Genomic DNA, 56,445 nt, shown 5'->3' with positions numbered 1-56,445 from the left:
CGGTCATGGCCCATAGGGTACGAACCCGGCCGCGCGCTACGCCAACCGGATTACCTTTCCTTTCCGTCCATTAACCTGGCCCGGTGAGTGACCCCACACGCGCCCAGCGGGCCTCTTCCTTCGGCAGCCGAGCCGCCGCGTACGCGGAGCACCGGCCCGACTACCCGCGAGAAGCGATCGAATGGGGCCTTTCGGGCGCTCGCGACACACCTCGGCGCGTGCTCGACCTGGGCGCCGGAACGGGCAAGCTCACCCTCGGCCTGGCCGGCCTCGGACTCGACGTCACCGCGGTCGAACCCGACCCGGAAATGCGCGCCGAACTGGGGCGGAAGGTGCCCTCGGCGACGTCTCTGGCGGGCCGGGCGGAACGGATCCCGTTGCCCGACGCCGATGTCGACGCGGTTTTCGTCGGCCAGGCGTTCCATTGGTTCGACGTACCGGCGGCGATGACGGAGATCGCCCGCGTGCTGCGCCCGGGCGGCGTGCTGGTGCCGATGTGGAACTACGAAGACGATTCGGTGCCGTGGGTCGCGGAGTTAACCGCACTGGGTCGCGAAGGGGCGCGGAAGCCGGTCGGGACGGACGATTTGCGCGAGGTGTCGCACCCGGGGTTCGACGCGTTCGAAAACGATCGGTTTCGCCATGTGCAACGGCGGACGGCGGAGAGCCTGCTGGAAACGATCGGGACGTATTCGATGGTGATCGTGTCGGCACCGGACAAGTCGGCGGCCCTGTTGACGCGGCTGCGCGAGTTCCTCGCCACGAATCCGGCGACGGCGGACGGCGAGTTCGACCTGCCGCTGATCACGTGGGCGTTGCGCGCGCGGCGTCGATAAGACATTTTTTGTCATGCCAGCTTCGGGAGCGAGCCCCACGGAGCTACCGGACGAGCGCGTCGTACCCGGTCAGGACAAGACGGCGCAGTGTCTCGAAACACTGCGAAAGGGTTCGTCATGTCCTGGCTCGTTCTCGTCCTGTCCGGAATCCTGGAAACGGTCTGGGCGGCCGCCCTCAAGGGGTTCTTCCGGCCGGCGTCGATCGTGACGTTCGTGATCGCGCTGGCGCTGAGCATGAGCGGACTGGCGTACGCACTGCGCGAGATCCCGCTCGACACCGGTTACGCGATCTGGGTCGGCATCGGCACGATCGGCACAGCGCTCTACGGGATCATCGCGCTCGGCGACACGGTGACGGCGGTGCGCATGACGTGCCTGGGACTGATCGTCGCGGGTGTGGCCGGGCTGAAACTGCCGCATTGACCTCGATCGAAGTCGAGGTTCGATACTGGGACGATGAGCAGCAAATCGTTGGGGCGAGGCCTGATCTCGCTGGTGTCCTTGGTGACGGCGGTCGGTCCGTACAAAGCCGACTGGAACGAAACGCACGTGAAGAACCCGGCGTGGCCCCCGCACGCGAAGTTCCACAACGGCCAGACGATGAGCCTGGGACTCGCACTGGGGGTCACGAGCCTGTGGCAGCTGTGGCGGCGACCTTCGACCCGGGAGAGTCTCGACGCGGGGGCGACGCTGGCGTCGCTGTACTGGCTGACGCAGATCTCGGCGCTGGCCTACCCGGGTTCGAAGGCGGTGGATCCGCCGGGTGAAGCGCGGTTCCCGCAGGCGAAGGTGGCATTCCCGGCGTTGGGGCTCACGGCGCTGGGGTACGTGCTGGAGCGACGCAGGCTGGCCCGCGGCTGACGTCCGTCGGCCTCAGGGGCGGATGTTGCGCTCGAAGACGAGCCGCAACCCGAGCAGCGTCAAATCCGGCACGTGGTCCGTGATCGTCTCCGACTCGCTGATCACCAGGGGCGCCAAACCTCCGGTGGCCAGCACCGCCACCGGTTCCGTCCCGCTCGGGGACAGCTCGCGGACGATCCGGCGGACCAACCCGTCCACCTGCCCGGCGAAGCCGTACAGGATCCCGGACTGCAGACACTCCACAGTGTTCTTGCCGATCACCGACCGAGGCGGTACCAGCTCGACCTTCCGCAACGCCGCCGCGCGCGCCGCCAACGCGTCCACGGAAATCTCGATGCCCGGGGCGAAAGCGCCGCCTAGGAACTCGCCGCGGGCGGAAATGGCGTCCACGTTCGTCGATGTCCCGAAGTCGACCACCACGCACGCCGTGTCGTGGAGGTGGTGCGCGGCCAGCGTGTTCACCAGGCGGTCCGCGCCCACCTCCTTCGGGTTGTCCACCAGCAACGCCACGCCCGTGCGGACACCCGGCTCCACCACGATCTTCGGGACCCGGTCGTAGTAGCGCGAGAGCATCACCCGCAGCTCGCGCAGCACCGCCGGCACCGTCGACAAAGCGGAAATCCCGGACACGGAGTCCGCGTGCGGGCCCAGCAGGCCGCGCACCGTCAACGCCAGCTCGTCGGCCGTGATGCGCGCGTCCGTGCGCATGCGCCAGTCTCCGACGAGCGAGCTGCCGGAGTACAGCCCCAGCACGATGTTCGTGTTGCCGACGTCGACGGTGAGCAGCAAGCGGGTCAGCTTTCCGCGTGCAGCAGCGCGTCGAGGCGGCGGGCGTCCGCCGTCTCCGCGACCGGGAACACCGCCGTCTCCTCCTCCGGCGGCAGCGTCACCGTGCCGGACAGCAGCCCCGACCCCTCGGGCGCGTACCCCGGGTCGGCGTGCCGGTGGACGATCCGGTTGTCCGCGTCGACGAACACCACGCGCGGCTCGTACGTCGCGGCTTCGGCGTCGTCCATCTGGCCGTACGAAATGAGGATGACCAGGTCGCCCGGGTGCACCAGGTGCGCCGCGGCGCCGTTGATGCCGAGGACGCCGCTGCCGCGTTCGCCCTTGATGACGTAGGTCTCCAGCCGCGCGCCGTTGGTGACGTCCACAATGGACACCTGTTCGCCCGGCAGCAGGTCCGCGGCCTCCATCAGGTCCGCGTCGACCGTCACGGAGCCGACGTAGTGCAGGTCGGCCTGGGTCACGGTGACCCGGTGGATCTTCGACTTGAGCATGGTGCGGTACATAGTGGACTCCTATTCCCCTGCGTCCAGCCGCGCCGGGTGCTCGACAGCCGCGCCGAGCAGCACCGGAACGTTGTCGATCAGCCGGGTACTCCCCACCCGGGCCGCGATCAACAGTCGTGCTTCACCATCGACGGGCGCGGGCCCGAGGTCGGTTCCCCTCAACTCCAGGTAATCCACCTCGACCGCGGGACGCGCGGCGAGGGTCTTCCACGCGGCCTCGAGGACCGCGTCCGCACCGTCGCGCCCGACGAACGCCCCCGCGGTGAGGGCGGCCGACAGGACGACGGCGTCTTCACGCTGCTCAGGCGTCAGGTAGACGTTGCGTGACGACAGCGCCAGCCCGTCGCGCTCCCGGACGGTCGGGACACCGATGACGTGCGTGTCGATGTTCAGGTCCCGCACCATCCGCTTGATCAGGACCAGCTGCTGGTAGTCCTTCTCCCCGAAGAGCGCGTAGTCCGGCCGAAGCAGGTTGAACAGCTTCGCCACGACGGTGAGCACGCCGGCGAAGTGGCCGGGCCGGACAGCGCCCTCCAGCTCGTCGCCGAGCTTGCCCGGGTGCACGGTCACCATGGCGCCTTCGCCGTAGAGCGCGTCGGCGCTGGGCGTGAACGCGATTTCGACGCCGTCCTCGGTCAGCACGGCCAGGTCGGCGTCGAGCGGCCGCGGGTACGCCTCGAAGTCCTCGCCCTCGCCGAACTGCAGCGGGTTGACGAAGATCGAGGTCGCCACGACGTTGTTCGGCAGCCGCTTCGCGCGGCGGATCAGCTCGCGGTGCCCGGCGTGCAGCGCGCCCATGGTCGGCACGAGCGCCAGCTTGCGGCCGACGCCGTGCAGGGCCTTGCTGACCTGGCTCATCTGCTCGGGCGACGCGAAGGTGTTCAGCGTGCCGCGGCTGAATTTCGGTGTGGTCACTGGTCTTGGTGCCCTTCGGCGGGATCGTCGAGGAGTTCGGTGAGGTCTTTGGCGGCCGCGGTGTCCAGCAGCCCGGCAGCCGACGAACGCGCCACCGTGCGCCTGGCCAACGCTCGGTAGGCCGGCGCCACGTCCGGCGCCCGGTCCGCAAGCACCTCGAGGTGCTTGCGGACGGTGCCGACGTCGCCACGCGCGACCGGGCCGGTGAGCGCGCGGTCGCCGTGTCGGAGCACATTATCCAACGCCGCCGAAAGCAGTGGCGCCACCAGGCGTTCGGAATGTGCGATTCCCGCTTCGCGCAAGACTTCCGCGCAGTCGGCGACCAGTGTCATCAGGTGGTTCGCGCCGTGGGTCAACGCTGCGTGGTAGAGCGCTCGCGCGGAGTCGGGGATGCGCACCGGCTCGGCCCCCATCTCGACCGCGAGGGCCTCGCCGACGCTCCAGGCGGCGTCGTCGTCGGCCGCCGCGGTGACGCCGATGCTGCACGCCGTCAGCCGCTCGAGGTCCTCCTCGCGGCCGGTGAACGTCATCACCGGGTGCAGCGCGAGCGGCAGCGCCCCGGCCTCGGCCGCGGGCGCCAGCACGTCGATGCCCTGCGCGCCGGAGGTGTGCACGACGATCTGCCCCGGCCGCAGCGACCCGGTCGCGACGAGCCCGCGGACCATGCCGGCCAGCGCGTCGTCGGGGATGGCGAGCAGCACCAGGTCCGCCAAGCGGACGGTCTCGTCGGGCGGCAGCAGCGGCACGTCGGGGAGGAGGCGTTCGGCCCGGGCCAGCGACGCGGCGGACAGCCCCGACGCCGCGACCACGGTGTGTCCCGCCCTGGCCAGCGCGGCACCGAGCACACTGCCCACCCGGCCGGCGGAAACGACACCGACCGCGAGGCGAGCGGGCCTCATCATGGCGTGCGCCTGTGGACGCTCATGGTTCGCAGACTCCCTCTGCTCTCGTTCCAGTCCCGCTCCGGGTACCGGACGAACGGCGCGAGACTAACTCGATTGGGCGCGCGGCGTTGAACCCGGTGACCAGCTTCACCCGGACCGGGTCACCCTCGGACGGCCTCGTCGGCGAGGCGCGTCGCCTCCGCCCGGGCGGCCTTCAGCGTGCGCAGCAGCTCCTGCTGGCGCTGCCGGTCGGAGTCGGTGGTGAGCTCCCGCCGGTCCAGGAACGCGAGCTCCGTCACGCTCGCCTGGTACACGGCGACGGCGCGGGCGGCGCGCTTCCCGGACTGGCGTTTCGCCTGCCGCCGCCAGGCCCGGCGCCCGGGCAGGCTGGCCAGCAGGTCGACCTCCGACGGCGCGATCCAGCGCGCGGTGGCCATGTGCGGCAGGGCGGTGGCGATGATCCGCTGCTCACGCCGTCTCTGGAGGACGACCAGGTAGACCACGCCGAGGAACAGCGGCAGCATGATCAGGAAGTAGACGGTGAGGAACTTCGACCCGCCGAGCAGCGCGGCGCTGTTCCACAGGGCGTGCAGGCAGACGGCGGCCAGGTAGCCGGCGATCGGCGCCAGGACCTTCAACGCCTTCGTCGTCGTCCGCGCGGCGATGCCGATCCCGATGCCGGTGAGCACGGCGAACAGCGGGTGCGTGAACGGCGCGAGGACGCCGCGGAGGAAGAACGCCGTGATGACGCCCTGGCTGTGCCCGTCACCGAAGCCGTAGTCGGCGAACGCGCGGCCGAAGTAGTAGATGTTCTCGGTGAACGCGAACCCGGCGGCGCTGAACCCGGCGTAGACGACACCGTCCACGACGCCGTCGAACTCGCTGGACCGCCGCCAGAGGATGAGGACGACGAAGAGGGCCTTCGCGGCCTCCTCGACGATGGGCGCGGACACCAGCGCGGCGACGGTGTTGCCGCTGCCCTTGCCGAGCAGCTCGTCACCCACGGCTTCCGCGGTGGTGTTGATGAGCAGCGCGGTGATCGTCGCGATGCAGGCGCCCCAGGCGAAGGCGAGCAGCAGGAACTTCGCCGGTTCGGGCTCCCAGCGGTCGACCCAGAGGAACCCGGCGACCACGCCCGCGACCGGCACGAGCGCGGCGAGGACCCCGATGGTGACGGCGAGAGGGCCGACCCGCGCGGTGGCGAGGCCGAACAGGAACAGGCCGCACAGGGCGACCACGATCAGCCCGAGCACCGGCAGCAGCACGGTGATCCGGCGAGGCCGCCGTCCGCGATCGAGTCCCGTCGCGGGCGAGAGGGTTCCGCTCACAGCCGGTCACCCTACGCAGACCGGACAGGAACCGGAACGCCACCTGGCACACACGGCGCGCCGAGCCTCGGTCCACGCGCACAGCCTGCAGCTGAGGCAGCGCGGGCCGGGCTCAGTCCTCCGCGCGACGGCGGCGGCGAGGCGTCGAGCCCGTGCCGCCGTTGGCCGCCAGGAGCTCGCTCACCGAGCGGCCCGCCGTGTGCGAACCGCTGCCCGGTGGCGGCGCCGCCTCGGGCGAACGGTGGCCGTTGCGGGCGTGGCCGTTGCTCGCGCCGTTGTGGCCGTTGCCGTTGTGACCGTTCTCGTTGTGACCGTTCTGCGGCACGTCCGCCGGGTCGACCGGGGCCATGTTGCGGCGCGACATCGACGCCCGCTCGGCGACCATGCCTTCCCACGCCGGGGGCTCGCCGTCCGGACGACGGCGCCGGCCGCCGCCCGTGGGCTCCGGGGCGGGCACCGCCGGCATCTGCTGCGACTCGTCCGGCTTGCGGCGACGGCCACCCGAGCGGCCCTGGTAGTCGCGGACCGACTCCGGGAGCGTCGGGTTCGCCATCGGCCCGGCGGCCTGCGCGGCCTCGGCGGGCGCGCGGTGCGAGCCGCCGTGCCGGGAGGCCGGCTCGTCGAGGATCGGCGACATGTCCGCCCGCGAGAACTGCTCCAGCCGCGACGGACGGCGGCCGTCGGCGGCCGGGACCGGCGTGGTCGGCGGCACCACCGGCGGCAGGTTCGTGCGCGACGGCGGCCCCACGGCCGGCCTGTTGTTCGGCACGGGCGTAGTCGGCGGGATGATCGGCGGAAGGTCGCGACGCGACGCGGAGGCGTCCCTCGGCATCGGCGGGGCCTTCGGCTCGGGCGGCTTCGGCCGGTTCGGCCGCTGCCGCTCGGCGAAGTCGTCGCGGTTCTGGAACGCCGCGCTCAGGTCGGTCACCGGCCGCAGGTCCGACCGGGACATCTCCGACGGCTTCACCGGCGGGGCCGGGCGAGGCGGCGCCGGCCGCGGCGGCTCGGGCGCCTTGCGCGGCTCGGGGCGCGCACCGTTCGGCTGGCCGCCGACGCGGGGCAGGTCCGACCGGGACATCTCGACGCGCGGGATGTCGGGCCGCGACATCTCCACGCGCGGGATGTCCGGACGCGACATCTCGACACGCGGAATGGCCGGCATCGAGCGTTCGACCCGCGGGATGTCGGTCATCGACCGCTCCACCCGCGGGATGTCCGGACGCGACATCTCCACGCGGGGGATGTCCGAACGCGAGACCTCGGCCGGGCGCATGGCCGGCATCGAGCGCTCGACCCGGGGAATGTCCGAACGCGACACCTCGGCGGGCCGCATCGCGGGCCGCGACAGCTCCGCGCGGCGCGCGGGCGGCGGCTCGGGACGGCGGATCTCCGTCTTCGGCTCCGGGGCGCGGCGGATCTCGGTCTTGGGGTCGGGCCGCGGCACCTGGCGCGTCGGCTCGGCCGCGGCCTCGGGACGGCGCTCGGGCTGCTTCGCGACCTCGGCCGGGTCCGGCAGCCGCATCGGCTGCGACTCGGCCTGGCGGCGGGCCGCCTCGGCGCGCAGCTCGGCGGCCTTCAGCTCACGCTGCGCGGCGTTCAGGGCCGGGTCGACGGCCGGCACCGGCGGACGGCGTTCGCTCAGCGGCGCCGGCCGGGCGATCTGCTGGGTGCTCTGCGCGTTGACGTTCGCCGGGCTCTTCGGGGCAGGCTTGCCGCCGAAGCCCTTGCCCTTGCCGAGCCCCTTGCCGTTCGCGGGCTTCCCGTTCGACGCCTTCCGGCGGCGCTCGTCGAGCACGCGGTCGATCAGCTCGGTCGGGCGCTCGCCCTGTTCGGCCGGCTTCTTCCCGGCCATCAGCTGAGCGGGCTTCTTCTTCGGCGCGGCGTCGGGGATCATCCGGTTGTCGTCGGAGACCTTGCGCATCCGGGTCGCCTGCGCGGTCAGCGCGACGCGTTCGAGCAGCACCTCACCGCCGAACAGCGACTGGAGGCTGTCGCGCAGCGCGGAAACCTCGGCGCGCAGCGCCTCCAGCTCCTCGCGGCTGCGGGAGTCGGACTCGTTGCGGTTCTCCGCGTCCACCTCCAGCTCGTATTCGCGCCGGGCCGCGATCTCGCGTTCCAGCTCCAGTTCGTACACAGCCTGCGCCTCGGAGACAGCGTCCTCGCTCTGTGCCGCGTGCTTGCGGTACTTCACGGCGAGGAAAGCGCCGATCAGGGCAGCCCAGAGGGCCGCGACGATCCCGAGCCTGAGATAGCGGAGATCGTCGCTGAGCACCAGTGCGAGGGTGGCTCCGATGGCGAGGACGAATCCGACGACGAGCCACGGCCTGCCCAGTAGGCGGCCGCGCGAGTCGTCACCCACGCCGGTCATGCCTGACACCGTACCTGCTCGTAATCCGAACGAGACCTACTCGGTCCCTTGAGCGGTGGGATTCCAGCGCTAACCGGTCGACCCCCGGGTGCGCTCACGCTCTTGGTCACGAGGGGTCCGGCAGCAGTGCTCGAGCCACAAACCCGCTGCTACCAGGGCCGCGGACGACACCACACCGACCACGCCGGCGCGGGTGTCGAGAACGGCGGCGACGAGTTCGTCACGTCGCGGGAAGAGGTAGGCGAGCGCGGCCAGCCAGGCGCCACCCATGAACGCTCCGGCGAGTGACGAAGCCTTGGCGAGGGCCACCGATCGGGCGATCCCGATAGCGGCAACGACGCGGCCGTTCTTGATCCGGGAGCGAATGGAGAACGCGATCCCGGCCTCGACCACGGCCAGCACGGCGAACGTGACGCCGGCGAACGTCGGCAGCTGGGGCAGCGAGCCGTACGCCGCCAGGAAGAGCAGGTAGCCGAGGACGAGGCCGAGCAGCCCGGCCACCACCAGGTCGCGGGGCCGGGTGAAGTGCATACGTCAACCGTACCGTGGGAGGGTTGACTCTCCCCCGACTGGAGAGTTCACCATGCGTCTTGTGGGCACCACCGCGACCTTCACCATCGGCGAGCTGGCCCGGCGGACCGGTCTGCCGGTCAAGACCATCCGCTTCTATTCGGACGAGGGCCTGCTGCCCCCGACCGACCGGACGGACGCCGGCTACCGGCTCTACGACGCGGCGGCGATGGCCCGGCTCGAGCTGGTCCGCACGCTGCGGGAGCTGGGCCTGGGCCTCACCGACGTCTCCGCGGCCTTGACGGAGCCGGCGACCGTCGGCGAGCTGGCGACCCGGCACGTCGAGGCGCTGGACGAGCAGATCCGGCGGCTGCGGCTGCGCCGGGCGGTGCTGCGCGCGGTGGCCAAGCGTGGATCCGAGCTGGAGGAAGTGAAGCTGATGAACCGTCTCGCGTCGATGTCCGACGAGGAGCGCAAACGGCTGGTCGACGAGTTCTGGGACGAGATGGTCGCCGGGCTGGAGGTCGACGAGCAGTTCTACCAGCGCATGCGCGCGGGCAAGCCGGAGCTGCCCGACGACCCGACGCCCGAGCAGCTCGAAGCCTGGATCGAGTTCGCCGAGCTGGTGCGGGACCCGGACTTCCGGGCGCTGATCCGCGGCATGAGCGAAACGCAGTCCCGGCAGATCCGCGACGGCGAGTTCGAGCAGCCGTCTTCGGCCTGGCGGGAGCACTGGAACGCGTGGATGGCCCGTGCCCAGGAAGCCGTCGACGCGGGGGAAAGCCCGACGTCGAAGGTGGGGCAAGCGTTTGCGACGGAGATCGCGGCGGCTTCGGCCCGGCCGGACCAGGACCCGGCGTCACCGGAGTTCCGCCGCGAACTGGCCGACCGCTTCGCCGCGGGCGGCGACCCGCGGGCCGAGCACTACTGGAGGCTGCTGGGGATCATCAACGGCTGGCCCCCGTTCCCGACCACCCGGCCGGCGGTCGGCTTCATGATCGCGGCCCTGCGAGGCTGACCGCGCCCGGCACTCGCCGAGCCGAGAGGACAACTCGGCGATCCGCCGATCCCGGGACTTGACGCGATCAGCTCAAGATGAAAGCCGTCCGGCGGACCGTGGCGACCTCGTCCGCCGGGCGCGCGGCGAGCAGCCCGGCGATCGGCCCGTGCCCCGGCAGCACCGCGGCCGGCTCGATCTCCGCCCACGGCACCAGCACGCTCGCGCGGTCCGGCGTCCCGGGGTGCGGCAGCAGCAGCTCCGGGTCGTCGGACGTGACGCCGTCCACCGTGACCACGTCGACGTCCAGGGTTCGCGGGCCCCAGCGCAGCTCGCGCACCCGGCCGGCGGCCTGCTCGGCGGCCTGGCCCGCGCGCAGCCACGCCCAGTGGTCGCGCGCCGGGTCGTCGACGACGCAGACGGCGTTCAGGAAGTCCGGCTGGTCCTCGACGCCCCACGCCTTGGTCTCGTACACGCCCGAGACGGCGACCAGTGCGGGCCGCACGGCGTCCAGCGCCAGCTTCAGGAAGCCGAGCCGGTCGCCGAGGTTCGACCCGAGGGAAAGGACGGCGCGGCTCATCGCTCTCGCTTGATGGTGACCGCGACGTCGTCGAAGGTCAGCGGGATCGGCGCGGACGGCTTGTGCACCGTCACCTCGACCGCGCCCAGCCGCTCGTCACGCATGACCTCGTCGGCGATCTTGCCCGCGACGCTCTCGATGAGGTCGTACGGCTCGCCCGCGACGATCCCCGCCACCAGCTCGGCCAGCTCGCCGTAGTGCAGGGTCTTCGTCAGGTCGTCCGACGCGGCAGCCGGCCCGAGGTCCAGCCACACCGTGACGTCGACGACGAACTCCTGACCGTCCCGCTTCTCGTGCTCGAACACGCCGTGGCGGCCGAACACCCGCAGGCCGGTCAGCGTGATCCGGTCAGACATCCGGCGATCCCTTCCACCAAGCGGCGGCCACGGCGACCGCGTCCAGCGACGCCCCGACCTCGTGCACCCGCACGCCCCACGCCCCCGCGGCCGCGGCGAGCGCGGAGATGGCGGCGGTGGCGTCCTCACGGCCGTCCGGCGGACGCGGCGTGCCGTCCTTTGTGGACAGCAGCCGGCCGAGGAACCTCTTGCGCGAAGCGCCGACGAGCACCGGGAAACCCAGGGAGAGCAGCGAATCCAGGCCACGCAGCAACGCCCAGTCGTGCCCGGCGTTCTTCGCGAAGCCCAGCCCGGGGTCCAGCACGATCGCGCTCTCGGCGACTCCCGCCGCCAGCGCTTCGTCCACTCTGGACAGCAGCTCGCCGCGGACGTCGGCGACGACGTCTTCGTACTCGGCGAGGGCCTGCATGTCCCGGCTGTGCCCGCGCCAGTGCATCAGCACCCACGGCGCCCCGGACTCCGCGGCGACGCGCGCCATGTCCGGATCGGCCAGCCCGCCGGAGACGTCGTTGATCACGTTCGCCCCGGCCTCGAGCGCCGCGGCGGCGACGGCGGCACGCGTGGTGTCGACCGACAGCGCGACCCCTTCACCGGCGAGCGTCCGGATCACCGGCAGGATGCGCGCCAGCTCGGTCTCGGCGTCCACCCGGGCCGCCCCCGGCCGGGTCGACTCACCCCCGACGTCGATCAGATCGGCCCCACGCGCCCACATCTCGCGGGCGTGCTCCAGCGCCTGCTCGATCCCGAGGTACCGGCCACCGTCCGAAAAGGAATCGGGCGTCACGTTCAGCACGCCCATCACGACGCACCGGCCGGGCGTGGGAAGCCCCACGCTCACCGGCGCGCCCTGATCAGGTCGAGCGCCTCCGCCCGGGAGGAGGCGGAGTTCTTCAGCTGCCCGCGCACGGCGGAGGTGGTCGTGCGGGCGCCGGGCTTCCGGATACCGCGCATGGCCATGCAGAGGTGTTCGGCCTCGATCACGACGATGACACCCCGCGGTTCGAGCTTCCGCACGATGGCGTCGGCGACCTGGGAGGTCAGACGCTCCTGCACCTGGGGACGCTTGGCGTAGAGGTCGACGAGCCGGGCGAGCTTCGAGAGCCCGGTGACCTTCCCGGCGGCGTTCGGAATATAGCCGACGTGAGCAACACCATGAAATGGCACTAAATGGTGTTCACAATTATGGGTCAAATGTCCCGCAATCAAAAAAGTCGGATGCGGATCGCATTTGAAACTGTAAACGGTATAAGGCTTGCTTCCGGACGCGGTCACCGGCGTGACCGACTCGACCTGCACGTACTCCGACTCGATGAGGTCGGTCGCGTAGTCGTCCTGCGGGAAGCCGTGCTTCCGGAACCAGCTGTCCGCGACGTACAACCGCGAGGCGGTTTCACCCGTGCGAGCGGTGAACCGGGCACCGATCACCGTCGCCAAGTCCTCGAGGAACGGTGTGTTCGCGCTGGCGATGATGCGCCCCGCCGAATGCTTGCTGCGGTCTCCGTCCCCGTCGACGTATCCGTCGAGGAAGCCGTTGAAGGTCGACAAGTCGTTGAGGACGACCATTGGGAACCGCTGACGCTGATGGTGTGCGTCGCCGCCGACGTACTGCCGCATCAAGTCGGCGAGGAACGACGACACCACTCGGACCCGGAAGCCGGGCAGGTCGCGGCCGAGGTAGCCCGAAGGCCGAGACGTCGGTTCGACCTTCGCGTCGATGCCGAACGCGCGGTGCAGGGACTCCGCGAACTTCTTCGCGTAGTCACGGTCGTTCACCACGAGCGACACATATCGCTCGGCGACCGTGCCGTCGGCGCAGACCGTGCCGACGACATAGCCGAAGTCGTACCCGAGGGTCGGCCGCCAGCGGTCACGGCAGAGCTTCTTCGCGTGGGTCCACTCGATGAACGAGCCCTCGACGTCCTTGGCTTCCTTCCAGCCTTCCGGCGTCGCCAAAGGGTGGTCGGGAGTGACCTGGAACTTGCCCACCGAGGTCTTGACCTCGACCAGCTCACGCGTCTGGTGCGAGCTGATCTCGGTGACCTCGGTCTCCTCGACGTTGCCGCCGACGAGCGTCCAGAGCTTGTCGCCCACTCGCACTTCGGCCGCCTGCTTGCGGCCGCCGACGGCGTTCACCGTCTGCTTGCTCGGCACGCACTGGCTGAACATCGGGATGTCCGTGACCAGCACCAGCTCTTCGTGGGACTCGTCGAACGTCTTGTCCAGCACCGAGTCCGGCTCGGTGTACAGCCCGGCGAACATCTCCTGGTAGGCCCGGGCGACCCGGGCGGGAGTGTCCTTCAGACCGTCCCGCTCCGGGTCTTCGCCGCATGCCAGAAGGAGCTCGCGGATCGCCTTCTCCGCCCGGTCGTGGTCGAAGACCGGGCGGTCGGCGTCACTGGGGCTTTTCTGGTCCATCCACGTCACGACGCTCCCCCTCGCTCTGCTGGTTGCCGGCTTGGTCGGCGAACCAGCCGTGCTCGCGAGAGCGTTCTTCACCACCGGGCCGCCACGACTGGCCCGGCTGACCGCCCGGCGAGGTCGCGGGCGTCCAGCCCGGAGGGGCACCGTAGTTCGGGGGACCGCTCTGGCCCGCCGGACCGCCCGGGTAGCCGCCGGTCTGCTGGCTGCCGTGGTTCTGCGGCCAGTGCGCCGTGCCGTTGGGGCCACCGTTCGAGCCGCCGTAGGGACGGCCGCCGTTCGGGTAGGCGCCCGGCTGCGGTGCGGCGTACGGGTTGGCGTTGGGGTCGACCGGCGCCGGGTACGGCGGGCCGCCGGGCAGGTCGCCCGCGCCCTGGGCGGTGCCGACCGGGGTCGGCTCCGGCTTCAGGACCGGCTTCTCCTTCTCCGGCGGCGGCCACGGCTCGCCGCGCTCCATCGCCAGCTCGCCCGGGGTCTTGATCGGCGGCTTGTCCGACGGCGTCCGCTCACCGAACTCGTTGAACACGGTGATGTGCGGGCGCTTCTCGACCGTCGCGAAGATCCGCTCCAGGTCCTTGCGGGTCAGCGTCTCCTTCTCCAGGAGCTCGATGACCAGCTCGTCGAGCACGTCGCGGTAGGTGTTGAGCACGTGCCACGCCTCGGTGTGCGCCGTCTCGATGAGCTTGCGCACCTCCTCGTCGATCTCGTGCGCCACCTCGAGCGAGTAGTCCGCCTGACGGCCGGCCGAGCGGCCCAGGAACGGGTCGCCCTGCTCCTGGCCGTACTTGACCGCGCCGAGCCGCGCGCTCATGCCGTACTCGGTGACCATCGCGCGGGCGATCTTCGTCGCCTGCTCGATGTCCGAGGACGCGCCGGTGGTGGGCTCGTGGAAGACGAGCTCCTCCGCCGTGCGGCCACCCATCGCGAAGACCAGCCGCCCGATCATCTCGGAGCGGGTCATCAGGTCCTTGTCGTCCTCCGGGACGAGCAGCGCGTGCCCGCCCGTGCGGCCGCGCGGCAGGATGGTCAGCTTGTAGACCGGCTCGATGTCCGGCATCGCCCACGCGGCGAGCGCGTGCCCGCCTTCGTGGTAGGCCGTGATCTTCTTCTCCTTCTCGGAGATGATCCGGCTCTTGCGGGCGGGGCCGCCGACGACGCGGTCGACCGATTCCTCGAGCTCGACGTCGCCGATCACGTGCCCGTTCTTGCGGGCGGTGAGCAGCGCGGCCTCGTTCAGCACGTTCGCCAGGTCGGCGCCGGACATGCCGACGGTCCGCTTGGCCAGGCTGGTGAGGTCGGTGCCCTGGGCGATCGGCTTGCCCTTGGAGTGCACCTCGAGGATCGCCTTGCGGCCGCGCAGGTCGGGCGCGGACACCGGGATCTGCCGGTCGAACCGGCCCGGGCGCAGCAGCGCCGGGTCGAGGATGTCCGGCCGGTTGGTGGCCGCGATCAGGATGATGCCGCCGCGGGCGTCGAAGCCGTCCATCTCGACGAGCAGCTGGTTCAGCGTCTGCTCGCGCTCGTCGTGCCCGCCGCCGAGGCCGGCGCCGCGCTGGCGGCCGACCGCGTCGATCTCGTCGACGAAGATGATGCACGGCGCGTTCTGCTTGGCCTGTTCGAACAGGTCACGCACTCGCGACGCACCGACACCGACGAACATCTCGACGAAGTCCGAGCCGGAGATCGTGTAGAACGGCACGCCCGCCTCGCCGGCGACGGCTCGCGCGAGCAGCGTCTTACCGGTACCGGGCGGCCCGTAGAGCAGGACGCCCTTCGGGATCTTCGCGCCGAGCGCCTGGTAGCGCGCCGGGTTCTGCAGGAAGTCCTTGATCTCGTACAGCTCTTCGACGGCCTCGTCGGCACCCGCGACGTCCCCGAAGGTCGTCTTGGGCATGTCCTTGTTCAGCTGCTTGGCCTTGGACTTGCCGAAGTTGAGGACGCGGTTGCCGCCGCCCTGGGCGTTGTTCATCATCCACATCAGCAGGCCCAGCACGAGGGCGAGCGGGATGGCGAAGATGAGGATCTGCGTCAGCACGCCCTGCTGCGTGACCTTGGTGGTGAACTTGATCGGCTGGCCGCCGGTCTTCGCCGCGGTCAGCGAGTCGTAGATCGGGCGGGTGGCATCCGCCGGATACTGCGAAATGATCTGGGTGACCTGCTGGCCGTCCACGTCGATGGGCTTGGCCAGCAGCAGTTTGAGCTGCTGTTCCTTGTCCTCGAGGCTGGCTTCCTTGACGTTGTTCGAGGAGATCTGGGAGTTCGCCACCGAGATGGGTGCCTGGGTGTACCCACGATCACTGTCGAAGATCGTGTTGTACGCGAACAACGCCAGCAACCCCGCGACGATCCACAGCAGTGGGTTCCTGAGCACGCTCTTCCGGTTCATACGACTCGGCCCTGGTGGCCTCGACCCTCCCTGGTTGGGCGGCTCCTGTGATACCCGCCATCACGATCTTGACAAACCCGCGGTGCCTTGGACACCCGTCCCATCAGGGTACCGTCCGCTGCCGCGTTCATCCCCTGTGAGCCTCTCGCAGGTCAACGGGCGATACCGCGCCCGGGTTCCCGCCCGGCGTCCACAGCGGTCACGCTATCGCGTGCCGTCGGACACACTGTTCACCATCTCGCCCAGCCGGGTCCGCAGCGTCGCCGGGTCGGCCGGGGCGACCGTGACCCACTCGCGGCCGTCCGTACCTGCGCGGGAGAGGCTGAGGTAGCGCCCGGTCGCGGTGTCGAACCAGGCCAGCACCCGGGACCGCTGCTTGGCCCCGACCTGCGAACGGCTGTTCGCTGCCAGCTGACCGCCCCGCTGCCGCGGCTGCCCGGAGATGCGGCCGTAGGCCTCCCGCGGGTCGGCCGTGATGCGTTCGCTCAGCGGCGTCCGGCGGGCCTTCCCCCGCTCCTCGGCCGGGTTCGACGGCAGGGAGACAGGCACCCGGATCGGCGCGGTCCGCAGGGCGTCGTCCAGCGGAAGTGTGACCGACGCCTCGCTCCCGCGCGGGCCTGCGGGGAGCACCCCGACGACGGCCGAGACCAGGCCGTCCGGTGGGACGTCCCGCAGCCAGATGCCGTCGGCGTCCTGCACCGCGAGGACGCCCTTGGTGTCGTCGGCCGCCGCGAGGACGCCGATGGTGGGCGCCTCGAACTGCGGGATGTGCAGGGCGTCGATGGTCAGCGGGGCGAAAGCGAGCAGCTGCAGCGCGTCCTCGATCGGCGGCGCGAGCCTGCCGCGCGACTCGCGGATGCCGCGGGCCTTCAGCTCGGCGTCGACGCGGTGGCGCAGCGAGACGCGCTCGTCTTCGGTCGCGCCGTGCGACCTGACCAGCAGCGGGTACGGCAGCTCGCCGACCTGCGCCGACTCCCAGAGGAAGTCGAACGCCAGCGGCGAGAAGAACTCTTGCATCACTACTCTCCCGGATCGGACTCTTGCTCAGCGTAGCCCGCACCACCGACAAAAAGTGATCATCGAGTGGGCACGCTCGGAGAAACCGGAGCCCGATCTTGGCAGAGAGCGCGAACGGCCGGGCCGTCAGACCGTGCTGGTCGTCGTCGCTCCCGCGAGCATCTCGCCGAGCCGGTGGCGCAGCGTCGCCGCGTCGGCCGGGGCGATGCTGATCCAGTCGCGGCCGTCGCGGCCACGGGTCGCCTGGGTGAAGTAGCGGCCCGTCTCCGTGTCGAACCAGCTCAGCACCGGCGTCCGGGTGCGGCCGCCCATGCGCGAACGCGCGTTGGCCGCGATCTGGCCCCCGCGCAGCCGCGGCTGGGCGTGCAGCTTCGCCAGCGCCTTGCGGTCCTCGTCGGCCGACGAGCGCTCGTCACCATTGCCCCGGCGCGAGAGGAAGTCGACGCCGTGGGCGCCGACCAGCTGCTCCAGCGGGACCGTGACCGACTTCTCCGAACCGCGCGGGGCGCCCGGGAGCAGCGAGACGATCGCGCTCGCCAGCCCGTCCACCGGGCACGGCTGCAGGTGGAGACCACGCGTGTCCTGCACCGCCAGCAGCCCCTGCCCGCCCAGCACGCCGGCGATCGCCAGCAGTGGTTCGGCGTCCGGGGCGATCAGCTGGACCGCGTCCAGGCTCAGCTCGGCCTGCGCGAGCACGCCGAAGTAGTCCTCGACGTGCGGTTCCGGCCGGCCGCGGCCGTCGGCCAGCCCGCGCGCGGCCAGCCCTTCCAACGTGCGTTGACGCAGCAACGACCGCTCGTCCACGGTCTCGCCGTGCGAACGGATGCGCAGCGGGTACGGCAGCTCGCCCAGCCCGGCGGACTCCCACAGGAAGTCCACCTCGACCGGGGTGAGCAGCTCAGCGTTCGGCATCGAGCCACCCCCAAGAGAAACCGGGCCGGGCCCGCCTCGGCGTGCCCGGCCCGAAGGATCAGCGGTCTTCGTCGTCCTCGGACCACGCGCCGATGACCGGCGGCGGGGTCGCCTGGTTCGCGCCGAAGGCCGCGTCCGGGTCAGCCTCGATGAGGAACGACGCGTGCGTGTGCTCCTCGTCCTGCTCGCCCTGAGCACCCTGCGGGGCCATGCCGCCCATGCCGCCCGGGTTCATCGGCGGCGGGGTCTGCCCGCCGATGGTGCCCGCCGACGAGACGAGGCCCTGCTGCGGCGCCTGGGCCGACGCAGCGCTCTGCCCCTGGCCGTCGGCCGAGGCCAGCGACGTCTCGTTCTCCGACTTGGCGCCGGACCGGTTGCCCTTGCCCAGCGCACGGGAAGCCAGCGCGCCGAGGCCGCCGGCGGCACCGCCGAGGCCGAGACCCATGCCGATCTTGCTCAGCGGGTTGCTGCCGCTCGGCTGCCCGGCACCCGAGCCGACGTGGCCCGCACCGGTGCTCGTGCCCGCACCCGTGCCCTGGCCCGCGCCCGGGACGGAACCGTCGCCGCCGAACGCCGCCGCGTCCTGGCCGAAGCCGCCGGCCGCGGCGCCGTGGACGCCGTTCGGGCCGACGCCCGCGTGCTGCGCGTCGAACGCGCCACCGTGGCCGCCGAAGCCCGAGCCGCTGGAAGCGAACACCGCGCCGCCCGCGCCCGACAGGCCCTGAACCGGGCCCGTGCTGCCGACGCTGCTGATCCCGCTGAAGGAGATGGAGTTGTGCGTGCCCGTCGGCTTCATGCCGAGCGACTCCGGGCCGAAGCTCGGGGTCGAGCCGTCGACCTCGCTCATCGCCTGGGTGTAGGCGTTGAAGAACGCGACCTGCTGCGCCTTGACGTCGTTGGCCGCGTCCGCCTGCGCCTTCTGGTCGGCGACCAGCGCCGCCGGGCCGCCGGCCAGCGCGGCCGCCATGGCCTGCTTGGGGTCGTAGTCCTTGGGGGCCGGCATCTTCTTGACCTCGGCGGCCGCGGCGGCCTGCCGGGCGAGCCGGTCGGACATCGTGTGGGCGGCCTCGGAAGCCTGCGAGCCCGAGTTGGCGATGGCGACCAGCGCGCCCTGCGCGCCAGCGGCACCCCGGCCGACCCAGGCGTTGCCCAGCTCGGCGATCGAGTTGTACAGGTGGTCCGACGCCTGCTTCAGTTCCGTGCCGTGGTGCGTCCAGGCGTGCCCGGTCGCCTCGGCCGTGCCGGGGTCGTTGTTGTTGACCGCGCCTTCGTACAGCTGCTGGCTGGCCTGCGCGTTCCAGTTCGGCGGGTTCGCGATCGCGCGGTCGCTGCCCATGTCGAAGCCGTCGGAACGGCCGCGGGCGTCCGCGACGATGTTCTGCGACGCCGAGTTGTCGCCGAGCGGGACGATCGAGCCCGGGTCAGTAGAGCCCGACGGCTGGTCGCTGTGGTTCGGAGCCATGATTCGAAATCCCCCTCTGGGCTCAGGCGTTGCGGAACGGGTCGGCCGCGGCCTGGTCGATCTCGTGGTACCGGGACATCGCCGTGACGATGCCCTCTTCGGCGGCGGTGTACTGGTCGAGCAGGTTCTGCAGCGCGGAGGCGTAGGAGTCGTTCCCGCCGTCGGCGCGCTGGACGAACTTGGCGGCCATCGCGTTGCCGACCGGGTTGTCCCCGAGCTTCGGCGGCTGCGCGAGGGTGCCCGCACCGCTGAGCAGGGCCTCGACGGCGTCCTTGCCCGTGCGGATCTTGTTCAGCACGGTCTGCGCGGCGTCGGGGTCGATCCCGACCTGACCCGCCGCGGCCGCGGCCTTGAAGGCGTTCGCGTCGGCAGCGCTGCTGTTCGCCATCTGAGCTCTCTCCCGTTCCCCCGACCCGGTCACCGCGGGCACGAATGGTCTTCGCATAGGTTAACGCACGTGATCAGAGCCTATGACGCAATCCGCGATGCCGGGGTTCCGCAAAAGCGGTAGTTGCGGTGAACGGTCGGTGAACTCGGCCGATGCACTACGACGTGTAGACCTTCGGGTCCAGCGTCCCGATGTAGGGCAGGTCGCGGTAGCGCTCGGCGTAGTCCAGGCCGTAGCCCACGACGAACTCGTTGGGGATGTCGAACCCGATGTACTTCACCGGGACGTCCACCTTGACCGCCTCCGGCTTGCGCAGCAGCGAGACGACCTCCAGCGACGCCGGGTTCCGGCTGGCGAGGTTCTTCAGCAGCCACGACAGCGTGAGGCCGGAGTCGACGATGTCCTCGACGATCAGCACGTCCCGGCCCGCGATGTCGCGGTCGAGGTCCTTGAGGATCCGGACGACGCCGGACGACGACGTCGACGAGCCGTAGGAGGAGACGGCCATGAATTCCAGCTGCGTCGGCAGCGGCAGCGCACGGGCGAAGTCGGTCATGAACATGACCGCGCCCTTCAGGACACCCACCAGCAGGAGTTCACCCTGCCCGTTGGCCGGATAGTCGGCGGCGATCTGCGCCGACAGCTCCGTGATCTTGTCCTTGATCTGCTGCTCGGTGACGAGCACGGAGGCGATTTCGCCCTCGTACACGGGTCATTCCCCTCGGGTGGTGGGTTGGGAGGTGAGGCAGAGCCTGCCATGCGCCCGCCGCGCCTCCAAGTTGCCGGGCAACCAGACACCGCCCTGACCACGCCACCGGGCGACGAGCTCGTCGACCGCGCGGAGGTGCGCGTCGGTGAGCTCGCGCACACCCGATTGCAGCAGCCACCTGCGGATAACCCGCCGCCGGATGGCCGCCGGCTCGGCGCCGAGGATGCCGACATCCAGACCTTCGAAGCCGCCCGCGCGGGTGAAGATCATGTCCGCCATTGTGTCCAGCGCCTCACTGTCCTCGCGCAGCTGCGCGGCCGTGCGGGCGAGTGCGCCGGCGACGCCGCCGTTGAGGACGTCTTCCAGCAATGGCAGGACTTCGGTCCGCAACCGGACCCGCGTGAAGCGCGACTCGGCGTTGTGCGGGTCGTCCCAGGGTTCGACGCCGAGCTCGGCGCAGGCGGCCCGGGTGGTGGCCCGCGCGACGGCGAGCAGCGGCCGGCCCCACGGCGGGTCGTGCGGCCGCATCCCGGAGACGCTGCGGGGCCCGGAGCCGCGGCCGAGCCCGAGCAGGACCGTTTCGGCCTGGTCGTCGAGGGTGTGCCCGAGCAGGACGAGGTCGTGGCCGGCCAGCGCGCGGTAGCGGGCCTTGCGCGCGGCCGCTTCCGGGCCGCCCGGACCGGTGACGTCGGTGCGGCGCACTTCGGCTTCGTCGGCGCCGAGGGACTTCGCGGCCGCGGCGGCGTCGAGCGCGATCTTCGCCGAGCCCTCCTGCAGGCCGTGGTCGACGACCAGCGCGCGGACGCGGTGGCCGCGGTGGTGCCCGACGTACGCCGTGGCCTCGGCCAGCGCGAGGGAGTCGGCGCCGCCGGAGACCGCGACGCAGAGTTCGGACGGCGCCTCGACGGCGTCCAGGAAGGCGCGGACGGCCCGGCGGACGGCCGCGACGGCCGGCCCGGTCATCCGTGCAGGCGCCGGACCCACGCGGCCGGGTCGGCGATCTCGGCGCGCGAGGGCAGGGTGTTCGGCGACCGCCAGACGGCGTTGAACCCTTCCATGCCGACGGCGTCCACGACGTGCTTCGTGAACTTCGCGCCTTCTTCGTACTGACGGATCTTCGCGTCGACGCCGAGCAGCGCGCGCAGCAGCCGGTCGAAGACACCGCCGCCCTTGCGCCGGGCGGTGAACCGCGCGCGGATCGTGTCGACGCTCGGCACGACCCGCGGGCCGACGGCGTCCATGACGAAGTCGGCGTGGCCTTCGAGGAGCGTCGAGAGCGCCAGCAGCCGGTCGAAGACCGCGCGCTCCTTCGGCGACTGGAGCAGCTCGGCGAGGTTCAGCTTCGGACCCTGCTTGATCGCCTCGGGCAGCCGGTCGACCAGGTCGGCGAGGCCGTCGCTGCCGCCGCCGGCGAGCCCGGAGACGAGCCGCTCGACCTCGTCGGCGAAGTAGTCGCGCAGCCACGTGACCGCGGTGAACTGGAGCCGGTGGGTGCACTCGTGCAGGCAGACCCAGAGCCGGAAGTCCCGGGCCGGGACGTCCATCGCGCGTTCGGCGGCGACGACGTTCGGCGCGACCAGCAGCAGCCTGCCCTCCCGGTCGGGGCCGCCGAACGGGTCGTACTGGCCGAGCACGCGGCTGGCCAGGAAGGCGAGCACCAGCCCGGTCTGCACGCCGGCACCACCGGCCAGGATCGGCCCGAAGGGGCCGCCCTGCTGCGGCAGCGCACGCCCGGTGAGCGCGTCGAGCCCGGCGGCGGCCGAGCGCACCCAGCCGGGGCGGTCGACGACTTCGCCGGGCAGCAGCGGCAGGTCGAGGCCGAGGGTCGTCAGCTCCCGGACGTGCCCCTCGGCTTCCATGGTCAGCTCGCGCAGATCGGTGACGGCCGACTCGGCCTCTTCGCGCGGAACCTGCGGGCCGCCGCGCACCAGCAGCGCGCCGGTCTGCGCGGCGAGCGCCCAGTCGACCATGGGCCGGGTCTCGGTTTCCTGACTCACCCTTCCGACGCTACCTGCCCGGAGTGGGTTTCCGGCCACGATCTTCGTACGGTTCGGCGTCCGAGCAGTGCACGGCTACGAGCACCCGCACTTGCGCAGGCTCGTCGCGAGGGCGTCGATCGCGTCCCGGCCCGGCTGCTGGTCGGAGCCGTTGGACATGAACGCGAACACCAGCACCCGGCCGTCCTGGTCGAGGACCAGGCCGGCGAGGGTGTTGACGCCGGTGAGCGTGCCCGTCTTCGCCCGTACCCAGCCGCGCCCGGCCTGCGACGCGGCCGTCTCGAACCGCTTGTCCGCGAGCGTGCCGGACCCGCCCGCCACCGGGAGGCCGGCCAGCATCGCGCGCAGCTTCGCGGTGTTCGGGTTCTTGCCCTCCGGCGCCGCCGCGGCCGCCATGAGCTGGGTCAGCAGCTTCGCCGGGATCTTGTTCTCCCCCGAGATGCCGCTGCCGTCGGACAGCTTGACGCCGCTGGTGTCGAAGCCGTGGTCCTTGAGCACCTTGATCGTCGCCGCGGCGCCGCCGGCGAAGGTCGCCTCCTGGCCGGTCGCCAGCGCGACCTGGCGGGCGAGGGCCTCGGCGAGGACGTCGTCGGACAGCTCCATCGTGTCCGACACCAGCTCGGTCAGCGGCGCCGACTTGACCTCGGCGAGGACCTTCGCGTCCTTCGGCGCCGACGCCTGGCCGCCGCCCGAGGCGCTGAGCTTCGACGCGATCGTCGAGGCCAGCGCGCTGCCCGCGTTGGGCACGCGCATGGAGTTGTTGTTCTTGGGGTCCTGGCGCCCGGCGTCGGCCATCACCGACCCGATCTGGGTCGCGAACGTCGACGGCGCGTCGCCCGCGGCCCAGCCCGGCGCGGTCGTCGCGCCCTTGAAGAGGCTCAGGTCGACCTGCACCTTCTTCACGTTCGGGTTGGCCTTCTTCACCTGCGCGACGAGGTCGTCGACGTGCGCGGCGCCCGGGTACAGCGGCGACTCGGTGCCCAGCGGCAGCGAGGTCAGGGTGACGTCGCCACCGCCGACCAGGATCACCGTGCCCGGGTCGGCGCCCTGGACGACCTTCGTCGACAGCCGCGTGTTCGGGTCCATCGCGAGCAGCGCGGCCGCGGTGGTCAGCACCTTCGTCGTCGACGCGGGGGTCACCGCCGTCCCCGCGCTGTGGTCCCACAGCGTGGTACCGCTGACCGGGTCGACGACGCTGCCGTTGAGCTGGCCGAGCGCGCTGTTCCCGGCCGGGCCGGCCAGCACGGACTTGACGCCGTTCGCGGTCGGCGCCTGCCCGGCGGTGTCCGGGCCCTGCAGCTGGCGCGTGGCGGCGACGGGCTCCGGGCTGTCGCCCTTGGGCGCGTTCGGCGCCCACGGCAGGCCGAGGCGGTTCGACACCTTCGGCATCGCGGCGGCGATCCCGCCACCGGCCAGCACCAGCAGGACGACCACGACGAGCGCGATGATCTTGCCCTTGCGCCGATTCTTCTTCGGCGGCTCCTCGGCGGACGCGGCGGCGGGCTCGGCCGGAGGCGGCGGCGGGGGCTCCGCGGGCGGCTCGGTGCGCGGCTGCGGCTGCTGCCGGAAGGCCCCGGGGAACTGGGTGGGCCGCTCGATCCCGACGGTCGCCTCGGCGTCGAACCGCTGCCCGTCCGGCTCGATCCGCATCGGCCGGGCCAGCGACCCGGCGGACGCCGGCGGGACGACCCCGCGCGGTGGCTCCGGCGGCAACGCGGGACGGCGGTCGTCCGGCACGTCGAGGCGCTGGGCCCAAGGCTGCTGCGGGGGCTCCTCACGACGCTGCGACTCCGAGCGCTTCAGCTGCTCTTCGCGGCGCGACTGCTCCTCGCGCCACAGCTGCAGCTCTTCCCGCCAAGGCTGCGCTTCGGGCTTGTCGGGCTGGGGCTCGTCGTGACGATCCTTCTGCTCACCGGGCCAGACGTTGCGCTCGACCGGCACCACCGGCACCTTCGACGGCTCCATCGGCTGGGTGCTCTGGGTGTCCGGCTTCGCCTCGATGTACTGCGTGCTCTCCCCGGCCGGCGCGTCCGGCTTCAGCTCGGCCTTCTTCACGTCGATGTACTGGGTGCTCTCCGCGACCGGTGCCGGCTCGGGCGCCGGTTCGGGCTCGGGCTCGGCCGGTTTCGGCTTCGGCTCGCGCGAGCCGAGCCGGTCGGCCAGGTCCTGCTTGGCCGGGGGCGGCGACGGCGGCGGCTCCTCGGCGGGCACGTTCAGGCCGGGGACCAGTTCGGGCTCGACGTTCGGCGCGAACCACGATCCCTTCGGCGCCTCACTGCCTGTGACCTTGGGCACGCCGGACGGCTCCGAAGCGCTCGCCGGCGGGTCGGGCAGCGACATCGGGGTGGTCTTCCGCGCGCCCGACGACGAGCGGTCTTCGTCCGACGAAGGCCACATCGGCTGGTCGTTTTCCGGCACCCACCACTCCTTCTCACCTGCCCCAGGAGGGGCCAAGCTCACATGCCCCCGGGCCGACATCGATGCGGCCCCGAGGCAGGGCGTAGTCCACACTAGGAGACGTCAAGACAGTCGCTAAGGTTGCCGCCCGCGACGTGCGGGCACGCCCGGATCTATAAAGAAGCAGCGAGGACGCCGTGGAGTTCGACGTCACGATCGAAATCCCCAAAGGGGAGCGCAACAAGTACGAGGTCGACCACAAGACCGGCCGCATCAAGCTGGACCGGACCCTGTTCACGGCCACGCAGTACCCGGCCGACTACGGCTTCATCGACGACACCCTCGGCCAGGACGGCGACCCGCTCGACGTCATGGTGCTCGTGCAGGAGCCGACCTTCCCCGGGTGCCTGATCCGCTGCCGCGCGATCGGCATGTTCCGGATGACCGACGAGAAGGGCCCGGACGACAAGGTCATCGCCGTTCCGAGCGCCGACCCGCGCCTGGAACACCTGCGCGACATCCACCACATGAACGAGTTCCACCGGCTCGAGATCCAGCACTTCTTCGAGGTCTACAAGGACCTCGAGCCCGGCAAGAGCGTCGAAGGCTCCTCCTGGGTCGGCCGCACCGAGGCCGAGGCGGAGATCGCCCGGTCGTACGAGCGCGAGACCGACCGCCTGGCCAAGGAAGCGGCCAACGGCGGCTCGGCCCACTAGTCCGTACGGGAAAAGGCCCCCTCGGGAATCTCCCGAGGGGGCCTTTTCACGCGGTCAGTGCGCCAGGGCGAGGGCCGGAGCGCCGTCCGCTTCGGCGTCCGCGCGCTGCTCCATCGCCGACTTGTCCGAGAGCGGCTTCTCCTTGAGGAACCACACCAGGGCGAACCCGACGGTCAGGACGATCCCGCCGACCAGGAACACCGTGCTCATCGACTCGGCGAAGCCCTGCAGGATCGGCCGGGCCAGCGTCGGGTCGAGCGTCGACAGGAACGACGTGTCGTTGACGTCCAGGCCGCTCTGCATCTGCTTCGCGAACTCCGGGTGCTGCGCCAGCGCCGACACGTAGGCCGGGGTGGTCATCGCCGTGCGGATGGCGTTCGCGATCCGGTCGCCGACCGTGCCGAACAGGATGGACAGGAACACCGCGGTGCCCGCCGTGCCGCCGATCTGCCGGAAGAAGGTCGCCGCCGAGGTGGCGACGCCGATGTCCTGCGGGCGGACGTCGTTGGTCGCGGCCAGCACCAGCGTCTGCATCGAGGCGCCGAGGCCGAGGCCGATCACGAAGGCGATCACCATGACCAGGGCGAGCGAGCTGTCGACGGTGATGGTCGAGAGCGCGAACAGCGCCGCCGCCATCAGGCCGATCCCGGCCACCGCGAACATCTTGTAGCGCCCGGTCTTCGAGATCAGGCGGCCGCTGGTCAGGCTGGCGACCATGATGCCCAGCGTCAGCGGGAGCATCTGCAGGCCGGCCTGGGTCGGCGTCGCGCCCTTGACGATCTGCAGGTACAGCGGCAGCGACATCATCGCGCCGAACATCCCGGCACCCTGCACGACGGTGACCAGCGTGGCCATCCGGAACACGGGGCGCTTGAACAGGCGCAGCGGCAGCAGGGCGGCGTCGCCCATCCGGCGTTCGATCCAGACGAACGCGGCCACACCCAGCCCGCCGACGACGTACATGGCGATCGAGGCGGCGGAGCCCCAGCCCCACTCACGGCCCTGCTCGGCGACGATCAGCAGCGGCACCAGGCCGGTGGCCAGCGCGACGGCACCCCAGTAGTCGACCTTCTGGTTCACGCGGGTGTGCGGGAGGTTCAGCACCTTGGTGACGACGACCAGCGCGGCGAGCGCGATCGGGACGTTGACCAGGAAGACCCAGCGCCAGCCGGTGATGCCGGCGAAGGAGTCGACCCCGGCGAAGAAGCCGCCGACGACCGGACCCAGAACGCTCGAGACACCGAAGACGGCCATGAAGTAGCCCTGGTACTTGCTGCGCTCACGCGGCGCGGTGATGTCGGTGATGATCGCCAGCGCCAGCGACATGAGGCCACCGGCACCGAGGCCCTGGAAGGCGCGGAACGCGGCGAGCTCGTACATCGACGTCGCCATACCGCTGGCCAGCGAACCGACCAGGAACAGCGAGATGGCTGTCAGGTACATGGGCTTGCGGCCGTAGAGGTCGGACAGCTTGCCGTACAGCGGCGTCGAGAGCGTCGCGGTGATCAGGTACGCCGTGGTGGCCCAGGCCTGCAGTGACAGGCCGTGGAGCTCATCGGCGATAGTGCGCATCGACGACGAGACGATCGTCTGGTCGAGCGCGGCGAGGAACATGCCGAGCATCAGCCCGGACAGGACGGTCAGGATCTGGCGGTGGGACAGTTTGCCGTTCGTAGCGGCTGCTCCTTCCGCCGTGGTGGTGTCGCTCATGGTGGTCTCCCTCGGTCAGCCTTCGCTGTAGTTGCTTGTACCTCTCAACTACTTGCCTCGACCAAGTATTCCTCGGAAGCTTGCATGGTGCAATCAAGTTTTCTGTGAGCCGCGTCTCCCGGCTCCCGGACGCACTGAAGGCCACCTCCGACCTGCGGAAGTGGCCTTCAACGGGCGAGGATCAGGCGGAGTAACCCGGGATGGGGAACGGCGCCAGGAACTCGCGGATCTCCGCAGCGATCGTCTCCAGGGAGGAGTCGTCGGCCGCCGCGGCCGCCGTCACCGTGCGGTCGATCCACTCCGCCACCTGGGCCTGGTGCTCCGGCTTGAGGCCACGCGTGGTGATCGCGGACGTGCCGAGCCGGATGCCCGACGGGTCGAACGGCTTGCGCGGGTCGAACGGCACCGTGTTGTAGTTCAGCTCGATGCCCGCGCGGTCCAGCGCCTGCGCGGCCGGCTTGCCCGCGACCGCCTTGTTCGTCAGGTCGATCAGCAGCAGGTGGTTGTCCGTGCCGCCGGACACGAGGTCGTAGCCGCGCGCCAGCAGCGCGTCGGCCAGCGCTTTCGCGTTGGCGACGATCGTGTGCGCGTAGTCGCTGAAGTCCGGGCGCTGCGCTTCACCCAGCGCGACGGCGATCGCGGCCGTCGTGTGGTTGTGCGGGCCGCCCTGCAGGCCCGGGAACACCGCCTTGTCGACGGCCTTCGCGTGGTCCGCGTCGGAGAGGATCATCGCGCCACGCGGGCCGCGCAGGGTCTTGTGCGTCGTCGTCGTGATGACCTGCGCGTGCCCGACCGGCGACGGGTGCGCGCCACCCGCGACGAGCCCGGCGATGTGCGCGATGTCGGCGACGAGCACCGCGTCCACCTCGCGCGCGATCTCCGCGAACGCCGGGAAGTCGATCGTGCGCGGGATCGCCGTGCCGCCGGCGAAGATCAGCTTCGGGCGGTGCTGACGCGCGAGGTCGCGCACCTGGTCGAGGTCGACGCGGCCGGTCTCCTTCGCGACGCCGTAGCGCACCGGGGTGAACCACTTGCCGGTCGCGGAGACGCTCCAGCCGTGCGTGAGGTGGCCGCCGTCCGGCAGCGCCATGCCGAGCACGGTGTCGCCCGGCTGCGCGAAAGCCAGGTACACAGCAAGGTTCGCCGGAGAACCTGAGTACGGCTGGACGTTCGCGTGGTCGGCGCCGAACACGGCCTTCGCGCGCTCGATGGCGAGCTGCTCGACCTGGTCGATGAACTGCTGGCCTTCGTAGTAGCGCTTGCCCGCGTACCCCTCGGAGTACTTGTTGGTGAGCACGGTGCCGGTCGCCTCGAGCACAGCCTGCGAGACGTAGTTCTCCGACGCGATCAGGCGGATCTTGTCGTGCTGGCGCTTCGCCTCGTCCTCCACGAGCCCGGCGATGGCGGGGTCGGCGGCGGCGAGTGCGTTCAGTTTCGGCTGGTGTGTCATGGCGTACTCCGGCTCTGGAGTGGCCTTCACCCAGGCGCGCGGTGCCGGCCTCGTCGTCGCTTCCCGGTGGTGCTCCACCTCGATGGCGCCAGTCGCTGCTGCGGGAAGCAGCCTAGTCCACGGCGCTCGAGGCTCGACGGTGTTCCGCGCACCACTTGCGGGTGCAGCCCGACGTCCGGTCGCAGAACGGCCGGGCACACGTCGCGCAGCGCTTCACCCGCCGCCAGCCGCCGACCGTGACGAGCTCCGCGAGTCCCACGGCCCCGGCCGCCAGCTCGCTCTCGCTCACCGACGACGTCACGTAGACGATGCGCCACGTCGCGCCCGTGTCGACGAGCCGCGGCCGCGCACCGGCCTCCGCCAGCACGGCGTTGAGACGGCGCGCGGCCGCGTGTTCGTCGGGCAGCTGCGCGACGATCCCGCACAGCGCGACGTTCCCTTGACGCAGCAACCGTTCCGCCACCCCGAGCTCGGGGTCGAGCGCGTGGAACGGCGGCACGATCGCGTGCTTGCGCACGTCAGTCGACGACCACGACGCCCATGGACCGGGCCGTGCCCGCGATCGTGCGCATCGCCATCTCGACGTCGGCGGTGTTGAGGTCCGGCAGCTTCCGCTCGGCGATCTCCCGCAGCTGCTGCGTCGTGATCTTGCCGGCGACCTCGTGCCCCGGCCGCGCGGAACCCTTGTCCCCCAAAGCCTTCTTGATGAGGAACGCCGTCGGCGGCGTCTTGAGCCGCAGCGCGAACGAGCGGTCTTCGAACACCGACACGACCACCGGCACGATGTCGCCGCGCTGGGCCGCCGTCGCCGCGTCGTAGGCCTTCTTGATCTCGACGAGGTTGACCCCGGTCTGCCCCAGCATCTTGCCGAGGTCGACGACCGGGGCGTTGCCCGCGGCGAGTTCGAGGGTGGCCTGGTGGGTGAGTTTCTTCGGAGCCATGCCCCGAAGCTAGAGTCTCCAGTTACTGGAGAGTCAAACTCAATCCAGGGGCTTGGCGCCGGCCTTGTGCCGCCTCGCCAGGTCCTGGTAGACGGGCGCGTTGTGCTCCACCCACAGCCGCGCGGAGTCGGTGAGCGGCACGAACTTCTTGGCCGGGCTGCCCATCGCGACCACCTCGGACGGCACCTCGGTGCCCGGCGTCACGGTGGCGCCGGCCGCGACCAGCGTCCGCTCGCCGATCTTCGCGTCGTCCAGGATCGTGGAGCCGTTCCCGATCAGGGCCTGCTCGCCGACCGTGCAGTCGTGCACCAGGCACTGGTGGCCGACGGTGGCGTTCTTGCCGATCTCGCACACCTTGCCGATGTTGACGTGCACGACCGAGTTGTCCTGGATGTTGGCGCCTTCGCGCACGATGATCTTGCCGAAGTCGGCGCGCAGCACGGCGCCGTACCAGACCGAAGCGTCCTTCTCGACGACGACGTCGCCGATGAGCGTGGCGGTGGGGGCGATGAAGGCGTCCGGGTGGACCTGCGGGCTGAGCCCTTCGAACGAGAACAGAGGCATGCCCGCACCCTAAACCGCCCCCGCGCGCTCAGCCGGTGATCGCCGCGTTGATCAGGATGTCGACGGCTTTGTCGTTGCGCGTGGTCTGCGGGACGATCTGGGTGTCACGCGGGTAGAAGCCCGGGCTGCTGCCCTTCGGGTACATCTCGAAGGTGAAGCTCCAGATCTTGTGCGTCGCCCACATCCAGTCGTTGACGCTGCCGTCGGTGATGTAGAGGTCGCTGGACTGCTGCGGCGTGTAGCCGTTGGTCGCGGCCATCTGCTTGCCGAGCGTCTCGAACTTCGTCGCCTCGGCGGCGGTGAGCCCGGGCGCGGTCCGGTCGTAGGTGTAGCCGAACGGCCACAGCACGAGCTCGGAGTAGGTGTGGAAGTCGATGTGCGTCTTGATCTGCTGGACGCCGCCGACCACGCGCGAGTTCACCCAGTTCGAGACGGCCCTGGCCTCGGGTGCGGAGAACGCCGCCGTGCCGCGGTAGGTCTCACTGGACGTCGAGCCCGACGAGCCGCCGCAGCAGCCCCACTTGTAGCCCCAGTTGCGGTTGGTGTCGGTGCCGGGACCCTGGCGGTTCTTGCGCCAGCTGTGGAACGTGCCGCCGGAGATGTCGTACTCGGAGCCGTCCGGGTTGACGCTCGGGACGACCCAGATCTCGGTGCTGTCGACGAGCCGCTTGATCGCGGGATCCGTCGCGTACCCGCTGGTCAGCCGCTGCACGATGCGCAGGCACATCTCGGTGGTGAGGTGCTCGCGCGCGTGCTGGTTGCAGGTGAACAGCACCTCGGGCTCGTTCTCGTCGGTCGCGGCGTTGTCGGAGATCTTGATCAGCGACAGCGCGCGGCCTTCGTACGACGTCCCGGCGCTGCCCAGCTTCGTCAGCGACGGGTAGTTCGCGACGGCCTTCTGCAGCTCCGTCTGGGTCTCGGCGTAGGTGTGGTAGCCGGTGTAGCCGGCCGGGAAGTCCTCGACGGTCGCGGTGCCCTGCGGCCGGTTGACCGCGCCGAGCGCCTTAACGCCGAAGCCGAGCGCGCGCAGCTGAGCCGCTTCGCCCGGGTTGGCGATGACCGTCGTCGTGCCGTTCGTGCTGTCGAGGATGTCGGCGCCGGTCCGGGCGACTTCGGTCCGCAGCTGGGCCGTGCCGGTGCCGGTCACCTCGTACACCTGCGGCCCGGCGTCGGGCTGGGCGACGGCGACGCCGCCGGTCGTGAGCATCAAGAGGGCGGCCGCGGCCGCCGCCAGGCACGTTCGTGAGCGCATCACGTCTCCTGCTCTCGGGGGTCCATCGAGAGTGGCCGGAGCCGGACGTAGTGCGCAATCCGTACGTCTACGGATCTATAGGGCGTTGTTAGCCGTAGTTGGCGAAGCAGAGCGCCTCGATGTCGGCACGCAGCGTGGCGAACGGCCGCGGGCGCACCCGCTGCTGGACGACCGTGCCGAGCAGGTACGACAGCAGTGCGCGAGCCCGAGCGCGCGGGTCGTCGACGTCCAGCGGGGCGAGCAGCTCGGCCAGCAGCTCGGTGAGCGAGGTGAGCATGACGTCGATGGCCTGCGGGTGTTGCGCGCGCCCGGCCGCGATCCAGTACTCGAACCAGAGGAAGGCCGCGTTCGGGTTGGCGGCGAAGACGCTCAGGTACTCCTCGAGGACGGCGAAGAGGCGCCGACGGGGCTCGTCGTGCTTCGCGGCGACCTCGCGCAGCCCCGCGGCGAAGGCGGTGATGTGCGCGGCCATGGCGCGGTCGATGAGGACGTCGATGTCGGCGAAGTAGTAGTGGATCGCGCTCTTGGTGAGCGGTCCGGCGTCGGCGATGGCCCGCACGGTGCACCCGGCGAGGCCGTCGCGCGCGAGGACGACGCGCGCGGCTTCGACGATCTGTTCCTGCTTGGCCAGCTGGTTGGGAGAGAGCCGCTCGCTGCGACCGGGGACTGCGCTCACGGTGATTCTCGTTACCTTCTTCCTGGACGGCAGCCCCGAATCCTAGGGCAGACGTCCTGCGGATGACCTTCGGGTGAAAAACCGGATTGGCCACCCCGGTCCGCGCAGCGGACAATGCGCGCATGGTGATCTCAGGGGACAAGGGGCTCAGCTCGGCCGCGCGCAGCCAGCTGGAGAAGGAAATCGCGAACTTGCGCGCGCAACGGGCAGCACTCGCGCCGCAACCCGGCGAGCAGGAGCGCACCGGCGACGCGGCGGACCAGGCGGACGTGATCGACCGCGCGGAGTCGGCGGCCCGGCTCGACCGCCAGATAGCGGATCTGGCCGCGAAGATGGAACACGGCGGCTACGGCAACGCCCAGCTCCCCGACGGCACAACGGTGGCCCTCCGCTTCTCGGACGGCGACGAAGAGACGTTCCAGGTGGTGACGGTCCCAGGCGAGGACGCGGACGCGATCACGTCCGACAGCCCCCTGGGCCTGGCCCTGGTAGGCCGCAAGGCGGGCGACGAGATCACCTACCGAACCCCCCGAGGCGACGCCAAGGCCACGGTGCTGAAGGTAACCCCACCGAAGTAAGACCCCAGCCCCCAGCGAAGGCCGCCTCCCCGCGGGAGGCGGCCTTCGCTGTGCGGATTTGACCCATAAGGGTGGTTCCCAAGAACAAAATCCGCGCCCACAACGCGAACGTAACCACGACGGGGGGCCGGGGGCGGAGCCCGCCGGACGGGGTGCGGGGCGGAGCCCCGCAAGATACGCGAGACAAGGAAAAAGGCCCCCGCCCACTGGGGGCAAGGGCCTAGCACCTTGTCGAGCCGCCTAGGGGAATCGAACCCCTGACCTATTCATTACGAGCGGAATTCGTCACTTCTTGACCTTGACCGCAAGGCTCTGACCTGCACGTTCGAAGTCTCTAAGCGTCCGTAGACGTCCGTCGCTTGCCACCCTGATTGACACTCACTTTGACACTCAGCAGACGCCGACGGGGCCGGACCAGCGAAGGCGCACTCCCACGCGGGCCAGCGCACGGCGCGACCTGTGCAACTCGCAGATCCGATCATGACGAGGCAGCAGAGACTGGCTCGCGAGCACGACGGACCGCTTGACCCGCGCCGGCCGGCCGAAATTTGATGCGAGGACCTCTTCGTCATCAGGCCAGGGTCACGTCGCCCGTTCCGTCCGGCAAGGCAGCCGTCAGCCGGGGCGCCTATTCGGAGTTGCCGACGCGCGCGGCAAGCTCGACGTTTGGACCGCAGCGACACGCGGACCGGAGATTGCAGCTCCCGAGGCTGTCTCCTCGTGACCGGATCGCGGCAGCGTGAGCGGCGGCAAGGAGATCCTCGACACGGCCAGCGCTCCCAACTCAGAGAGCGGCGAGTGTGGCGTTGAACAGCAGGTTACCGAACAGGCCGACGCGTGCCGGTCACAGCCGAGTACCCCGGCCCGATCGTGGTGACTCCCTACGCAGCGACGCGCTCAGCGTCCTCCGGTTGACCTCTTCGAACCAGCGGCCGCGCCCAGCAGCGCAGCGAAATTCCGGCTCGACCTCGGGAAACATCCGACTCGGCCGCCGCCTCTATCGCGCGGGCAGCCGATGTACACGTCAAGTCGCCGAAGCCCAGTCGGTCCGCGATGGCCGGCGCCAAGTCGGTCGGCGTCAACAGGACACGTTACGCACCGGGGTGCTCCCCAGCGGGCGTCCGCTAGAACCACGGGCAATGTGCGCAACAGCTCGGTGGGCCTGCGGCGACGTACGCACGCCAGGCCGCGTGTGCGTTCAACGTGAATTCGAGGAGTGGCAGCAGCTCGCTGGTCTCGGACAAGTCCTAAAGGCTGGCGATGGACGCTTCCGCGGTGTTCGCCCGACGAAGTGGAGTCACGTCGACGTCGCGTAGGCGGGATTCCGACATGGCGCCGGGTAGGGGATCGACCGGCACGCCGAGCGCGGCCGCGGGTTTCCGGAGGGCGGCGGCGCGGTCCGGCGCGGCCGCCACAACAACCACTGGTTGTCGCAACGAGGTCTCGATCGCGACGCCAACGCAGGTCATCCGTTCGTCAAACGCATACGCGGGAGCGGACTGCAGGCACGACCCACCGCGAATATGTCACCCGTCCGCGCTACTTACCTACAATTCACGCTGGTTGCGATCGTCACGATGTGGACACACACTAGCGAGGCCGACTGCCTATCACGGTTCGAGCACGGTAAGCTCACATCGTTAGTCAAGCAATCACAGGCAGCTACGGAGGCGTCACTCAACGCGCCCTCTGCTGTCCTCGTGCAGAGTTGTTTTGCCTGGTCAGGGCAGGATAGTCAACCCCGACGAGAACTACATGGGCGTCAAGTTGACAGCAAGCTTGCCGCTCAGAATAGGAGCAACATTTAGGTGAAATGCAAGTCGAATTCGCTGATTTTCTGGCAATAAAAGATGCGCCCACCAGCTGCAACTGATGGGCGCACGGAACAAACCCAACAGGATGGCAATTCCATGAGCAGTTCCATGAAACATCTTAGCAGTCATCGGGGCGAAGAACCCAGTGCAAACCGACTGCGAACGCACTGGTCAGCGACCCTCGCTCGCGCGGCCGCCGCCGCATGGCGGCCACCTTCGCGACGAGGGCGCAACTCGATCGAAATGCAGCAGCCACACGTCACCGACTACATCGGTGAGGTGCACAACCTCTTCGCCGACCAGGCTGCAGCTGATCGCCTACACAAGCTAGTCCGCCTGGCTCTGTGGACCATGCTGGCGATGGTCACCATGGTCGCGATCGTTGCGATTGTGCGCCCCGAGGTGATTATCGCCCTGTTGAACTGATGGACCCACCGACCGGTGGATCCGCTACGTGGAGGGGGTGTGCGCAGCTTTCGCGCACACCCCGTGCACGGCATCAGCAGCAGGCCACGCGAGCCGCACAGGTGTTTCAATGTCGCCAAGTACGATGCGTGAGCAGCAACTGCCTGCACATCAAGAAGCCTTGATCAATCCCATCCGATCGGCCATGCCGCGGACCTCACGGGCTACGCCTTCGCGTCGAGCGCGTGCAAGCATCGTGGAGATGATCTCCCGGACGAACGGGCTAGTCCGGGTTCGGATGTGCCCCAGCTTTTCGGCTCTGACTAGTAGCACCAGAACCTCTTCATCGGGACGACGGATGCCGTAGAGCGCGCGGGCGTGTTCGATCAGGAACGTGGTGCGACGCGAGTCGATGGTGAGTTCGGCCGGATCAACGGTCGCGGCCAGCCGGGCGCTTCTGCGTGGTCGCCGCGTTCGAGGGCTGATGAGATGCGCCAGAGCACGACGTTGGCCGGGCTGAACAGCAGGAAGTTTCGGTTGCCGTACTCGACGTGCTCGGCCAAGCCGGCGGCTTCGTCGAGTGCTGCGGTGGCGTCGCCGCCCAGGACGGATTCGGTGTAGCCGGTCGTGAGGGTGAGCGCGCCGCGCACGTCATAGGCCTCGGCCGGTACGTAGTCCAAGGCGCGCTCGGCGAGCTTGGAGGCCGCTTTTGCGCGCCGAGGCCGGACAGGGCCTGCGTGCGCGCGAACTCGGCGAGGGCGATCCAGCCGGGTTCGCCGAGCCGCTGCGCTGCCTCGTGGCCGCGGTCGGCGGCGATCCAGGCAAGCTCGAACGCGCCGAGCCCCTTCGTGAGCAGGGCCGGGGTGTGGGTGGCGGTGACGAGCGAGCGGAGCGCGTCCTGCTTGTCGACATGGGTGTGCAGGGCCAGCAGTAGCTCGGGGAGCCGGGCGCCTACCTCGGCGTCACGGTTTGCCGTTCCTGGGCTGCGTGATGCAGGTCCGGCTGACCGGAGCCCGCCGACTGCTCGCCAGCATGCGCGCCGACGACTTCGGCTCGCCCATCGCCGCCCGCGTCCTCCAGCTGGTCATCGAACTGACCGGCGCGGGCCACGCACCGACCCCGATGGCCGTGATGGACCACGCCCGCGAGCGAACGGCGACCGAACCGCGGTCCGGCGGCGCGCACCGCCTGCACAGCCTCGGCCTCTGGATCGTCGAGACCTACACCGACGGCCCGATCCTGCCGCCGCCGTACTACGGCGCCTGGCTGAAAGCGGTCGTGCTCAAGAGCGCCTACCGCCGCGCCGTCCGGGAGCACGCGGCCCGCCTGGTGCAGGCCGTCGAAAACGACTCGCCGATGGACATCCTCCGCAACCAGCTCGACGACACCGAGCGCCTTGACGACCTGTGGCAGCGCTACCGCGAGGCCGGCGGCGGCGACGAACCCACCGCGCGCCTGGAGGTAGCTGCCTGATGTCCGAAATAGACGACACCTTGTCCGTGATCGACTTCGTCATCTCCGACGAGCCGGCACCCAGCTGCCAGCAGTGCGGCCGGCCGCGCGGTGACTCCCCGTCCGGCGACTTCTGCTCGGAGAACTGCCAGCGCGTCTGGCGCAGCCGCCACATCGCGGCCACGCCAGCCGAGGACGGCGGCGCCCAGCCGAGCGGCTCCTTTCCGGAGGCCGCGCCGGTCAACCCCCTGACGTGGCTCGGCCCCGCACCGGCCGGCGCCTTCGCGAAGCCGGGACACGAGGTCCTCGACGCGGTCGTGACCTTCGTGTCGCGGTTTTCGGCCTTCGCCAACGAGCACGCCGCGCCGACGCTCGCCCTCTGGTACGCCCACACCCACGTCGCCGAACGGCTCTACGTCACGCCGCGCCTCATCCTCGACTCGGCAGAACCAGGGAGCGGCAAGACACGCGTGCTGGAGGTCGCGCAGTACCTCGTCGCCAAGCCGGAGATGACGATCAGCATCACCCCGGCCGCGATCTTCCGCATGCTCGCCGACGGGCCCATGACGCTGCTGTTCGACGAGATCGACGCGGTCTTCAACCCGAAGACAGGCGGCAACAACGAAGACCTCCGTGCCCTGCTCAACGCGGGCTACAAGCGCTCGGCGACGGTGACGCGGTGCGTCGGCGACGCCAAGAGCATGAACGTCACGCGGTTCCCGGTCTACGCGCCGGTCGCGCTCGCCGGAATCGCCGGCGGCATGCCGGACACCATCACCACCAAGGCGATCACCGTGCACATGCGCAAACGCCGGTTCGACGAAGTGGTCGAGGAGTTCATCGAAGAGGACGTCGAGCGCGAGTCGGCGCCGGTGCGCGCCGAACTGGCGGAGTGGGTCGGTCGAGTCGGCGACGAGGTGAGCCGCGCGCGCCCGGAACGACCGGACGGCGTCCGCGACCGTGCGGCCGAGATCTGGCGGCCGCTACTGGCGATCGCCGACGCGGCTTGGGCCACTGGCCGGAGACCGCTCGTCGGGCATGCCGTCACTTCGTACTCGAAGCCACAGCGCAACCGGCCTCGATCGGCGTGCGGCTGCTGGCGGACATCCGGCAGATCTTCACCGCGGAGAACACCGACCGCATCGTCACCGCCGAGCTGATCCGCGAACTGCACGCCATCGAAGACGGCCCGTGGACCGACGTCCAGGGCAAGCCGCTCGACAGCCGACGTCTCGCGAAGGAACTCGACCGGTATTTGGTCCGGCCGAAGGACCTCAAGGTCAGCGGCAAGACGCTCAAGGGCTACCGCATCGACGGCGACGGCGGCCTGGCCGACGCCTGGAGCCGCTACCTCCCACCGCCCGAAACGGGCGCGACCTCCGCGACCAGCGCAACCCCGCAGGTCAGCGCCCGATCAGGCGCCGCGGAGTCGTCGACGGCTTCCGCGACCTCCGCAACCGGGGTCGCGGACGGTCGCGGCACCCAACAGCCGCTCGCACCCGTGCTGACCAGCCCAGTCGCGGAGGTCGCGGATGTCGCGCCCACAAAGCCCGACCACGACACCGAGGGGGACCGATGAACGCCGCACCCATGCCGGTCGCCGTGCCCGAACGGCACCTTTACCGGATCACCGAAGCCATGCGCCTGCTCTCGATGAGCCGCTCAGTCATCTACGAGCAGTTGCGCTCGGGGCGTCTGCGCTCGGTCAAGCAGGGGCGCGCCCGGCTCGTGCCGGCCGTCGCCATCCAGCAGTACGTCGAGTTGCTCATGCAGGAAGCGGAGGTCGGCTATGGCGAGTCGGCGTAGTCGCGGAGATGGCACGGTCTACTGGTCGGAAAGCCGTCAGCGCTGGATCGCCGAGCTGACGATCGGCTACCGGCCGAGCGGAAAGCGCATATACCGCAAAGCCAGCGGCAAGACCAAGACCGAAGCCAAAAACAAGCTCAAGGAGCTGATCCGCGATGTCGAAGAGGGCGCCGCTAACGCGTCGACCAAGTACACGGTCGAGCAAGCGGTCAACGACTGGCTCGTCAGCTACGAACGCGGCGAACGAGACCCCAACACCGTCAAGGCCGTCCGGTCGCTGGTGAACAACCACATCGTGCCCGCGATCGGCGCCCGGCCGCTGGTGAAGCTCGAAGTCGACGACGTCGAAGACTGGCTGGCCGAGAAAGCCGAAGTGCTGGTGACTTCGACCTTGCGCAACCTCCGCTCGATCCTCCGCCGGGCGATCAACCGCGCCCAGGTGCGCAAGCGGGTCCGATACAACGTGGTCCTGCTGTGCGACGAGCTGCCAGCCGGGAAGGGGACGGGGCGTCCGTCGAAGGCGCTCACGCTCGCCCAGGCCGAAGCGGTGCTCGCGGCGGCGGAGTCGTCGCCGATGCGCGCCTACATCGTGGTATCCCTGCTGACCGGCGCGCGGACCGAGGAGATGCGCCCGCTCACCTGGGACCACGTGGATCTCCTGGGCACGCCGGACGCGACGCCGGCGATCCCGCCGAACGTCAAGGTATGGCGTTCGGTCCGCGCCCGCGGCGAGACGAAGACACGGAAGTCCCGGCGCACGCTCGCGCTTCCTGAACGAGCCGTGAAGGCGCTAGAGGCGCACCGGGAAGCCCAACTGGCGGTCAAGGCGGTCGCGGGTGACGACTGGCGTGAACAGGGACTCGTGTTCGCAACCAACGTCGGCACCGAGCGGGACGTCAACAACGTCCGACGAGACTTCCGGCGGGTAATCAAGGCGGCCGGGCTCAACCCGGCCCAGTGGACGCCCCGCGAGCTGCGACACAGCTTCGTCTCGATCCTCTCGGTCGGCGGGATGCCGATCGAGGAAATCTCGCGGCTGGTCGGGCACAGCAGCACCGCTGTCACGGAGCTGGTCTACCGAACGCAGATCAGGCCGGTGGTCGAGTCCGGCGCGACTGCAATGGACCGGCTTTCCCCGCGACGGACGAGCCTGCGTGACTTCCGTCGACCACTAATCAGGGTGTCTTAGCCGCTCACCCGACGAGGCAGGCTCCGCCCGACCAGCTGGTGGGGCCTGCCTTGTTATCCGACTCAGTCCAGGACCGACTGATTCGCCTTCGAGCAGTCCCTAGCGTTGCTGTCGGTCTGGAACACGCTGCCGCGGCGCTCTGGCGCGAGGACCTGCTCGGTCGTGATCGGCAGACTCTGCGCCGAGGAAAGCGGCGTCACGTGGCCACGCAAACATGCGCCTGTGGCGTTCTGATCTGGTTGTCACGCTACAAGTCGTTGTCGGCTTGCCCCTTGACCAGCCAGGTCGACAGAGTGACCAAGAAGTTGTGGCCATCGGCCGTGATGGAGCGGCCGTGAGCGATGTCATTACGGAGTTCGTTCAGACGCTGGAGCCAGGCGGTCCGTTGCTTCCATGTTCCTGACATGTTCTCGTCGCCAGGCCGCGTGTATCGCTTCTCAAATCGACGTTTCCAGAGGTCATTGTTCTGTTGGAGGATCGTCTGGTAATCAATGAGATAGAGGCAGTCCCAAGGCTCGAGCTCGACCTCCCCGTCAAGCCGGTCGGCATTCTTCTCGACGGCTCGAATTCCAGCGTCTGTCCGAATTTTCCTCGGAACCCCAAGCCTAAACCACTGCGATCCGTGCTCGTCCTGCAGTCGCTGCCGGATGTCGACCTTTAGAAAGTGTTCAATAGAGCTGATCATTTCGAAGGACTCGGTGTTGAACTGCTTCTCCTCGCTTTCCAGATACTCAGAGAGGCCCGGAGGATCGAAGTCTTGTCGCTTAGCTTGAATCGCCAACTGGAGCTTCCGCCAATACTTGGTGCCAGCCCCAGAGCCGTAAAGTCCTCGATACTCCTTACCTTCGGCCGGACTCAGCGCTGATAGCATGTCAATCATAGGATCTAAGTAGTACTGAGCCTCAGAAAATAGGACACTAGACACCATCTGACGTGGATTATAATTGTTCTTCGAAACCAGATGGTCGACAATGTCGCCAAATATACGGATCAGAGACTCGATGCCATTATTGATAAACAGAAATCCACCTTCGGCACTCCCGAGGCGAAATTGCAAATCTAGGTGTTCACACACATAGGAAAAGCACTGCGAGAGGTAGTCCGACAGCGGGCCCAGAGTGGCGTCGTTGGAGCCACGATAGAAGGTTCCTAATTCCCGAACTTCAGTCTTCGTAAACGAACCCAGGAAATTTGCTCTTTCTAGACCACGACTAACCGCATCGATTGTGATGCATCGAGTAGCGGTTCTACTGTTCTCCCCGATCAAAATCCGACCGTAGAGCGGCGACGTTTTAGACTCGGCCAGATGCTGAGCGATCTGCAGCTTCAGCGCTCTTATCTGCTCACGCCGATCTGCCGACTCCGATAGCAGATCAGCATTTAGGGTATTGCGGAGGTTTTTCGGGACCGCCTGCTGGTTTTCATTTATCTGCATGAATAGTCGAACCTGGTCCGCGCGCTCAAGGTCTACGAACGCCACTACGGGGATGAGGTCATTGCCCGCCCGAGGACTATCAGCATATCCGTACAACCGATGCTGACCGTCGATGATATATGCCGCACGATACGTCTGCGGCAGGTGCAGGACTCCCGCCCTGGTGTCTCCCAGGCGCCGAGGGAAAGCGTCAAATTGAAGACCGCGTCGACCAGTGTCAAGACTAAGGATGAGCGAGTTTGGAAAGTAGCCGCCAGATTCTACAAAAGCAGAAACGTTTTTCAACCGAGCTTTCTTTATAAGGCGTTGGTACGTCGGCATAAGGTTCGTATTTGCCCTATTTCTGTGCAGAATGTAAGCGAGCTTAAGTAGCCTCTCAGGCTCAATAGAGAACGAGTAGTACTTGTGCCCACCCATCTTGGCCTCGATTGCCACTACCTCGGCGTCGAGGTTCGGAATCCTGGTGCCCGCGAACAAGCTACCCAAGAGTTGGTAGCGCGCAGCCCGACCAAGGTGCTCAGCAAGCTCGATGTAATAGTCGATTACATCATCATCCATGTGGATCACATCGGCCGCCGCAATTCGCTCTGCGGTCTGCATGGAGACGCCGATGTTATTAGTTGCCAAGATGAATTTGACCTTGTGACTGGCGAATTCTTTCTTGACTTCTCTTAGAATACCTGCACGCTGTTCATGTATCGCCTCGATCTCCTTCTTCAACTGGAGAGTCCGGACAGCCTCTAAAGACCTGCATTCCACCAGCAGCAGGACATCTTCGTCCGCCGCAAAGACATTCACTTGCCGTATCTGTCTATCCGTATCGCCGTACCGGATATCCAAATGACGGCCCTTGTTAATTAGTTTGAAATCGAGCTTCGCAAACGCCGCCCAGACGCGATCCTCAAAAGCAATATCGTGCGGCTTCGGCTTCCGCATTCGAACGCTTCGACTGAGTCGCTTGTCTACGACCCAGCCATCCGCTTCGAAGTCCGGGATCTGCTTCGGCTGGACGGTCCGGAAGAGATAGGGCGACATTCGCCTGCGAATCTCGGCGGGAATACTTCTTGTCGGCAGCAGAGAGTCACGTATCGACCCACTAGGCGGTTCGGACATCATCGCATCGTCAGATTCGTGAAAAGGAACTCAGTAGCAACGCCGCGCGCAGCCATAAGACCCCCAATGGCGTTCTTACGATTGGTTTCGTACTGCATGTCACCTTTACTGAACAACTCTGCGATCGATTGGTGAGCAGCGTTGGTCAGAATATAATACGCCCCCACGCCGCGAATCGTGTCAATTGCAGCACTGAGACGATGTTGATCCGAGAACGAAAACAGCCTGTCGTTGTACTTGATGAAGCCGTTATTATTGTGCGCGACCGTATATGGGGGGTCGAGAAAAACCAGGTCGCCCGGGCCCACGTTTCTCATTGCCACCTCAAAATCACAGGTTGCAAGGTCGGCTGATTGAAGACGGCGACTTGCGGCCCGGAGGGCCTCGATGCCTGGCGGGTTGTACCACTCACGAAACCCGTAGGGAACATTGTACTTTCCCGACAGATTTACACGATAGATCCCATTGAAGGACGCGTGGTTTAGGAAAATGAACCTAGCAGCACGGGACGCTGGCAACCTTGGCGAGGCCGCCCTTGCGGCGTAATACTGCTCCTTCGTGTTGCGATATTTTTTGAGGAAACGCCAGACTTCATCGGGCCCTTCACGAATAGTGGCGTAAGTAGCCATCAATTCCGCGTTCAGATCGGAAAGGTAGGCCTTCCCCTTCAGTTCCAGCCCGAAGAAGACTGCAGCACCACCCGCGAAGGGCTCGTGGTAGTTCTGGACCTCCGTTGCGCCCAGCAGCTCGGTGATCATCGGGATCAGCCACCGCTTACCGCCTGCCCAGCGCAGAAACGGCGGCGTAGGCGACAGCTGCTCATCGATCATAGTGGGCATGCTAACCCAGCCATTGTCGCCGGATGAATAGACCGTGCGGCGCCTGATGCGATCGTTAACCATATGGCGCAAGAACCAGACCAGAGTCGTGTCGTAGTGGCGGGGCGGCCACAAGCCACGACCCGCACCGCAACCAGGCGGTCAACCAGGCACTCCAGTTGCACTCATCGACTAGCCACATCCGAGCTACCAGTTCCGGCAAGGTGCGGCCGTCCTCGCCACTGCCGGCTCTGTCTCCTGTCTTGAACTCGACCAGGGCCACCTCACCCGAGGATATGAGCCCGACCAGGTTGATGCCGCCAGACGCCAAAAGGTCTCTCGGCGCCTGCTACCTGCGCGTTCAGGCTGCTCGGTGGCCGGTGAACGATCACGACATCGACCGCCTATGCACACACTGCCGTCCTCGCGCCGGCACAATGAACCCGCGGACCGGTTACCTACAGCATGCGTAGTTAGTTGACGATCACTGGCCATTTTCGGGCAAAGAACTGGACAGACTCAGCGTCGATATTGTTGCTATTGGTCCATTCGGATGAATCTGCGCTCGAACTGATGCGCGAGCGGAGGGATCGACAAGTTGACGTTTGACGACACAACGGATGCAACTTCGTGCCTGCCAGCCATCTCGAAGACCTACCCGTCCGGCGAGGCATCTCTTGTTCGGAGGGATGTCATCGGCCCAGCAGGCCGGTGGTCGCAGGCTGCGGCACAGCACAGTACTCAGCGACTTGGAAGGTGCCGCCTCGAACAACTGAAGACGCCTGGCGAATTGACCACGACGCCGGAGCGCTCGTGCAGAGCCTTCTCGCCTGGCCCGTGGGCAAACTGGTTGGCAGCGCCGCTGAGTTACTTACTCACCACGCTGCGGAGGCGCTAGATCATCTTGCCGACGTCGGCATGGATGAGTCCGGCGGCTTCAGCATCGCGCACCTCCTGAGCGGATTCGCCGAGCCGACGGCGTCTGCGGGACTCGGCTTCGGCGTCCTCGGGCTCATCGCTGTCCGACCGCACTCTCGACGCTTGGTGCCGACCGGCGCCGCAGCGGCGGCGGTCTCAGCACGGTCGCGACGGACTGGACTACCCCGTGACGGGTGAACCTGCGGAACTTTCTACGCGCATCACGCGGGCGCTGTGACGCTCACTTAGACCCTCACCAGACGAGTCAGGCCCCACCCGAAGACTCTCGGATGGGGCCTGACCTGCGGAGCCGCCTAGGGGAATCGAACCCCTGACCTATTCATTACGAGTGAATCGCTCTGGCCGACTGAGCTAAGGCGGCATGTCTCCGGCTCGCGCTGGCGACGGGCTCAAGTGTAGCGGAGGCTGTCAGCGTCACTTTCCGGGGGGACTGTCGTTAGGGCCCTATGACGTCGGTCTCATCCCCCGATCGACCTATCTGGAGGCTCTGGCACATGCGGCGAAGACTGCCCCGTTCGGTGGCCCTGCCCGCGGCCGCGGCGTTGCTCCTGTTCAGCGCGGCGCCGGCGAACGCCGATCCGACCTATCCGACTACGCCGATCCCGCAGCCGGCCAATCCGGGGCAGGCGCCGATCTCGGCGCCGATCGGGCCGCAGCCGCTGGGGCAGGCCGTCGGGGATGCGGGGACCGCGCTCGGCATCATCCGGTTGCTGCCCAACGCCGTGCCGACGAAGACGATCCTGCCCGGGTTCGGGGACACCCTGCCGAAGCAGTCGGCGCTCGAAGCCGGGATGGGCCTCTCGAACGCGTCGGCCAACTCCGACGCCTACCTGAGCTACGAGAAGTCGATCGCGCAGGCGTCGCCGTTCGGGCTGTCCGTGGGCGGGAACGCGCCGCAGACGCCGGGCAGCGTCGTGCAGACCGCGTTGCCGGACAACCCGCAGCCGATCAGCGGTGGGCTGAACGCGCCGCCGAACCCGCTGCTGAACGTGGGGCTGCTCAACGGGAGCGCGCACGCGCGGTGGAGCCCGACGCTCGGTCCGTGCGTCGACACCATCGCGGACGCGAGCACGTCGGTGGCGAGCCTGTCGCTGCTGAACGTCATCCCGTCGATGCCGAACCTGGGCCTCGACAAGCTCGCCCTGGACCCGAGCACGCTCGCGAAGGGCTTCGACCTCACCAAGGGCCTGCAGAGCCTCGGCGGGCTGTTGCAGGGCGGCGGCCAGACCGCGGCGAACGGCACCGGCTCGCTGCTGAGCCTGCCGAACACGCTCTCGTCGCGCTCGCAGGTGAAGCTGGTCGATCTCCCGGGCTCGAAGAACAAGGCCGTGCAGTCGACGTCGACGCTGCAGGCCGCGGACATCGAGATCCTCAAGGGCACGCCGCTGGCGCTGAGCATCAAGGTGGCCAGCCAGCCGACGCTGAAGGTGACCTCCACCGGCGACGCGAAGACGTCCAAAGTGGACTACACCGCGCCGGTGCTGACCATCGAAGCGGCCGGCAAGACGCTGTACACGCTGGACGCGGCGCACCCGACCAAGGACATCCCGATCGGGCTGCCGCTGACCGGGCTGAGCGACCAGTTCGGGCAGCTCAACGACATCCCGGTGGTCGGCGGCCTGGTTTCGACGCTCACCAAGGGCATCCAGCAGGTCGGCAACACCGCGGGGACCGTGCTGGACCTCGGTGTCCTGCGGCTGAGCATCGCCGGGCTGGACCAGAAGTCCGCGCAGATGACCACGCCGTTCAAGGGCTTCCAGCTGGGCGCGTCGGCGCGGCTGTTCGACCTGCAGCTGCTGCCCACGACCAAGCTCAAGAGCCTGCTGCCGGCCGACCAGGCGAAGAACCTGCCGTCGTCGCTGGCCCAGCTGTCGCTCGGCGAGCAGGTCGCGCGGGCCTACGCACCGACCGGCGGCGTCATCTGCGGGACGACGTCGACGCCGCCCGCGGGCGGTCAGGCTCCGAAGGGGCCGGTGAAGAACCTCGCCTACACCGGCGGCGCGTACGACACGGTGCCGCTGTTCTGGACGGGCACCGCGATGCTGCTGCTCGGCGTGGTCATGGTGGCCGCGATGCCGGGCTCGCGACGTCGTCCGCTGGCCGTGGCGGTCGAAGAGAAGCCGTTCAAGCCGTCACCGCGTCCGCGCGAGTGACCTGAAGCAGCCCCGGGGGCAGTGGAGGAACCCGCCAAGAGCTTCTTGGCGGGTTTCTTCGTTTCAGCCCTGGCGAAGCGTCGTGACCATCGCTTCGATGGCGATGCGCGGCTTGACGTTCAGGTCGATCGCCTCGCGGCATTCCAGCACCGCTTCGAGCCGGCGAAGCGTCGATTCCGGCGTCCACGCCGAAGCCGCTTCGGCGATCTGGTCGGCGTGGTCCGGGTGGTTGAGCGTCGCGCCGGAGCGGGTCGTCGTCACCAGGACGTCGCGGTAGAAGCCGGCCAGGTCGATCAGGGACAGGTCGAGCGTGTCGCGCTGGGTGCGCGTCGCGCGGGACTTCTGCTTCTTCTCGAGCTGCTTGACCGCCGCTTCCGCGGCCCGCTTCGCGCCGGCGACGCCCTTGCCGACGCCGTCGCCGCCCATCGCCGTCCGCAGCTCGTTGCGCTCGTCCTCGTCGCGGCCCTTGCTCGCCTCGCCCGCGTCGGCCTCCGCCGCGCTGATCAGCTGGTCGGCGCAGGTGAAGACGTCGCCGGGGCGGCGCAGGCCGAGCGGGATCCGCAGCACGGTGGCCCGGCGCTGCCGCGCGGCCTCGTCCGTGGCGAGCCGGCGCGCGCGGCCGACGTGGCCGCCGCACACCGAAGCCGCCCACCGGGCGCGCTCCGGGTCGACGTGGTCGCGGTGCTCCAGGACGTCCGCGATCGCCTCCGGCGGCGGCGTCCGCAGCGTCACCAGGCGGCAGCGCGAACGGATCGTCACCGAGACGTCCTCGGGGTGGGACGACGGCGCGCAGAGCAGGAAGACCGTGCGCTCCGGCGGCTCCTCGACGGCCTTCAGCAGCGCGTTCGACGCGCCTTCGGTGAGCCTGTCGGCGTCTTCGATGATCACGACCTGCCAGTGGCCGGTGGTCGGCCGGCGCGCGGCCGCCTGCACCAGGGCGCGCATCTCGGCGACCGAGATGGACAGGCCTTCCGGCACCACGAGCCGGACGTCGGCGTGGGTGCCCGCCATCGTCGTGTGGCAGCCCGGGCAGGCGTCGCAGCCGGTACCGGTGCTGCACTGCAGGGCGGCGGTGAACGTCCGCGCGGCGACCGACCGGCCGGACCCGGGCGGGCCGGTGAGCAGCCACGCGTGCGTCATCGCGCCCGGCGGCGCGGGCTCGCCCGCGACGATCTTCGCGGCCGCCGCCGCGGCCGCGCTCAGCGTTTCGACCGCCGGCTCCTGGCCGACGAGCTGGTTCCAGACACCGATGCGTTCGGTCGTCGTCACTTCGCCTCCACGCGAGGCTCTTCCGGGATCGTGTCTTCGAGGTCCAGCGGCAGGGTCGACGGCCGGTCCGTCGCCGGTCCGTCGGTGGTCGCGGGGTTCTCGTTGGTCGGTGCGTCGGCGGCCGGGGCCAGTGCGGAAAGACGGCCGATGAACACGGCGCGCAGCGCGGTGCGGATGCGCTCGGCGACCTGGGCGTCGGTGCCGTCGGCGTCGATCACGACGTACCGCTCCGGGTCGGCCGCGGCCATCTCGGTGAGCAGGTGCTGGACGCGCCACTGGTCGTTCATCACGGTCGCCCGGTCGCGCGGCGCGCCGGGCGGGGCGGAGTCCAGCAGGACGGTCAGGTCCGGCCGCAGCCGCCCGGTCGCCCAGTCGGCGAGGCCTTCGAGCTCGTCGCTGTCCAGCCCGGCGACGGCCGACAGGTGCGCCAGCGGCGAGTCGACGAACCGCTCCATCACCACGACCGAACCGGCGTCGAGCGCCGGCTGCACGTGCCGCTCGACGATGTCGGCCCGCACCGCGGCGGCGGCCAGCGCCTGGGCCCGGGCCCCGGTCAGCGAAGCGCCGGAGACGAGCGCGGTGAGCCGCTTGTCGTCGAGGGCCGGATCGGCGGCGACCACGACGGGCCGGGTACCGCCCCGCATCCAGTCGGCCAGGTTGACGGCCTGGATCGCGGTGTTGATCGCGGTGGTGCCCTCGACGGCGATGAGGAAACCGTTGACGCGCCTCGGCGTGCGGCGCAGCGCGTTGCGCAGGTCCGACAGGATCGGCTCGGTGCGCTTGTCGTCCATCTGCCGGTAGGCGAAGATGCCGGCGACCAGCGCGATCGCGGCGCCGGCGAGCATGATCGGCCGGGTGCCGTCGATCGTGACCGGGCTGCCCCAGACGTTGATCGTGCGCGGCGCCACCACGCCGACCAGCACCGGGACGGTGACCGTGGTGCCGAACAGCACCAGCTTCATCATCAGCTGGTAGATCGCGTTGATCCGGCCGCGGATGGCGTCTTCGACGCGGGAGCCGATGATCGTGACACCGGTGAGGAACGCCGTCCCGGCCCAGAACCCGACCAGGACGACGGTGACCAGCGAGACCGACAGGTGCGGCGACAACGCGACCAGCGCGAGCGACAGCCCGGCCGCGATGATCGAGACGCCGAACAGCCGGTCGTGCGGGAGCCGCCGGGAGAGCTTGGGCGCGAACGCCATCCCGGAGGCGAGGCCGACGAAGATGGCCAGGACCAGGAGGCTGAACGCCGAGTCGCCGGCCAGCAGGCTCGAGGAGTAGGGCTTGGCCGAGCCGATGACGGCGCCGCCCGCGGCGAACGCGCCGAACGCGCCGACCAGCAGGCCGCGCACGAGCGGCGTGCTGCGGATGAACCGGAAGCCGTCGGCGATCATCGTGCCGATGCCGAGCTTCTCTTCGTCGGCCGCCTGGACCTTCTGCTCCGGCAGCGCGTGGACGTTGCGCAGCGAAAGCTCGGGGATCCGGGTGGCGATGAGGATCGCGCTGGCCAGGTAGAGCAGGCCGGTGATGACGACGACCAGCTTCGCGATGTTGAGGCTCGGGTCGCCGGAGAAGAGGTGGAACGTCGTGTTGACGCCGGTGATGATCGCGTTCGCGCCGGCCGCGGTGACGACGGCCAGGCCGTACGTCATCACCATGCCGAGCTGGTTGGCCGTCTCGACCTGGTCGGGCCGGCGGAGCAGGTTCGGGACCGCGGCCTCTTTCGAGGGGATCCACATGCTCGCCGCGCTGCCGACGAGGAAGTTGCCGACCAGCAGCCACCACGGCGCGCTGACGAAGGCGATGGACAGCAGGAAACCGCAGCGCAGCAGGTCCGCCACGATCATGACCTTGCGGCGGTCGAACCGGTCCGCGAGCAGGCCGCCGACCGGGGCGAACAGCAGCCCCGGCGCCAAGCCGGTCAGCACGACGCCGACGAAGGCGAAGTTCTGCGCGAAGTAGTTGTTCGTCAGCTTCGTGGCCAGGCCGGTGAGGGCGAGGATGTTCAGCCAGTCGGCCACGCTGCACAGGTACGTGACGCCCCAGAGGCGCCGGAACGGTTTGATCGCCAGCACCCGCCGGACCCGGTTGATCGTGGACGCCTCGGCGCCCGACGACCTACCCGGGCCGGCCCCGGGTACCGATCGCACGCCCTCGCTGATACGCCCACCCCACTAGTCACCGCGGTGCCGGGCGCCCTCATGAGGTCGCCCGACCGTGAACTCAGGGTAGCCCGATCGGCCCTTGCCTCGCGGACGGCCCCGAGGTCACGGTGGTGCGCGGAACAGCGAGCGAACGCTAGTCGAAGAGTCCGGTCACGCTGCTGACCAGGCTGGACACCAGCTCGATGGCGACGAAACCGAACACGATCAGCAATGCCACGGCGAGCATGACCCCGGCCGCACTCGACGACGGCCGGTTGAAGGCAGGCATCGACATCGCCGGCAGCTTCCGCCGCTTGACGGGCACGACTTCGAGGTCTTCGTCGAAGTCGTCCTCGGCTGGTGCCCTCTGCCGCACGGGCCGCTGCAGCAACGGCGGCCGCGTCGGCCAGGTACGCCGCCGGGTCCGCTGACGCGGGAGAAGCCCCATCGGCGTTCCGGCGTCTCCGCCGACGCCGCTGGTGGTGCCGGCCGGTGGGATCGCCCTCGGGGTCTCGCCGCCCTCCTCCCGGAGGGTTTCCTCGACCATCCGGCGCACGGCTTCTTCGTCGTGCGGCACGGGCCCGGCTACCGGGAAGGCAGCGGGCTCGTGGCCATTGGCGACCGCGGCGCGTGGTTCAGGTGCCGCCGTGACCAATCCCGAAACGGGATCGGCGAACATCTCGCCGGGGGCTTCGGACAACGTGCCGTCGCGCTGAGTGAGCTCGGGGGCATTGAAGAAGGGAGCCTCACCGTTCGCGCTCATGGTGACCACCTCACTACTGAATGTCCTCGCCTTTCCAGGGTAGCGACGATGGCGGATAACGCATCCGCCCAATGGCTCTGTCTGTAATGGAGGGTCGGTCACGCAGCGCAAGCCTGTGCCCGAACCCCCTGCAGTGTCCAGTCCGACGGTGGTTCAGTCGACCGCCGATGGTGACGGATCGTAGTGAGTCGGGTCACAGGGGCCGTCGGGAGGGACTGGCCAGCGGCCGGCCGGAGGCGACCAGTTTGCCGGTTTCCGGTCGAGTCGGGGACGGGTTTGCCTGGAGGCGCCGGGTGGGTGCGGTGCGCCGGTCGGCGGGACGGCTGCGGCCGGTCGGAGCATCGGCCCGCGGGAGGTTGGTGACTGCCTGTTTCCATGCCGCCAAAGCCGGTGAGTCGCCGACACGGCTGGCGCGACCTCGTCGGGCTGCGCCCGCAGCGGAAGAACAGCAGTCCGCCGAGGCGGGGCTACCGACCGGCAGCGCGCGACCGAACTACCCAACGCCGGCCGGCCGCACTACCCGCCCGGCGTTGGCCGCATACCTCCCAACGCCGCCGAACCCGCATGGCCCGCACGCGGAACCGCCTCACCCTCTTCTCAGGGCACCTCCTCGTGTCCCAGGTCGACCATCTTCCGGCACCAGTCGCGGAGCATGCCGCGGCTGAAGGGGCTCAGGACCAGCTGGCGGCGGCCGTCGCCGCGATCCAGGGCCGCCAGGGCGAACCGGCCCAGGTCCGTGTCCACCAGGACGAACCCGTGGTCCGGGAACTCCGCGCACAAGCCGCCGAAGGCCAGCATGTCCAGCACCGCCGTGCCTGAACGTGGACGACCCAGCAGCTCGCGTATCGCTCCCACGTCGGCGTCCTGGCCGTCGTGGACCAGGCCGTCGGCGTCCACCGACAGCCAGATCGCGCGGGGTGAGGCGCCGAACGGGGCCTCCGGCAGCTCTGCCACCAGCATCTCCGGAAGCTCCTCGAAGTCGGCCAGGTGGATCGCCGTGCGGCCGGGCAGCGAACCCATCATGAAAGCCCGCTCGCCGTCCGCGTAGCAGCGGATGTCCGCAGTCTCCGGTCCTTCGTCGAACACGCCGCACAGCGCCGCCCGGACCGAACCGCGCAGCATCAGCGACACCACCTCGAAGCCGACCTCGTTGAGCTCGCCGTCCACGCCGAACGGGGTGCCGTCGATCCAGGCGGCCCACGCCGTGTGCCGTTCGACCTCCTCGAACAGGTCCGCGGGGTCGTCGGAGACCGGTCCGTGCACCAGGATGTCGTGGTCGCTGACCTCCGGGTTGTAGAGCCGGTCGACCGGCTCGCGGTCCGGCATCGCCACCAGCACCGGGCCGGCCGCCAGCTCGAGCAGCTCCCGGGCCGCCGTGCGCTCAACCATGCCTTCGCGCCGCCTCTCCCGGTCGCGGTTCCGCTTCACCCTCGACGCCCGCTGCCGGACTCCGCGGGATCGGCACGTCGCTGATCAGCTCGGCCGCGGCGAGGATCGCGTCGCGCACCGTGAGGCCCAGCCGGGCCGGCTCCACCTCTTCGTCCACCCCCTCCGGGGACCCGTGCTCACGCATGGCTCTGGACCGCCTCGACGATCCACTGCTCGGCCGTGCTCCGCGACGCCGGACCCCACGTGACCGTCCAGCGCCCGGTCCGGCCGACCGCCGCGCTGAACTGGTACCGGCCCAGGTCGTTGTCCACCAGTCCGAACGCGCCGTGCGGGTACTCGGCCAAGATCGCGTCGCGCACGGCGAGGTCGACCAGCACCGTGCCCAGCCGCGGCCGGGCCGCGCACTCACGGATCAGCTCGACCGCCCGCTCGCACCGGCGCGGGATCAGCCCACCCTCGTCGGTCTCGATTCGCACGTGCTGCCCCGGCCCCGGCGGCCGGTCGGGCAGGCCGTCGAACACCCAGCCCGGCAGCTCGCTCAGGAAGCCGGACCGCAGGCGCGCGCGGTTGCCCAGCTTGTGCAGCACCGTGGTGTAGTCCTCGTCGCCGAAGAACCGCACCTCCCACGGCTCCCGCCGGGCCGGGAAGACGCCGGTGACCACGCCGCGGATGAAACCGCCCCGCAGCGCCCGGTAGAGCCCGACTGCTTCCGGCGTGACCTCGCCGCCCGGGGCCAGGCCAATGGCGGCCATCCCGGCGACGAACCGGGTGTACTGCTCCACCTCGTCGGCGAGGCTCCGCGCGGGCGAGGAGCGACGGCCCGGCAGCGGTTCGGTGTCCGCCAGCACCGGCGGGATCTCGAACTGGGGGTCGTAGAACTCCATCACCGAGGGCCGCTCCGGCACCTCGGCCGACAGCGGGGCGATGACCTCGTCGATGACGTCGAAGACGGCGACTGAAGTGTTCACCCCTTGATTGAACACCCTGGCACCGACAATTTCTCGCACATATGTTCGAGTGGGTGACATCGTTCGGTGAGCGGTCGTCGAGCGGCTCAGGCATGCTCCGGCACCCGCCCTTCGACGAACTCCGCGAGCCTGTCCACGCTTCCGGGCAGCCACCAGAACCGGCGGTGGCCACCCTGGCGTCTGCCCAGCGCCGCCAGGTGCCGGCCGCGGTCGTCGTCGACGAACGCCAGCATCTCCCACGACTGCCGCGCCCCGTCGCGGATGATGTCGAGCTGGACGGTGCCGAGCCGCGGCCGGCGCAGGTCGTCCATCAGGTCGAGGACCAAGCACTCCTGCTCGGGCTCGAGCACTCCGCGCTCGTCGGCCTCGAGGTACAGCCCCTCGCCCGGCGCCGGCGGGTGTGGCGGCAGACGCGTCAACGCCAGGGTGAGGAACTCCGCGACCGAACCCGGCGAAGGCCCGGACAGGCGCAAACCGTCCGCGGCGACGCCGAACCGCGTCCGGTCGTCGAAGAACGCCGATGTCCACGGCTCGCCGAACACCGCGACGGCCACGCCGCAGACTCCGCCGGTGCCCGTAAAGCCGGGGAGCGAGTCGACCAGGTCCGTGGCGGTGGAACTGCCGGCGGCCGCCGCCCGGACCGGCTTGAGGATCTTGGTGGTCACCGTGTGCACGGTGCGTGGTGTTGTGGTCACGCGTTCATGAAACCCGGGACCACCGACAATTTCCCGAACATCCGTTCGAGGTGTCACCCGAAAGTGTGGCCGGACGCCGTGAAGGCCTCCTCACCAGCCACAAGAGCCGATCAGGAGGCCTTCACGAGCAGTCTTACTTGGCCTTCGTCGCCGTCGAGCTGCGCTTCGTCGTGGTGGACTTCGCGGCCGCGGCCTTCGCGGTCTTGCTCGTGCCCGCCTTGACCGTCTTCGCCGTCGTCGACGCCGGCTTCCGCGCCGGTGCCTTCCGCTTCGGCGCCGGGCCCTTCGCCCGCTTCTCCGCGAGCAGCTCGGACGCCCGTTCGGCGGTCAGCGACTCGATCTCGTCGCCCTTCCGCAGCGTCGCGTTGTACTCGCCGTCGGTCACGTACGGGCCGAACCGGCCTTCCTTGACGACCATCGGCTTCTTCGACACCGGGTCCTCGCCGAGCTCCTTGAGCGGCGGCTTCGCCGTGGCGGACCGGCCGCGCTGCTTCGGCTCCGCGTAGATCTTCAGCGCTTCCTCGACGGTGATCGAGAACAGCTGGTCCTCGGTCGAGAGCGAGCGCGAGTCCGTGCCCTTCTTCAGGTACGGCCCGTAACGCCCGTTCTGCGCCGTGATCTCGTCACCGGACTCCGGGTCCTTGCCGACCACGCGCGGCAGCGAAAGCAGCTTCAGCGCGTCTTCGAGCGTGATGGTCTCGATGTCCATCGACTTGAACAGCGAGCCCGTACGCGGCTTCGGCGCCTTCGCCTTGGCGGCCTTCTTCTGCGCCGGCGTCGCGTCCTCGGGCAGCTCGATCTCCGGCAGCACCTCGGTCACGTAGGGCCCGAAACGGCCTTCCTTCGCGACGATGTCGTGCCCGCTCACCGGGTCTGCGCCCAGCGTGCGGCCCTCCTGCGGGGTCGCGAACAGCTTCTCCGCGATCTCCTGCGAGAGCTCGTCCGGCGGCAGGTCCTCGGGCAGGTTCGCGCGCTGCGACTCACCGTTGACCTCGCGCTCGAGGTACGGCCCGTAGCGGCCGACGCGGACCACGACGGTGTGCCCGTCGGCGTCGCTGAACAGCGGGATCGAGTTGATCTCCCGCGCGTCGATGTCCTCGACACTACCTTCGACCAGCTTCTTCAGGCCGCCCAGCCGGCCGATCGAGCCGTCGACGCCCATGTCGCCGCCGAAGTAGAACTTCGAAAGCCACTGCGCGCGCTGCTCGTTGCCGGACGCGATGCGGTCGAGCTCGTCCTCCATGCCGGCGGTGAAGTCGTAGTCGACCAGCCGCTCGAAGTGGCGCTCCAGCAGGCCGATCACGGCGAACGCGACCCACGACGGAACGAGCGCGGAGCCCTTCTTCCACACGTAGCCGCGGTCCTGGATGGTCTTGATGATCGACGCGTACGTCGACGGGCGGCCGATGCCCAGCTCTTCCAGCTTGCTGACCAGGCTCGGCTCCGAGTACCGCGCCGGCGGCGACGTGGTGTGCCCGTCCGGGTTCAGCTCGGTCGCCGTGAGCGCCTGGTCCTTCTCCAGCACCGGCAGGCGGCTCTGCTTGTCGTCGGCTTCGCCACCGGTCTCGGTGTCGACGGCCTCGACGTACGCCTTCAGGAAGCCCGCGAAGGTGATCGTGCGGCCCGAAGCCGCGAAGGTGCATTCCTCGCCCGACGTCGCGGTGCCGACGATGCGCACGGACATCGTGGTGCCCTTGGCGTCCGCCATCTGCGACGCGATCGTGCGCTGCCAGATCATCTCGTAGAGGCGGTACTCGTCGGTGTCCAGCTCGCTCGCGACCTGGCCCGGCGTGCGGAAGACCTCGCCCGACGGCCGGATCGCCTCGTGCGCCTCCTGCGCGTTCTTGACCTTGCGCGTGTACTGGCGCGGCGACGGCGAGACGTACTCCTTGCCGTACAGCTGCGTGGCCTGGCTGCGCGCCGCTGAGATCGCCGACTCCGAGAGAGTCGTCGAGTCGGTACGCATATAGGTGATGTAACCGTTCTCGTACAGCTTCTGCGCGATCCGCATCGTGCGCTCCGAGGTGAACCGCATCTTGCGGCCCGCCTCCTGCTGCAGCGTCGAGGTCATGAACGGCGCGTACGGCTTCCGCGTGTACGGCTTCTCTTCGACGCTCGCGACCTTGAAGTCACGCTGCTTGAGGCCCTCGGCGAGGCGCCGCGCGTCGGCTTCCACCAGCACGCGGATCTCGTTGTTCGACGCCTTGAGCTGCCCGTCCGAGCCGAAGTCACGGCCCGTGGCGAGGCGAGCGCCGTCGACGGCCACCAGGCGTGCCGAGAAGTTGCGCGGCGAAGCCTCTTCACCGGCGTCCATCGTGGCGGAGACGTCCCAGTAGGACGCCGAGGTGAAGCGCATCCGCTCGCGCTCCCGCTCGACGACGATCCGGGTCGCCACCGACTGCACGCGGCCCGCCGAGAGCTTCGGCATGACCTTCTTCCACAGCACCGGCGAGACCTCGTAGCCGTAGAGGCGGTCGAGGATGCGGCGGGTCTCCTGCGCGTCGACGAGGTCGGCGTCCAGCTCACGGGTCGAGTCGGCGGCCGCGAGGATGGCCTGCTCGGTGACCTCGTGGAAGACCATCCGGCGGACCGGGACCTTCGGCTTCAGGGTCTCGAGGAGGTGCCACGCGATGGCCTCGCCCTCGCGGTCGGGGTCCGTCGCGAGGTAGAGCTCGTCGACGTCCTTGAGCAGGCTCTTGAGCTCGGTGACCTTGGACTTCTTGTCCGGGGTCACCACGTAGAGGGCCTTGAAGTCGTTGTCGACGTCGACGCCGAGGCGCGCCCAGGACTCGCCCTTGTACTGGGCGGGCACGTCGGCGGCACCACGAGGCAGGTCGCGGATGTGCCCGACGGAAGACTCGACGACGTAACCGCCGCCCAGGTAGGGGGCGATCTTGCGGGCCTTCGTCGGCGACTCGACGATGACCAGCCGCCGGTGCCCGGCGCCGTTGTCCGCCGAGGCTCCGTTCTTCTTGGTCCGTGCTCCTGCCACGCTGTCCTGCTCTCCGCTCATCTCGTCCCACCGCCGCGGGACTGCACCGCGCCCCGTCCCCCTGAGGGTCCGGGCCCGTGTCTCGACCTGCCAGTGTGCACGCTGTTCCGGCCCGGACGGCGCGGAGGTGGCCCAACACGCCGCCGGTCCTGTGCCCAGCGCATCGCCGCTGACCTCGACGATGTTTCCCCAACGTACCTGCCACGTGATTTCGGCCACGTCCCGCGCAGCCTAGCGCGTGACCGTCCGGATACCCTCCGTTCGACGGTGGTGGGCGCGGGACGTCACCGCTTCACTGGTTTCCCCGCCCAGCCGAAAGGATCCGCCATGACTCGACGCCTCCTCGGCGCCCTGCTCACCGCCGCGACCGCCACAGTATTACTGGGTACCACTCCGGCGAGCGCGGCCGCGGCGAATTTCGCCGGCACGGTCGCCCTGTCCAACTGCTCGGGTTCGGTGGTCAAGCCCGCCGCGACCCCCGACACCGCACCCGCGCTCGTCATGTCCAACGGGCACTGCCTCGAGACCGGCTTCCCCGGCCCCGGCCAGGTCATCACCAACCGGACGTCCAGCCGGACGTTCACGCTGCTCAACGCGA

At 69.4% G+C, this 56,445-nt stretch carries 52 protein-coding genes, 1 tRNA gene, 3 pseudogenes and 2 riboswitches (2 of these 58 running past the window's edge); of the genes and pseudogenes, 15 read left to right on the top strand and 41 right to left on the bottom strand.

All coding sequences use genetic code 11. From position 1 onward, the window contains the following. Positions 1–7, bottom strand: partial view of a lysine--tRNA ligase gene (gene lysS / locus ACZ7PG_RS21330; protein WP_470240727.1) — the beginning only. The gene continues 1,505 nt to the left of window position 1, outside the view; only the first 7 of its 1,512 coding nucleotides appear in the window; the start codon lies at positions 5–7; its stop codon lies beyond the left edge, outside the window. Between the two features lie 76 nt (positions 8–83). On the opposite strand from lysS, the gene ACZ7PG_RS21325 reads away from it, so the two are divergent. The 3 genes from ACZ7PG_RS21325 to ACZ7PG_RS21315 all read left to right on the top strand — a co-directional run bounded on the left by ACZ7PG_RS21325 (position 84) and on the right by ACZ7PG_RS21315 (position 1,697). Beyond that, entirely contained in the window at positions 84–836 is a 753-nt protein-coding gene (locus ACZ7PG_RS21325) for a class I SAM-dependent methyltransferase (RefSeq protein WP_470240726.1), read from the top strand. 27 nt (positions 837–863) lie between these two features. Further along, positions 864–925: riboswitch (guanidine-III (ykkC-III) riboswitch) on the top strand. Positions 926–953: 28 nt separating this feature from the next. Further along, the gene (locus ACZ7PG_RS21320; protein ID WP_470240725.1) at positions 954–1,259 is read left to right on the top strand and encodes a DMT family transporter; all 306 of its coding nucleotides are present in this window, start codon (positions 954–956) and stop codon (positions 1,257–1,259) included. A gap of 33 nt (positions 1,260–1,292) precedes the next feature. Beyond that, positions 1,293–1,697 carry a DUF6640 family protein gene (locus tag ACZ7PG_RS21315; RefSeq protein WP_470240724.1) on the top strand — a complete coding sequence of 135 codons (405 nt, stop codon included), beginning with the start codon at positions 1,293–1,295 and terminating at the stop codon, positions 1,695–1,697. A gap of 12 nt (positions 1,698–1,709) precedes the next feature. Here ACZ7PG_RS21315 and ACZ7PG_RS21310 read toward each other — a convergent pair whose 3' ends face one another. The 7 genes from ACZ7PG_RS21310 to ACZ7PG_RS21280 form a co-directional block, all read right to left on the bottom strand. Further along, positions 1,710–2,486 carry a type III pantothenate kinase gene (locus tag ACZ7PG_RS21310; protein WP_470240723.1) on the bottom strand — a complete coding sequence of 259 codons (777 nt, stop codon included), beginning with the start codon at positions 2,484–2,486 and terminating at the stop codon, positions 1,710–1,712. 5 nt (positions 2,487–2,491) lie between these two features. Next, a complete protein-coding gene (panD, locus tag ACZ7PG_RS21305) occupies positions 2,492–2,989 on the bottom strand; it encodes an aspartate 1-decarboxylase (protein ID WP_470240722.1) in 498 nt (165 codons plus the stop codon). A gap of 9 nt (positions 2,990–2,998) precedes the next feature. Then, on the bottom strand, positions 2,999–3,904 hold the full coding sequence (gene panC / locus ACZ7PG_RS21300) for a pantoate--beta-alanine ligase (RefSeq protein ID WP_470240721.1): 906 nt from the start codon (positions 3,902–3,904) through the stop codon (positions 2,999–3,001). After that, positions 3,901–4,860 carry a Rossmann-like and DUF2520 domain-containing protein gene (locus ACZ7PG_RS21295; protein ID WP_470240834.1) on the bottom strand — a complete coding sequence of 320 codons (960 nt, stop codon included), beginning with the start codon at positions 4,858–4,860 and terminating at the stop codon, positions 3,901–3,903. Before ACZ7PG_RS21295 ends, panC begins: the two co-directional genes overlap by 4 nt. Positions 4,861–4,949: 89 nt before the next feature. Beyond that, positions 4,950–6,053, bottom strand: coding sequence for a PrsW family intramembrane metalloprotease (locus ACZ7PG_RS21290; protein ID WP_470240833.1), 1,104 nt, complete (start codon positions 6,051–6,053; stop codon positions 4,950–4,952). Between the two features lie 175 nt (positions 6,054–6,228). Next, on the bottom strand, positions 6,229–8,484 hold the full coding sequence (locus ACZ7PG_RS21285) for a DUF6779 domain-containing protein (RefSeq protein WP_470240720.1): 2,256 nt from the start codon (positions 8,482–8,484) through the stop codon (positions 6,229–6,231). 69 nt (positions 8,485–8,553) lie between these two features. Then, positions 8,554–9,015: a DUF3180 domain-containing protein gene (locus ACZ7PG_RS21280; protein ID WP_470240719.1), complete on the bottom strand. Its 462-nt coding sequence runs from the start codon at positions 9,013–9,015 to the stop codon at positions 8,554–8,556. Between the two features lie 61 nt (positions 9,016–9,076). Here ACZ7PG_RS21280 and ACZ7PG_RS21275 point away from each other — a divergent pair, with 61 nt between their 5' ends. Continuing rightward, positions 9,077–10,012: a helix-turn-helix domain-containing protein gene (locus tag ACZ7PG_RS21275; RefSeq protein ID WP_470240832.1), complete on the top strand. Its 936-nt coding sequence runs from the start codon at positions 9,077–9,079 to the stop codon at positions 10,010–10,012. Positions 10,013–10,079: 67 nt separating this feature from the next. On the opposite strand, the gene folK is transcribed toward ACZ7PG_RS21275, so the two are convergent. From folK to dacB, 14 genes and pseudogenes are all read right to left on the bottom strand, one after another. Then, a complete protein-coding gene (gene folK / locus ACZ7PG_RS21270; RefSeq protein ID WP_470240718.1) occupies positions 10,080–10,571 on the bottom strand; it encodes a 2-amino-4-hydroxy-6-hydroxymethyldihydropteridine diphosphokinase in 492 nt (163 codons plus the stop codon). Further along, positions 10,568–10,927, bottom strand: coding sequence for a dihydroneopterin aldolase (gene folB, locus ACZ7PG_RS21265; protein WP_470240717.1), 360 nt, complete (start codon positions 10,925–10,927; stop codon positions 10,568–10,570). Before folB ends, folK begins: the two co-directional genes overlap by 4 nt. Next, positions 10,920–11,726: a dihydropteroate synthase gene (gene folP, locus ACZ7PG_RS21260; protein ID WP_470240831.1), complete on the bottom strand. Its 807-nt coding sequence runs from the start codon at positions 11,724–11,726 to the stop codon at positions 10,920–10,922. Before folP ends, folB begins: the two co-directional genes overlap by 8 nt. Before the next feature lie 35 nt (positions 11,727–11,761). After that, positions 11,762–12,106: pseudogene (gene folE, locus ACZ7PG_RS21255) on the bottom strand (GTP cyclohydrolase I); the annotation flags it as partial. A gap of 972 nt (positions 12,107–13,078) precedes the next feature. Then, positions 13,079–13,342, bottom strand: a pseudogene (locus ACZ7PG_RS21250) (GTP cyclohydrolase I); the annotation flags it as partial. Further along, positions 13,320–15,731, bottom strand: a complete 2,412-nt coding sequence (gene ftsH, locus ACZ7PG_RS21245; protein WP_470240716.1) for an ATP-dependent zinc metalloprotease FtsH — start codon at positions 15,729–15,731, stop codon at positions 13,320–13,322. The pseudogene ACZ7PG_RS21250 and the gene ftsH, both read right to left, overlap by 23 nt. A gap of 204 nt (positions 15,732–15,935) precedes the next feature. Further along, positions 15,936–16,751, bottom strand: a complete 816-nt coding sequence (locus ACZ7PG_RS21240) for an ESX secretion-associated protein EspG (RefSeq protein ID WP_470240715.1) — start codon at positions 16,749–16,751, stop codon at positions 15,936–15,938. 123 nt (positions 16,752–16,874) lie between these two features. Further along, a complete protein-coding gene (locus ACZ7PG_RS21235; protein WP_470240714.1) occupies positions 16,875–17,660 on the bottom strand; it encodes an ESX secretion-associated protein EspG in 786 nt (261 codons plus the stop codon). A gap of 58 nt (positions 17,661–17,718) precedes the next feature. After that, positions 17,719–19,122 carry a hypothetical protein gene (locus ACZ7PG_RS21230; protein ID WP_470240713.1) on the bottom strand — a complete coding sequence of 468 codons (1,404 nt, stop codon included), beginning with the start codon at positions 19,120–19,122 and terminating at the stop codon, positions 17,719–17,721. Between the two features lie 22 nt (positions 19,123–19,144). Further along, complete coding sequence (locus ACZ7PG_RS21225) at positions 19,145–19,510, bottom strand: hypothetical protein (RefSeq protein ID WP_285477115.1); 366 nt, start codon at positions 19,508–19,510, stop codon at positions 19,145–19,147. 157 nt (positions 19,511–19,667) lie between these two features. After that, positions 19,668–20,219, bottom strand: a complete 552-nt coding sequence (gene hpt / locus ACZ7PG_RS21220; protein WP_072475819.1) for a hypoxanthine phosphoribosyltransferase — start codon at positions 20,217–20,219, stop codon at positions 19,668–19,670. A gap of 3 nt (positions 20,220–20,222) precedes the next feature. Further along, a complete protein-coding gene (tilS, locus tag ACZ7PG_RS21215; RefSeq protein ID WP_470240712.1) occupies positions 20,223–21,182 on the bottom strand; it encodes a tRNA lysidine(34) synthetase TilS in 960 nt (319 codons plus the stop codon). Then, complete coding sequence (locus ACZ7PG_RS21210) at positions 21,179–22,189, bottom strand: zinc-dependent metalloprotease (RefSeq protein WP_470240830.1); 1,011 nt, start codon at positions 22,187–22,189, stop codon at positions 21,179–21,181. Before ACZ7PG_RS21210 ends, tilS begins: the two co-directional genes overlap by 4 nt. A 102-nt stretch (positions 22,190–22,291) precedes the next feature. Next, positions 22,292–24,634: a D-alanyl-D-alanine carboxypeptidase/D-alanyl-D-alanine endopeptidase gene (gene dacB, locus ACZ7PG_RS21205; RefSeq protein WP_470240711.1), complete on the bottom strand. Its 2,343-nt coding sequence runs from the start codon at positions 24,632–24,634 to the stop codon at positions 22,292–22,294. A 176-nt stretch (positions 24,635–24,810) separates the two neighbouring features. Between dacB and ACZ7PG_RS21200 the strand changes: the two genes are divergently transcribed. After that, positions 24,811–25,329 (top strand): inorganic diphosphatase, encoded by a 519-nt coding sequence (locus ACZ7PG_RS21200; protein ID WP_470240710.1) that lies wholly within the window; start codon positions 24,811–24,813, stop codon positions 25,327–25,329. Positions 25,330–25,383: 54 nt separating this feature from the next. On the opposite strand, the gene ACZ7PG_RS21195 is transcribed toward ACZ7PG_RS21200, so the two are convergent. From ACZ7PG_RS21195 to ACZ7PG_RS21165, 7 genes are all read right to left on the bottom strand, one after another. After that, complete coding sequence (locus ACZ7PG_RS21195; RefSeq protein ID WP_470240709.1) at positions 25,384–27,039, bottom strand: MDR family MFS transporter; 1,656 nt, start codon at positions 27,037–27,039, stop codon at positions 25,384–25,386. A 181-nt stretch (positions 27,040–27,220) separates the two neighbouring features. Further along, entirely contained in the window at positions 27,221–28,489 is a 1,269-nt protein-coding gene (locus ACZ7PG_RS21190; RefSeq protein ID WP_470240708.1) for a serine hydroxymethyltransferase, read from the bottom strand. 21 nt (positions 28,490–28,510) lie between these two features. After that, positions 28,511–28,595: riboswitch (ZMP/ZTP riboswitch) on the bottom strand. A gap of 6 nt (positions 28,596–28,601) precedes the next feature. Next, a complete protein-coding gene (locus tag ACZ7PG_RS21185) occupies positions 28,602–29,006 on the bottom strand; it encodes a hypothetical protein (protein ID WP_470240707.1) in 405 nt (134 codons plus the stop codon). Between the two features lies 1 nt (position 29,007). Further along, positions 29,008–29,430, bottom strand: a complete 423-nt coding sequence (locus ACZ7PG_RS21180) for an uL11 family ribosomal protein (RefSeq protein WP_470240706.1) — start codon at positions 29,428–29,430, stop codon at positions 29,008–29,010. Between the two features lie 39 nt (positions 29,431–29,469). After that, a complete protein-coding gene (locus ACZ7PG_RS21175) occupies positions 29,470–29,994 on the bottom strand; it encodes a gamma carbonic anhydrase family protein (RefSeq protein WP_470240705.1) in 525 nt (174 codons plus the stop codon). A gap of 28 nt (positions 29,995–30,022) precedes the next feature. Further along, on the bottom strand, positions 30,023–31,228 hold the full coding sequence (locus ACZ7PG_RS21170) for a M14 family metallopeptidase (RefSeq protein WP_470240829.1): 1,206 nt from the start codon (positions 31,226–31,228) through the stop codon (positions 30,023–30,025). A 106-nt stretch (positions 31,229–31,334) separates the two neighbouring features. Next, on the bottom strand, positions 31,335–31,922 hold the full coding sequence (locus tag ACZ7PG_RS21165; protein WP_470240704.1) for a TetR/AcrR family transcriptional regulator: 588 nt from the start codon (positions 31,920–31,922) through the stop codon (positions 31,335–31,337). A 122-nt stretch (positions 31,923–32,044) separates the two neighbouring features. Between ACZ7PG_RS21165 and ACZ7PG_RS21160 the strand changes: the two genes are divergently transcribed. Next, entirely contained in the window at positions 32,045–32,500 is a 456-nt protein-coding gene (locus ACZ7PG_RS21160) for a GreA/GreB family elongation factor (RefSeq protein ID WP_470240703.1), read from the top strand. A 1,910-nt stretch (positions 32,501–34,410) separates the two neighbouring features. Then, positions 34,411–34,740 (top strand): hypothetical protein, encoded by a 330-nt coding sequence (locus ACZ7PG_RS21155; protein WP_470240702.1) that lies wholly within the window; start codon positions 34,411–34,413, stop codon positions 34,738–34,740. A 365-nt stretch (positions 34,741–35,105) separates the two neighbouring features. On the opposite strand, the gene ACZ7PG_RS21150 is transcribed toward ACZ7PG_RS21155, so the two are convergent. Then, positions 35,106–35,399, bottom strand: a complete 294-nt coding sequence (locus tag ACZ7PG_RS21150) for a hypothetical protein (RefSeq protein ID WP_470240701.1) — start codon at positions 35,397–35,399, stop codon at positions 35,106–35,108. Between the two features lie 29 nt (positions 35,400–35,428). On the opposite strand from ACZ7PG_RS21150, the gene ACZ7PG_RS21145 reads away from it, so the two are divergent. From ACZ7PG_RS21145 to ACZ7PG_RS21120, 6 genes and pseudogenes are all read left to right on the top strand, one after another. Further along, positions 35,429–35,653: a hypothetical protein gene (locus ACZ7PG_RS21145; RefSeq protein WP_470240700.1), complete on the top strand. Its 225-nt coding sequence runs from the start codon at positions 35,429–35,431 to the stop codon at positions 35,651–35,653. A 56-nt stretch (positions 35,654–35,709) separates the two neighbouring features. Next, complete coding sequence (locus tag ACZ7PG_RS21140) at positions 35,710–36,192, top strand: hypothetical protein (protein ID WP_470240828.1); 483 nt, start codon at positions 35,710–35,712, stop codon at positions 36,190–36,192. After that, positions 36,192–37,118: pseudogene (locus ACZ7PG_RS21135) on the top strand (DUF3631 domain-containing protein); the annotation flags it as partial. The gene ACZ7PG_RS21140 and the pseudogene ACZ7PG_RS21135, both read left to right, overlap by 1 nt. Continuing rightward, positions 37,064–37,750: a DUF3631 domain-containing protein gene (locus ACZ7PG_RS21130; protein WP_470240699.1), complete on the top strand. Its 687-nt coding sequence runs from the start codon at positions 37,064–37,066 to the stop codon at positions 37,748–37,750. The pseudogene ACZ7PG_RS21135 and the gene ACZ7PG_RS21130, both read left to right, overlap by 55 nt. Then, positions 37,747–37,977, top strand: coding sequence for a helix-turn-helix domain-containing protein (locus tag ACZ7PG_RS21125; RefSeq protein ID WP_470240698.1), 231 nt, complete (start codon positions 37,747–37,749; stop codon positions 37,975–37,977). The genes ACZ7PG_RS21130 and ACZ7PG_RS21125 overlap by 4 nt, the downstream gene beginning before the upstream one ends. After that, a complete protein-coding gene (locus tag ACZ7PG_RS21120; RefSeq protein ID WP_470240697.1) occupies positions 37,961–39,166 on the top strand; it encodes a tyrosine-type recombinase/integrase in 1,206 nt (401 codons plus the stop codon). Before ACZ7PG_RS21125 ends, ACZ7PG_RS21120 begins: the two co-directional genes overlap by 17 nt. 247 nt (positions 39,167–39,413) lie before the next feature. Here ACZ7PG_RS21120 and ACZ7PG_RS21115 read toward each other — a convergent pair whose 3' ends face one another. From ACZ7PG_RS21115 to ACZ7PG_RS21105, 3 genes are all read right to left on the bottom strand, one after another. Then, a complete protein-coding gene (locus ACZ7PG_RS21115; protein ID WP_470240696.1) occupies positions 39,414–41,714 on the bottom strand; it encodes a DGQHR domain-containing protein in 2,301 nt (766 codons plus the stop codon). Further along, positions 41,714–42,544, bottom strand: a complete 831-nt coding sequence (locus tag ACZ7PG_RS21110; protein WP_470240695.1) for a DNA adenine methylase — start codon at positions 42,542–42,544, stop codon at positions 41,714–41,716. The genes ACZ7PG_RS21115 and ACZ7PG_RS21110 overlap by 1 nt, the downstream gene beginning before the upstream one ends. Positions 42,545–43,758: 1,214 nt before the next feature. Beyond that, positions 43,759–43,832 (bottom strand) — tRNA-Thr (locus ACZ7PG_RS21105). Between the two features lie 133 nt (positions 43,833–43,965). On the opposite strand from ACZ7PG_RS21105, the gene ACZ7PG_RS21100 reads away from it, so the two are divergent. Then, the gene (locus ACZ7PG_RS21100; RefSeq protein ID WP_470240694.1) at positions 43,966–45,624 is read left to right on the top strand and encodes a hypothetical protein; all 1,659 of its coding nucleotides are present in this window, start codon (positions 43,966–43,968) and stop codon (positions 45,622–45,624) included. 63 nt (positions 45,625–45,687) lie between these two features. Here the strand turns inward: ACZ7PG_RS21100 and ACZ7PG_RS21095 are convergent, their stop codons facing one another. From ACZ7PG_RS21095 to topA, 8 genes are all read right to left on the bottom strand, one after another. Continuing rightward, on the bottom strand, positions 45,688–46,893 hold the full coding sequence (locus ACZ7PG_RS21095) for a DNA polymerase III subunit delta' (RefSeq protein WP_470240693.1): 1,206 nt from the start codon (positions 46,891–46,893) through the stop codon (positions 45,688–45,690). Further along, positions 46,890–49,046 carry a bifunctional MFS transporter/dTMP kinase gene (locus ACZ7PG_RS21090; RefSeq protein ID WP_470240692.1) on the bottom strand — a complete coding sequence of 719 codons (2,157 nt, stop codon included), beginning with the start codon at positions 49,044–49,046 and terminating at the stop codon, positions 46,890–46,892. The genes ACZ7PG_RS21095 and ACZ7PG_RS21090 overlap by 4 nt, the downstream gene beginning before the upstream one ends. A 148-nt stretch (positions 49,047–49,194) precedes the next feature. Beyond that, positions 49,195–49,803: a hypothetical protein gene (locus ACZ7PG_RS21085; RefSeq protein WP_470240691.1), complete on the bottom strand. Its 609-nt coding sequence runs from the start codon at positions 49,801–49,803 to the stop codon at positions 49,195–49,197. Between the two features lie 597 nt (positions 49,804–50,400). Further along, positions 50,401–51,192: a hypothetical protein gene (locus ACZ7PG_RS21080; RefSeq protein ID WP_470240690.1), complete on the bottom strand. Its 792-nt coding sequence runs from the start codon at positions 51,190–51,192 to the stop codon at positions 50,401–50,403. Continuing rightward, positions 51,185–51,376, bottom strand: coding sequence for a hypothetical protein (locus tag ACZ7PG_RS21075; protein ID WP_470240689.1), 192 nt, complete (start codon positions 51,374–51,376; stop codon positions 51,185–51,187). The genes ACZ7PG_RS21080 and ACZ7PG_RS21075 overlap by 8 nt, the downstream gene beginning before the upstream one ends. After that, positions 51,369–52,160 carry an ESX secretion-associated protein EspG gene (locus ACZ7PG_RS21070; protein ID WP_470240688.1) on the bottom strand — a complete coding sequence of 264 codons (792 nt, stop codon included), beginning with the start codon at positions 52,158–52,160 and terminating at the stop codon, positions 51,369–51,371. Before ACZ7PG_RS21070 ends, ACZ7PG_RS21075 begins: the two co-directional genes overlap by 8 nt. Positions 52,161–52,246: 86 nt before the next feature. Continuing rightward, positions 52,247–52,855: a hypothetical protein gene (locus ACZ7PG_RS21065; RefSeq protein ID WP_470240687.1), complete on the bottom strand. Its 609-nt coding sequence runs from the start codon at positions 52,853–52,855 to the stop codon at positions 52,247–52,249. Positions 52,856–52,988: 133 nt separating this feature from the next. Then, complete coding sequence (topA, locus tag ACZ7PG_RS21060; RefSeq protein WP_470240686.1) at positions 52,989–55,868, bottom strand: type I DNA topoisomerase; 2,880 nt, start codon at positions 55,866–55,868, stop codon at positions 52,989–52,991. Positions 55,869–56,174: 306 nt separating this feature from the next. Here topA and ACZ7PG_RS21055 point away from each other — a divergent pair, with 306 nt between their 5' ends. Continuing rightward, positions 56,175–56,445: the beginning of a S1 family peptidase gene (locus ACZ7PG_RS21055; protein WP_470240685.1), read on the top strand. Its footprint extends 536 nt past the window's final position; the window shows 271 of its 807 coding nt (coding positions 1–271); it begins with the start codon at positions 56,175–56,177; the stop codon falls past the right edge of the window.

The sequence above is a fragment of the Amycolatopsis sp. NPDC114504 genome (genome assembly GCF_055633595.1).
The sequence above is the reverse complement of the archived record's forward strand: the minus strand, read 5'-3'. Positions and strand labels throughout refer to the sequence as shown.

What these genes read in the sequence shown, in the direction of transcription:
- ACZ7PG_RS21320 (WP_470240725.1), top strand. Translation starts at nt 954, where the DNA reads ATGTCCTGGCTCGTTCTCGTCCTGTCCGGAATCCTGGAAACGGTCTGG.
- ACZ7PG_RS21315 (WP_470240724.1), top strand. Translation starts at nt 1,293, where the DNA reads ATGAGCAGCAAATCGTTGGGGCGAGGCCTGATCTCGCTGGTGTCCTTG.
- panD (WP_470240722.1), bottom strand. Translation starts at nt 2,989, where the DNA reads ATGTACCGCACCATGCTCAAGTCGAAGATCCACCGGGTCACCGTGACC.
- ACZ7PG_RS21285 (WP_470240720.1), bottom strand. Translation starts at nt 8,484, where the DNA reads ATGACCGGCGTGGGTGACGACTCGCGCGGCCGCCTACTGGGCAGGCCG.
- ACZ7PG_RS21280 (WP_470240719.1), bottom strand. Translation starts at nt 9,015, where the DNA reads ATGCACTTCACCCGGCCCCGCGACCTGGTGGTGGCCGGGCTGCTCGGC.
- folK (WP_470240718.1), bottom strand. Translation starts at nt 10,571, where the DNA reads ATGAGCCGCGCCGTCCTTTCCCTCGGGTCGAACCTCGGCGACCGGCTC.
- folB (WP_470240717.1), bottom strand. Translation starts at nt 10,927, where the DNA reads ATGTCTGACCGGATCACGCTGACCGGCCTGCGGGTGTTCGGCCGCCAC.
- folP (WP_470240831.1), bottom strand. Translation starts at nt 11,726, where the DNA reads ATGGGCGTGCTGAACGTGACGCCCGATTCCTTTTCGGACGGTGGCCGG.
- ftsH (WP_470240716.1), bottom strand. Translation starts at nt 15,731, where the DNA reads ATGAACCGGAAGAGCGTGCTCAGGAACCCACTGCTGTGGATCGTCGCG.
- ACZ7PG_RS21235 (WP_470240714.1), bottom strand. Translation starts at nt 17,660, where the DNA reads ATGCCGAACGCTGAGCTGCTCACCCCGGTCGAGGTGGACTTCCTGTGG.
- ACZ7PG_RS21230 (WP_470240713.1), bottom strand. Translation starts at nt 19,122, where the DNA reads ATGGCTCCGAACCACAGCGACCAGCCGTCGGGCTCTACTGACCCGGGC.
- ACZ7PG_RS21225 (WP_285477115.1), bottom strand. Translation starts at nt 19,510, where the DNA reads ATGGCGAACAGCAGCGCTGCCGACGCGAACGCCTTCAAGGCCGCGGCC.
- tilS (WP_470240712.1), bottom strand. Translation starts at nt 21,182, where the DNA reads ATGACCGGGCCGGCCGTCGCGGCCGTCCGCCGGGCCGTCCGCGCCTTC.
- ACZ7PG_RS21210 (WP_470240830.1), bottom strand. Translation starts at nt 22,189, where the DNA reads ATGGTCGACTGGGCGCTCGCCGCGCAGACCGGCGCGCTGCTGGTGCGC.
- ACZ7PG_RS21195 (WP_470240709.1), bottom strand. Translation starts at nt 27,039, where the DNA reads ATGAGCGACACCACCACGGCGGAAGGAGCAGCCGCTACGAACGGCAAA.
- ACZ7PG_RS21190 (WP_470240708.1), bottom strand. Translation starts at nt 28,489, where the DNA reads ATGACACACCAGCCGAAACTGAACGCACTCGCCGCCGCCGACCCCGCC.
- ACZ7PG_RS21180 (WP_470240706.1), bottom strand. Translation starts at nt 29,430, where the DNA reads ATGGCTCCGAAGAAACTCACCCACCAGGCCACCCTCGAACTCGCCGCG.
- ACZ7PG_RS21175 (WP_470240705.1), bottom strand. Translation starts at nt 29,994, where the DNA reads ATGCCTCTGTTCTCGTTCGAAGGGCTCAGCCCGCAGGTCCACCCGGAC.
- ACZ7PG_RS21160 (WP_470240703.1), top strand. Translation starts at nt 32,045, where the DNA reads ATGGTGATCTCAGGGGACAAGGGGCTCAGCTCGGCCGCGCGCAGCCAG.
- ACZ7PG_RS21155 (WP_470240702.1), top strand. Translation starts at nt 34,411, where the DNA reads ATGAGCAGTTCCATGAAACATCTTAGCAGTCATCGGGGCGAAGAACCC.
- ACZ7PG_RS21140 (WP_470240828.1), top strand. Translation starts at nt 35,710, where the DNA reads ATGCAGGTCCGGCTGACCGGAGCCCGCCGACTGCTCGCCAGCATGCGC.
- ACZ7PG_RS21125 (WP_470240698.1), top strand. Translation starts at nt 37,747, where the DNA reads ATGAACGCCGCACCCATGCCGGTCGCCGTGCCCGAACGGCACCTTTAC.
- ACZ7PG_RS21120 (WP_470240697.1), top strand. Translation starts at nt 37,961, where the DNA reads ATGGCGAGTCGGCGTAGTCGCGGAGATGGCACGGTCTACTGGTCGGAA.
- ACZ7PG_RS21115 (WP_470240696.1), bottom strand. Translation starts at nt 41,714, where the DNA reads ATGTCCGAACCGCCTAGTGGGTCGATACGTGACTCTCTGCTGCCGACA.
- ACZ7PG_RS21110 (WP_470240695.1), bottom strand. Translation starts at nt 42,544, where the DNA reads ATGATCGATGAGCAGCTGTCGCCTACGCCGCCGTTTCTGCGCTGGGCA.
- ACZ7PG_RS21100 (WP_470240694.1), top strand. Translation starts at nt 43,966, where the DNA reads ATGCGGCGAAGACTGCCCCGTTCGGTGGCCCTGCCCGCGGCCGCGGCG.
- ACZ7PG_RS21085 (WP_470240691.1), bottom strand. Translation starts at nt 49,803, where the DNA reads ATGAGCGCGAACGGTGAGGCTCCCTTCTTCAATGCCCCCGAGCTCACT.
- ACZ7PG_RS21080 (WP_470240690.1), bottom strand. Translation starts at nt 51,192, where the DNA reads ATGGTTGAGCGCACGGCGGCCCGGGAGCTGCTCGAGCTGGCGGCCGGC.
- ACZ7PG_RS21075 (WP_470240689.1), bottom strand. Translation starts at nt 51,376, where the DNA reads ATGCGTGAGCACGGGTCCCCGGAGGGGGTGGACGAAGAGGTGGAGCCG.
- topA (WP_470240686.1), bottom strand. Translation starts at nt 55,868, where the DNA reads ATGAGCGGAGAGCAGGACAGCGTGGCAGGAGCACGGACCAAGAAGAAC.